The 57,312-nt window shown below is 55.1% G+C and carries 50 protein-coding genes and 2 pseudogenes (1 of these 52 only partly in view); 28 read left to right on the top strand and 24 right to left on the bottom strand.

What is annotated here, in order from left to right; translation table 11 throughout:
- The 4 genes from spoT to GIR22_RS00245 all read right to left on the bottom strand — a co-directional run.
- A protein-coding gene (spoT, locus tag GIR22_RS00260) for a bifunctional GTP diphosphokinase/guanosine-3',5'-bis pyrophosphate 3'-pyrophosphohydrolase (protein WP_154741359.1) crosses the window boundary here: on the bottom strand, window positions 1–1,223 show its 5' portion. 883 nt of this gene lie to the left of the window's left edge; the window shows 1,223 of its 2,106 coding nt (coding positions 1–1,223); it begins with the start codon at window positions 1,221–1,223; its stop codon lies beyond the left edge, outside the window.
- Between the two features lie 60 nt (window positions 1,224–1,283).
- Window positions 1,284–1,547 (bottom strand): DNA-directed RNA polymerase subunit omega, encoded by a 264-nt coding sequence (gene rpoZ, locus GIR22_RS00255; RefSeq protein WP_003176920.1) that lies wholly within the window; start codon window positions 1,545–1,547, stop codon window positions 1,284–1,286.
- A 167-nt stretch (window positions 1,548–1,714) separates the two neighbouring features.
- On the bottom strand, window positions 1,715–2,335 hold the full coding sequence (gene gmk / locus GIR22_RS00250) for a guanylate kinase (RefSeq protein ID WP_154741358.1): 621 nt from the start codon (window positions 2,333–2,335) through the stop codon (window positions 1,715–1,717).
- Window positions 2,336–2,345: 10 nt separating this feature from the next.
- The gene (locus GIR22_RS00245) at window positions 2,346–3,209 is read right to left on the bottom strand and encodes a YicC/YloC family endoribonuclease (RefSeq protein ID WP_154741357.1); all 864 of its coding nucleotides are present in this window, start codon (window positions 3,207–3,209) and stop codon (window positions 2,346–2,348) included.
- Between the two features lie 245 nt (window positions 3,210–3,454).
- On the opposite strand from GIR22_RS00245, the gene rph reads away from it, so the two are divergent.
- Window positions 3,455–4,177, top strand: a complete 723-nt coding sequence (gene rph / locus GIR22_RS00240) for a ribonuclease PH (protein ID WP_154741356.1) — start codon at window positions 3,455–3,457, stop codon at window positions 4,175–4,177.
- Window positions 4,178–4,199: 22 nt separating this feature from the next.
- The gene (locus GIR22_RS00235) at window positions 4,200–4,568 is read left to right on the top strand and encodes a DUF4870 domain-containing protein (RefSeq protein WP_154741355.1); all 369 of its coding nucleotides are present in this window, start codon (window positions 4,200–4,202) and stop codon (window positions 4,566–4,568) included.
- A gap of 57 nt (window positions 4,569–4,625) precedes the next feature.
- On the opposite strand, the gene GIR22_RS00230 is transcribed toward GIR22_RS00235, so the two are convergent.
- A complete protein-coding gene (locus tag GIR22_RS00230; protein WP_003176915.1) occupies window positions 4,626–5,405 on the bottom strand; it encodes an exodeoxyribonuclease III in 780 nt (259 codons plus the stop codon).
- 82 nt (window positions 5,406–5,487) lie between these two features.
- On the opposite strand from GIR22_RS00230, the gene pyrE reads away from it, so the two are divergent.
- A complete protein-coding gene (gene pyrE / locus GIR22_RS00225) occupies window positions 5,488–6,135 on the top strand; it encodes an orotate phosphoribosyltransferase (protein WP_154741354.1) in 648 nt (215 codons plus the stop codon).
- Window positions 6,136–6,286: 151 nt separating this feature from the next.
- On the opposite strand, the gene argB is transcribed toward pyrE, so the two are convergent.
- The 4 genes and pseudogenes from argB to coaBC all read right to left on the bottom strand — a co-directional run bounded on the left by argB (window position 6,287) and on the right by coaBC (window position 10,342).
- A complete protein-coding gene (gene argB, locus GIR22_RS00220; RefSeq protein ID WP_154741353.1) occupies window positions 6,287–7,192 on the bottom strand; it encodes an acetylglutamate kinase in 906 nt (301 codons plus the stop codon).
- Window positions 7,193–7,212: 20 nt separating this feature from the next.
- Window positions 7,213–8,634 (bottom strand): annotated as a pseudogene (locus GIR22_RS00215) (phosphomannomutase/phosphoglucomutase); the annotation flags it as partial.
- A 38-nt stretch (window positions 8,635–8,672) separates the two neighbouring features.
- Window positions 8,673–9,128 carry a dUTP diphosphatase gene (gene dut / locus GIR22_RS00210; RefSeq protein WP_154741351.1) on the bottom strand — a complete coding sequence of 152 codons (456 nt, stop codon included), beginning with the start codon at window positions 9,126–9,128 and terminating at the stop codon, window positions 8,673–8,675.
- Between the two features lie 5 nt (window positions 9,129–9,133).
- Window positions 9,134–10,342, bottom strand: a complete 1,209-nt coding sequence (gene coaBC / locus GIR22_RS00205; RefSeq protein ID WP_154741350.1) for a bifunctional phosphopantothenoylcysteine decarboxylase/phosphopantothenate--cysteine ligase CoaBC — start codon at window positions 10,340–10,342, stop codon at window positions 9,134–9,136.
- 130 nt (window positions 10,343–10,472) lie between these two features.
- On the opposite strand from coaBC, the gene radC reads away from it, so the two are divergent.
- Window positions 10,473–11,147, top strand: a complete 675-nt coding sequence (radC, locus tag GIR22_RS00200) for a RadC family protein (protein ID WP_154741349.1) — start codon at window positions 10,473–10,475, stop codon at window positions 11,145–11,147.
- Between the two features lie 49 nt (window positions 11,148–11,196).
- Here radC and GIR22_RS00195 read toward each other — a convergent pair whose 3' ends face one another.
- Window positions 11,197–12,789 carry an ABC transporter substrate-binding protein gene (locus GIR22_RS00195; protein ID WP_154741348.1) on the bottom strand — a complete coding sequence of 531 codons (1,593 nt, stop codon included), beginning with the start codon at window positions 12,787–12,789 and terminating at the stop codon, window positions 11,197–11,199.
- Window positions 12,790–13,246: 457 nt separating this feature from the next.
- On the opposite strand from GIR22_RS00195, the gene rpmB reads away from it, so the two are divergent.
- Complete coding sequence (gene rpmB, locus GIR22_RS00190; protein WP_154741347.1) at window positions 13,247–13,480, top strand: 50S ribosomal protein L28; 234 nt, start codon at window positions 13,247–13,249, stop codon at window positions 13,478–13,480.
- 11 nt (window positions 13,481–13,491) lie between these two features.
- Complete coding sequence (gene rpmG, locus GIR22_RS00185) at window positions 13,492–13,647, top strand: 50S ribosomal protein L33 (protein WP_003176906.1); 156 nt, start codon at window positions 13,492–13,494, stop codon at window positions 13,645–13,647.
- A gap of 34 nt (window positions 13,648–13,681) precedes the next feature.
- Here rpmG and GIR22_RS00180 read toward each other — a convergent pair whose 3' ends face one another.
- Together GIR22_RS00180 and GIR22_RS00175 are read right to left on the bottom strand one after the other, a co-directional pair.
- Window positions 13,682–13,987: an I78 family peptidase inhibitor gene (locus tag GIR22_RS00180; protein WP_154741346.1), complete on the bottom strand. Its 306-nt coding sequence runs from the start codon at window positions 13,985–13,987 to the stop codon at window positions 13,682–13,684.
- Between the two features lie 94 nt (window positions 13,988–14,081).
- Window positions 14,082–14,444: a cupin domain-containing protein gene (locus GIR22_RS00175; protein WP_154741345.1), complete on the bottom strand. Its 363-nt coding sequence runs from the start codon at window positions 14,442–14,444 to the stop codon at window positions 14,082–14,084.
- 230 nt (window positions 14,445–14,674) lie between these two features.
- Here GIR22_RS00175 and GIR22_RS00170 point away from each other — a divergent pair, with 230 nt between their 5' ends.
- Together GIR22_RS00170 and GIR22_RS00165 are read left to right on the top strand one after the other, a co-directional pair.
- A complete protein-coding gene (locus GIR22_RS00170) occupies window positions 14,675–16,168 on the top strand; it encodes an aldehyde dehydrogenase (RefSeq protein ID WP_154741344.1) in 1,494 nt (497 codons plus the stop codon).
- A gap of 163 nt (window positions 16,169–16,331) precedes the next feature.
- Complete coding sequence (locus GIR22_RS00165; protein WP_154741343.1) at window positions 16,332–17,474, top strand: MFS transporter; 1,143 nt, start codon at window positions 16,332–16,334, stop codon at window positions 17,472–17,474.
- On the opposite strand, the gene GIR22_RS00160 is transcribed toward GIR22_RS00165, so the two are convergent.
- Window positions 17,471–19,030 (bottom strand): phospholipase D family protein, encoded by a 1,560-nt coding sequence (locus GIR22_RS00160; protein WP_154741342.1) that lies wholly within the window; start codon window positions 19,028–19,030, stop codon window positions 17,471–17,473. The genes GIR22_RS00165 and GIR22_RS00160 overlap by 4 nt on opposite strands.
- Window positions 19,031–19,092: 62 nt before the next feature.
- Window positions 19,093–20,526: an aminotransferase-like domain-containing protein gene (locus GIR22_RS00155; RefSeq protein ID WP_154741341.1), complete on the bottom strand. Its 1,434-nt coding sequence runs from the start codon at window positions 20,524–20,526 to the stop codon at window positions 19,093–19,095.
- Between the two features lie 165 nt (window positions 20,527–20,691).
- Here GIR22_RS00155 and GIR22_RS00150 point away from each other — a divergent pair, with 165 nt between their 5' ends.
- Window positions 20,692–20,928 carry a DUF1127 domain-containing protein gene (locus GIR22_RS00150; RefSeq protein WP_154741340.1) on the top strand — a complete coding sequence of 79 codons (237 nt, stop codon included), beginning with the start codon at window positions 20,692–20,694 and terminating at the stop codon, window positions 20,926–20,928.
- A gap of 1 nt (window position 20,929) precedes the next feature.
- Here GIR22_RS00150 and GIR22_RS00145 read toward each other — a convergent pair whose 3' ends face one another.
- Window positions 20,930–22,222 (bottom strand): NAD(P)/FAD-dependent oxidoreductase, encoded by a 1,293-nt coding sequence (locus GIR22_RS00145; protein ID WP_154741339.1) that lies wholly within the window; start codon window positions 22,220–22,222, stop codon window positions 20,930–20,932.
- Window positions 22,223–22,337: 115 nt separating this feature from the next.
- Here GIR22_RS00145 and GIR22_RS00140 point away from each other — a divergent pair, with 115 nt between their 5' ends.
- Entirely contained in the window at window positions 22,338–22,691 is a 354-nt protein-coding gene (locus GIR22_RS00140; protein ID WP_154741338.1) for a YkgJ family cysteine cluster protein, read from the top strand.
- 23 nt (window positions 22,692–22,714) lie between these two features.
- Here GIR22_RS00140 and GIR22_RS00135 read toward each other — a convergent pair whose 3' ends face one another.
- The gene (locus GIR22_RS00135; protein ID WP_154741337.1) at window positions 22,715–23,203 is read right to left on the bottom strand and encodes an Lrp/AsnC ligand binding domain-containing protein; all 489 of its coding nucleotides are present in this window, start codon (window positions 23,201–23,203) and stop codon (window positions 22,715–22,717) included.
- A 156-nt stretch (window positions 23,204–23,359) separates the two neighbouring features.
- Here GIR22_RS00135 and dadA point away from each other — a divergent pair, with 156 nt between their 5' ends.
- The 6 genes from dadA (at window position 23,360) to GIR22_RS00105 (ending at window position 29,456) form a co-directional block, all read left to right on the top strand.
- On the top strand, window positions 23,360–24,661 hold the full coding sequence (gene dadA, locus GIR22_RS00130; protein ID WP_154741336.1) for a D-amino acid dehydrogenase: 1,302 nt from the start codon (window positions 23,360–23,362) through the stop codon (window positions 24,659–24,661).
- Entirely contained in the window at window positions 24,633–24,986 is a 354-nt protein-coding gene (locus tag GIR22_RS00125; RefSeq protein ID WP_154741335.1) for a RidA family protein, read from the top strand. Before dadA ends, GIR22_RS00125 begins: the two co-directional genes overlap by 29 nt.
- A 78-nt stretch (window positions 24,987–25,064) precedes the next feature.
- A complete protein-coding gene (alr, locus tag GIR22_RS00120) occupies window positions 25,065–26,138 on the top strand; it encodes an alanine racemase (RefSeq protein WP_154741334.1) in 1,074 nt (357 codons plus the stop codon).
- A 116-nt stretch (window positions 26,139–26,254) separates the two neighbouring features.
- Complete coding sequence (locus GIR22_RS00115) at window positions 26,255–26,803, top strand: cupin domain-containing protein (RefSeq protein WP_154741333.1); 549 nt, start codon at window positions 26,255–26,257, stop codon at window positions 26,801–26,803.
- A 182-nt stretch (window positions 26,804–26,985) separates the two neighbouring features.
- Window positions 26,986–27,396, top strand: coding sequence for a c-type cytochrome (locus GIR22_RS00110; protein ID WP_154741560.1), 411 nt, complete (start codon window positions 26,986–26,988; stop codon window positions 27,394–27,396).
- A gap of 137 nt (window positions 27,397–27,533) precedes the next feature.
- Window positions 27,534–29,456, top strand: coding sequence for an acetyl-CoA hydrolase/transferase C-terminal domain-containing protein (locus GIR22_RS00105; RefSeq protein ID WP_154741332.1), 1,923 nt, complete (start codon window positions 27,534–27,536; stop codon window positions 29,454–29,456).
- Window positions 29,457–29,518: 62 nt separating this feature from the next.
- On the opposite strand, the gene GIR22_RS00100 is transcribed toward GIR22_RS00105, so the two are convergent.
- On the bottom strand, window positions 29,519–30,091 hold the full coding sequence (locus GIR22_RS00100; protein ID WP_178122000.1) for a xanthine phosphoribosyltransferase: 573 nt from the start codon (window positions 30,089–30,091) through the stop codon (window positions 29,519–29,521).
- 57 nt (window positions 30,092–30,148) lie between these two features.
- Window positions 30,149–32,158 (bottom strand): DNA helicase Rep, encoded by a 2,010-nt coding sequence (gene rep / locus GIR22_RS00095; protein ID WP_154741331.1) that lies wholly within the window; start codon window positions 32,156–32,158, stop codon window positions 30,149–30,151.
- 267 nt (window positions 32,159–32,425) lie between these two features.
- Between rep and GIR22_RS00090 the strand changes: the two genes are divergently transcribed.
- The gene (locus GIR22_RS00090) at window positions 32,426–34,105 is read left to right on the top strand and encodes a putative bifunctional diguanylate cyclase/phosphodiesterase (RefSeq protein ID WP_154741330.1); all 1,680 of its coding nucleotides are present in this window, start codon (window positions 32,426–32,428) and stop codon (window positions 34,103–34,105) included.
- On the opposite strand, the gene GIR22_RS00085 is transcribed toward GIR22_RS00090, so the two are convergent.
- On the bottom strand, window positions 34,102–35,514 hold the full coding sequence (locus GIR22_RS00085) for a NorM family multidrug efflux MATE transporter (protein ID WP_154741329.1): 1,413 nt from the start codon (window positions 35,512–35,514) through the stop codon (window positions 34,102–34,104). The genes GIR22_RS00090 and GIR22_RS00085 overlap by 4 nt on opposite strands.
- A 152-nt stretch (window positions 35,515–35,666) precedes the next feature.
- Between GIR22_RS00085 and GIR22_RS00080 the strand changes: the two genes are divergently transcribed.
- On the top strand, window positions 35,667–36,587 hold the full coding sequence (locus tag GIR22_RS00080; RefSeq protein WP_154741328.1) for a LysR substrate-binding domain-containing protein: 921 nt from the start codon (window positions 35,667–35,669) through the stop codon (window positions 36,585–36,587).
- A 187-nt stretch (window positions 36,588–36,774) separates the two neighbouring features.
- A complete protein-coding gene (locus GIR22_RS00075) occupies window positions 36,775–38,751 on the top strand; it encodes a methyl-accepting chemotaxis protein (RefSeq protein WP_154741327.1) in 1,977 nt (658 codons plus the stop codon).
- A 3-nt stretch (window positions 38,752–38,754) separates the two neighbouring features.
- Here GIR22_RS00075 and GIR22_RS00070 read toward each other — a convergent pair.
- Window positions 38,755–39,345: pseudogene (locus GIR22_RS00070) on the bottom strand (ATP-binding protein); the annotation flags it as partial.
- Window positions 39,346–39,389: 44 nt separating this feature from the next.
- On the opposite strand from GIR22_RS00070, the gene GIR22_RS00065 reads away from it, so the two are divergent.
- Genes GIR22_RS00065 through GIR22_RS00050 form a run of 4 tightly spaced genes read left to right on the top strand, consistent with a single transcriptional unit; the run spans window position 39,390 to window position 44,379 of the window.
- Window positions 39,390–40,532: a tyrosine-type recombinase/integrase gene (locus GIR22_RS00065; RefSeq protein WP_154741325.1), complete on the top strand. Its 1,143-nt coding sequence runs from the start codon at window positions 39,390–39,392 to the stop codon at window positions 40,530–40,532.
- Window positions 40,525–42,144 carry a hypothetical protein gene (locus tag GIR22_RS00060; protein ID WP_154741324.1) on the top strand — a complete coding sequence of 540 codons (1,620 nt, stop codon included), beginning with the start codon at window positions 40,525–40,527 and terminating at the stop codon, window positions 42,142–42,144. The genes GIR22_RS00065 and GIR22_RS00060 overlap by 8 nt, the downstream gene beginning before the upstream one ends.
- The gene (locus tag GIR22_RS00055) at window positions 42,141–43,982 is read left to right on the top strand and encodes a hypothetical protein (RefSeq protein WP_154741323.1); all 1,842 of its coding nucleotides are present in this window, start codon (window positions 42,141–42,143) and stop codon (window positions 43,980–43,982) included. Before GIR22_RS00060 ends, GIR22_RS00055 begins: the two co-directional genes overlap by 4 nt.
- On the top strand, window positions 43,975–44,379 hold the full coding sequence (locus GIR22_RS00050; protein ID WP_154741322.1) for a TetR/AcrR family transcriptional regulator: 405 nt from the start codon (window positions 43,975–43,977) through the stop codon (window positions 44,377–44,379). The genes GIR22_RS00055 and GIR22_RS00050 overlap by 8 nt, the downstream gene beginning before the upstream one ends.
- A 12-nt stretch (window positions 44,380–44,391) precedes the next feature.
- Here GIR22_RS00050 and GIR22_RS00045 read toward each other — a convergent pair whose 3' ends face one another.
- Window positions 44,392–44,658, bottom strand: coding sequence for a helix-turn-helix domain-containing protein (locus tag GIR22_RS00045; protein ID WP_154741321.1), 267 nt, complete (start codon window positions 44,656–44,658; stop codon window positions 44,392–44,394).
- Window positions 44,659–45,189: 531 nt separating this feature from the next.
- On the opposite strand from GIR22_RS00045, the gene GIR22_RS00040 reads away from it, so the two are divergent.
- The 4 genes from GIR22_RS00040 to GIR22_RS00025 all read left to right on the top strand — a co-directional run bounded on the left by GIR22_RS00040 (window position 45,190) and on the right by GIR22_RS00025 (window position 51,109).
- The gene (locus tag GIR22_RS00040; RefSeq protein ID WP_154741320.1) at window positions 45,190–45,510 is read left to right on the top strand and encodes a hypothetical protein; all 321 of its coding nucleotides are present in this window, start codon (window positions 45,190–45,192) and stop codon (window positions 45,508–45,510) included.
- Window positions 45,511–46,031: 521 nt separating this feature from the next.
- Window positions 46,032–46,952, top strand: coding sequence for a DUF4007 family protein (locus GIR22_RS00035; RefSeq protein WP_154741319.1), 921 nt, complete (start codon window positions 46,032–46,034; stop codon window positions 46,950–46,952).
- Entirely contained in the window at window positions 46,945–50,274 is a 3,330-nt protein-coding gene (locus GIR22_RS00030) for an ATP-binding protein (protein ID WP_154741318.1), read from the top strand. Before GIR22_RS00035 ends, GIR22_RS00030 begins: the two co-directional genes overlap by 8 nt.
- On the top strand, window positions 50,267–51,109 hold the full coding sequence (locus GIR22_RS00025) for a phosphoadenosine phosphosulfate reductase domain-containing protein (RefSeq protein ID WP_116799876.1): 843 nt from the start codon (window positions 50,267–50,269) through the stop codon (window positions 51,107–51,109). Before GIR22_RS00030 ends, GIR22_RS00025 begins: the two co-directional genes overlap by 8 nt.
- A 2-nt stretch (window positions 51,110–51,111) precedes the next feature.
- Here the strand turns inward: GIR22_RS00025 and GIR22_RS00020 are convergent, their stop codons facing one another.
- From GIR22_RS00020 to GIR22_RS00010, 3 genes are read right to left on the bottom strand one after another with little or no spacing between them, the layout of a single operon-like run.
- Window positions 51,112–52,143: a hypothetical protein gene (locus tag GIR22_RS00020; protein ID WP_154741317.1), complete on the bottom strand. Its 1,032-nt coding sequence runs from the start codon at window positions 52,141–52,143 to the stop codon at window positions 51,112–51,114.
- 54 nt (window positions 52,144–52,197) lie between these two features.
- The gene (locus GIR22_RS00015; RefSeq protein WP_178121999.1) at window positions 52,198–53,967 is read right to left on the bottom strand and encodes an ATP-binding protein; all 1,770 of its coding nucleotides are present in this window, start codon (window positions 53,965–53,967) and stop codon (window positions 52,198–52,200) included.
- 1 nt (window position 53,968) lies between these two features.
- A complete protein-coding gene (locus tag GIR22_RS00010; protein WP_154741315.1) occupies window positions 53,969–55,567 on the bottom strand; it encodes a DEAD/DEAH box helicase in 1,599 nt (532 codons plus the stop codon).
- A 962-nt stretch (window positions 55,568–56,529) separates the two neighbouring features.
- Between GIR22_RS00010 and GIR22_RS00005 the strand changes: the two genes are divergently transcribed.
- Entirely contained in the window at window positions 56,530–57,042 is a 513-nt protein-coding gene (locus tag GIR22_RS00005) for a hypothetical protein (RefSeq protein ID WP_154741314.1), read from the top strand.
- Window positions 57,043–57,312: the final 270 nt, after the last annotated feature.

Raw genomic sequence — 57,312 nt, 5'->3', positions numbered from 1 at the left:
ACCGCGGTGGAGCCTTTGGGCAGCTCCATGATCCGACCCTTGGGCGTGAACACGTAGACCTCGTCCGGGAACAGGTCGATCTTCACGCTTTCGATAAACTCCAGGGAGTTGCCGGCCCGTTGCTGCATTTCCAGTACGCCTTTGACCCACTGGCGGGCGCGGGCGTGGGTGCCTTTGGGCTGCTCGTCGCCGCTGGATTTGTACAGCCAGTGGGCGGCAATGCCGTTGTTGGCCATCTCTTCCATTTCCCGGGTGCGGATCTGGATCTCGATCGGCACACCGTGCATGCCAAACAACGTGGTATGCAGCGACTGGTAGCCATTGGCTTTGGGAATGGCGATGTAATCCTTGAAGCGCCCTGGCAGGGGTTTGTACAAGTTATGTACAGCGCCCAGCACGCGGTAGCAGGTATCGACCTTGTCGACGATGATCCGGAACGCATAGACGTCCATGATCTCGTTGAAGGCGCGGCGCTTGCCGCGCATCTTTTTATAGATGCCGTAGATGTGTTTCTGGCGGCCGCTGACTTCGCCTTCGATCTCGTCGATCGCCAGGCAATGGCTCAGGGATTCTTCGATCTTGTTGACGATTTCCTTGCGATTGCCCCGGGCGCGCTTGACCGCCTGGTAGATGCGCGCGGAGCGCATCGGGTGCATGGCCTTGAAGCCGAGGTCTTCGAACTCGATACGAATGGCATGCATGCCCAGCCGGTTGGCAATGGGCGCGTAGATTTCCAGGGTTTCCTTGGCGATGCGCCGGCGCTTTTCACCGGACAGCACCTCCAGCGTGCGCATGTTGTGCAGCCGGTCGGCCAGCTTGACCAGAATCACCCGGATATCACGGGCCATGGCCATGGCCATCTTCTGGAAGTTTTCCGCCTGGGCTTCAGCCTTGGTCTCGAAGTTCATCTGGGTCAGCTTGCTGACCCCGTCGACCAGATCGGCCACGGTTTCGCCAAATTGCGCAGAGAGCGCTTCTTTGGCAATACCGGTGTCTTCAATCACGTCATGCAGCATCGCGGCCATCAGGCTCTGATGGTCCATGTGCATGTCGGCAAGAATGTTGGCCACCGCAAGAGGATGGGTGACATACGCCTCGCCGCTACGTCGGCGTTGGCCGTCGTGGGCTTGTTCGGCGTAGAAATACGCTCGGCGGACCAGGTTGACCTGGTCTGGGCCGAGGTAGGTCGATAAGCGATCGGCGAGGGCGTCTATGCTCGGCAAAGTATGAACTCCTGCCGCGGGCGTTGACCCCGCGCCGTGCTACGTCGACCAGGCATAGGCTTAGACGGCCTCGTTGGACTCGTCCTCGAACGCTGCAAACAACGGTTCGTCTTCAACGATTTCGGCGTTGGCGATGAACTCGTAGCTCATCAGGCCTTCGGCGATTTCGCGCAGAGCCACAACGGTAGGCTTGTCGTTTTCCCACTGGACCAGGGGCTCTTTGCCGCCAGTGGCCAGTTGACGGGCACGCTTGGTAGAGAGCATGACCAGCTCAAAGCGGTTATCCACGTGTTCTAGGCAGTCTTCAACGGTTACGCGGGCCATGGTATTCCTCGGAGCGAATGCAAGATGCGCGCTGCCCGGTTGGGCGAGCGGACTGAACAGTTTAAAAAATCACCAGCGTTTAGGGAAGCGCTGATTTTTAGCAGGCCATCGAAAACGCGCTACAGGTGCCAATGTAAAGCCCTGGCGGCGGTTTTGGGAAGAGCCTGTCAGCCGAGCAGTTCGGCCAATAATTTGCCAAAACGCTGTTGCTGGCGTTTTTGCTGGAGTTGATTGGCGCGAAAAATCGCCTTCAGGTCTTCCAGGGCCTGGGCAAAATCGTCGTTGATGATCAGGTAGTCGTAGTCGACATAATGGCTCATCTCGCTCACGGCTTCACGCATGCGGCCGGCGATGATTTCGTCGCTGTCCTGGCCGCGGTTGGTCAGGCGCTGGTGCAAGGCTTGGAGAGACGGCGGCAGAATGAAGATCGAGCGGGCCTTGGGCATCAGTTGACGCACTTGCTCGGCACCTTGCCAGTCGATTTCCAGGATCAGGTCGTGACCTTCGTCCAAGGTCTGTTGCAGGTGGCTTTGCGAGGTGCCATAGAGGTTGCCGAATACTTCGGCGCGCTCGAGGAAATCCCCGTGTTCGATCATCTTCACGAACTCGCTGCGTTCGACGAAGTGATAGTTCTCGCCGTTCACTTCGCCGGGGCGCATGGCCCGGGTGGTGTGGGAGACCGAGACGCGGATCTCCCGGTCGGCGTCGGTCAGTGCCTTGACCAGGCTGCTCTTGCCCGCGCCCGAAGGGGCGGAAATGATGTACAGGGTGCCGGTGCTGTGGGTCATGGGAGTTGCCTTACTCAATATTCTGTACTTGTTCGCGCATTTGCTCGATCAACACTTTGAGGTTGACCGCAGCCTGGGTGCTGCGCGGATCGAAGGCCTTGGAGCCCAGTGTATTGGCTTCGCGGTTGAGTTCCTGCATCAGGAAGTCCAGGCGCCGACCGGCGGCGCCGGCGGACTTGAGCACGCGGCGCACTTCCAGGATATGGGTGCTCAGGCGGTCGAGTTCTTCGGCAACGTCACTCTTTTGCGCCAGCAGGACCATTTCCTGTTCAAGGCGCACCGGGTCGAGTTCAGCCTGCATGTCGGCGAAGCGGTCGAGGACCTTCTGGCGCTGGGTGGCGAGCATTTGTGGTACCAGCTCGCGCAGGGTGACCACGTCTTCTTCGATCGACGTCAGGCGCTCGTTGATCAGCCGAGCCAACTCGGCACCTTCGCGCTCGCGGCCGGCCTTGAGCTCCTTCAGGCCCAGGTTGAACAGGGTCAAGGCTGCGGAGTTGAGGGCCTGAGGGTCGCTGGCGTCGGCCACCAGCACGCCGGGCCAGGCCAGGACTTCCAGCGGATTTAGTGCGGCGGGCTGTTTGATCAGGCCGGCGATGGCTTCGGCGGCGGCCACCAGTTGCGCGGCGCGGTCGCGGTCGATCTGCAGCGGTTTGCCGGTGGTTTCTTCGGTAAAACGCAGGGTGCATTCCAGCTTGCCCCGGGAGATGCCCTGGCGTAGAGCTTCACGCACGGCGCCTTCGAGGTCGCGGAAAGACTCCGGCAGGCGCAAGTGCGGCTCCAGGTAGCGACTGTTGACCGAGCGCAATTCCCAGCTCAGGGTGCCTTGGACGCCGGCTTTTTCGACGCGGGCGAAGGCGGTCATGCTGTGCACCATGGAGGTACCTCGCGATGCAGTCCCGCAAAAAAAACGGGCTGATGGGTAAATTGAAGCCGACAGGCTGCGAAGGCGCAGGATTGTAGCGCAGTGGGGCCAGAGGCCCCAAACAGTGCGATAACAAAGGGTGGGATGCGCGATTGCGGGGCGGCCGTTCGTAACCGATTTTTTTAGACGTGCCCCGAACCGGCTGGCGGCTCTATAATGCTCGGCAGTTTTTCGTCCTCAGTACAGGTGTCTCCCTTATGAAACGTCCAAGTGGTCGCGCTGCCGATCAGCTCCGCTCGATCCGCATCACCCGCAACTACACCAAACACGCCGAGGGATCTGTACTGGTCGAGTTTGGCGATACCAAGGTTATCTGCACCGTCAGCGTCGAAAACGGCGTGCCGCGTTTCCTCAAGGGCCAGGGCCAGGGCTGGTTGACCGCCGAATACGGCATGCTGCCCCGTGCCACCGGCGAGCGTAACCAGCGTGAAGCCAGCCGTGGCAAGCAAGGCGGCCGCACCCTGGAAATCCAGCGCCTGATCGGTCGCTCCCTGCGAGCGGCCCTGGACATGTCCAAGCTGGGCGACGTGACCCTGTACGTCGACTGCGACGTGATCCAGGCCGACGGCGGTACCCGTACCGCGTCCATCACCGGTGCCATGGTAGCCCTGATCGATGCCTTGAAAGTCATCAAGAAGCGTGGCGGCCTGAAAGGCGGCGACCCGCTCAAGCAGATGATCGCAGCTGTTTCGGTGGGCATGTATCAGGGCGAGCCAGTGCTGGACCTGGACTACCTGGAAGACTCGGCCGCCGAGACCGACTTGAACGTGGTGATGACCAGCACCGGTGGTTTCATCGAAGTGCAGGGTACGGCTGAAGGCGCGCCATTCCAGCCGGCCGAGCTGAATGCCATGCTGGCCTTGGCCCAGAAAGGCATGACCGAGATCTTCGAACTGCAGAACGCCGCCCTGGCTGATTGAGCCAGGCTCAAGGAGAAACGCCATGAATGACAGCCAACTGCCGGTTCCGGCACCGTCCAAGGAAATCCGCCAGTGGGCCATGCTGTGTCACTTCGCGGCGTTTCTCGGATTGGTGTTCCCCTTTGGCAGCCTGCTGGGGCCGCTGATCCTGTGGCAGGTCAAGAAAGACATGGACCCGCTCATCGATGATCAGGGCAAGGAGTCCTTGAATTTCCAGATCACCGTGGCGATTGCCTGGCTGGTCTGCATTGTGCTCGGGTTTGTGGTGATTGGTTTCTTGCTGATGGCCGTGGTGGTGATTGCAGCGCTGGTGCTGACGATTATTGCCGGGATCAAGGCCAACAAGGGGATTGCCTATCGCTACCCCTTTACCTGGCGGTTGATCAAATAATGAACGCCCACAAAAAACCGACAGTGATGTCGGTTTTTTTGTGTCTGGAAAAAGACCTCAGATGGTCAATGTCCAGTCGTAGTCCACGATCAGTGGTGCATGCTGCGAAAAGCGCGGCTGACGCGGCAGGCGAGCGCTACGCACAAAGCGACGCAGGCCCGGGGTCAGCAACTGGTAGTCAAAACGCCAACCCAGGTTGAGCATCTCGGCCTGTTCGTTGTCCGGCCACCAACTGTACTGGTCGCCTTCGCGGCTGACTTCACGCAGGGCATCGACATAGCCCATGTTGCCGACAATCTCGTCCATCCAGGCCCGTTCCGGCGCCAGGAAGCCTGGGGATTGCTGGCTGTCGCGCCAGTTCTTGATATCCAGCTTCTGTTGCGCCACGTATAGCGAGCCACAGTAAATGTACTCGCGACGTTTGCGTCGCTGTTTATCCAGGTAACGGGCGAAATCGTCCATTAGCTTGAACTTCTGGTTCAAGTCTTCATCGCCGTTCTGCCCTGATGGAAGCAGCAAGGTCGCGATGCTGACCTTGTCGAAATCGGCTTGCAGGTAGCGCCCGTAGCGGTCGGCTGTCTCGAAGCCGAGGCCGCTGATGACCGCCTTGGGTTGCAACCGCGAATACAAAGCCACGCCACCTTGGGCAGGGACTTCGGCATCGCAGGCATAAAGGAAGTAGCCATCCAGTTGGAAGGCTGGGTCGTCCAGTTCAAAGGCGGAGGCGCGGGTGTCCTGCAGGCAGATGACGTCGGCATTCTGGGCTTGCAGCCAACTGAGCAAACCACGCTCGACTGCAGCCTGAATACCATTGACGTTCACACTGATGATCCGCATAAATGGCCCCAAAAATCGCGTGCGTGTATGATACACGCCGTCTACCTAATTAGCTAAATCCGTGGTATCTGAGGCTTTTTTCATGCAGGCGTATCAACGCGATTTCATTCGTTTTGCCATCGATCGCGGGGTTTTGCGCTTCGGTGAGTTCACCCTGAAGTCCGGGCGCACCAGCCCGTACTTCTTCAATGCGGGCCTGTTCAACTCGGGTTCTGCCCTGGCGCAACTAGGTCGTTTCTATGCAGCGGCCATCGTTGAAAGCGGTATTTCCTTCGACGTGCTGTTTGGTCCGGCCTACAAAGGTATTCCCTTGGCTGCCGCGACTGCCGTGGCGCTGGCTGAACATCACGGGCAGGATCTGCCATGGTGCTTCAATCGCAAGGAAGCCAAGGCTCATGGTGAAGGCGGCAGCCTGGTGGGAGCCCCGCTGACCGGCGATGTGCTGATCATCGATGATGTGATCACTGCAGGCACCGCGATTCGTGAAGTGATGCATATCATTGCTTCCCAGGACGGCGCAAAGGCCGCTGGCGTGCTGATCGCGCTGAACCGTCAAGAGCGCGGTAACGGCGAGTTGTCGGCGATCCAGGAAGTGGAGCGTGATTTTGGGATCCCGGTGGTGAGTATTGTGTCGTTGAACCAGGTGTTGCAGTTCCTGGAAGACGATCCGCAGCTCAAGCAGCATTTACCGGCGGTCAAAGCGTATCGCGAGCAGTTCGGCGTTCAATAATCGCACAACAGAAAGGCCCACCCCCTGTAGGAGCGAGCTTGCTCGCGAAAAACTTGAAGGCGCCGCGTTTATCCAGAATAAACACAGCATCGTTAACGTTCTTCGCGAGCAAGCTCGCTCCTACAAGGGGTGGGCCTTTTGTGTTTAGTGGTTAAGCGCGCTTGCGGTTGCTGATCAGCGTACCCATGCCGGTATCGGTGAAGATTTCCAGCAGGACCGCATTCGGTACCCGGCCATCGATGATCAACGAGCTGCCGACGCCGCCCTGTACCGCTTCCAGGGCGCAACGAATCTTCGGCAGCATGCCGCCGTAGATGGTGCCGTCAGCGATCAGGTCATCCACCTGCTGGGTGCTCAGGCCGGTCAGTACCTTGCCGGTCTTGTCCATCAGGCCGGCAATGTTGGTCAGCAGCATCAGCTTTTCGGCCTTCAGTGCCTCGGCTACCTTGCCGGCCACCAGGTCGGCATTGATATTGTACGACTCGCCGTTGGCACCCACACCGATTGGCGCGATCACCGGGATGAAGTCGCCCTTGACCAGCAGGTTCAGCAAGTCGGTATTGATGCCGATCACTTCGCCCACCTGGCCGATGTCGATGATTTCCGGCTGGGTCATCTCTGGCGTCTGGCGGGTGACGGTCAGTTTCTTCGCCCGGATCAGCTCCGCGTCTTTGCCGGTCAGGCCAATGGCGCTGCCGCCGTGGCGGTTGATCAGGTTGACGATGTCTTTGTTCACCTGGCCGCCAAGGACCATTTCCACCACGTCCATGGTTTGTGCATCAGTGACGCGCATGCCATCAATGAAGTGACTTTCGATGGATAAGCGCTTGAGCAGGTCGCCGATTTGCGGGCCGCCACCGTGTACCACCACCGGGTTGATCCCGACGGCTTTCATCAGCACGATGTCGCGGGCAAAGCCGGTTTTCAGCTCATCGCTTTCCATGGCATTGCCGCCATACTTGATCACCAGCGTCTTACCGACGTAGCGTCGAATGTAAGGCAACGCTTCGGAAAGGACCTTGGCGGTATTGGCGGCGGCTTCGCGTTCGAGGGTCATTCAGGGCTCCGGTGCAAAAATCAGAACGGTAATTGGAGATCAGGGGCAACACGTTTCAACTGGACGTGGAACACGTCCTTGATGCGCTGCAGTTCAGCTTCGGAATCAGCCTCGAAACGCAGTACCAGAACCGGGGTGGTGTTGGATGCACGAACCAGGCCCCAGCCTTTGGCGTAATCGACCCGCACACCATCAATGGTGGTCAGGTTGGCGCCTTCGCCCCATTGCGCATCGTGCAGTGCGTCAATGATGCTGAATTTGCTCTCCTCGGTCACATGGATATTGATCTCTGGCGTAGAAATATCGTCCGGGAAGGTGGCAAACAGCGCGTCGCAGGTGGATTTTTCATTGCTGAGGATCTCCAGCAGGCGGGCGGCACTGTAAATACCATCGTCAAAGCCGAACCAGCGCTCCTTGAAGAACACATGGCCGCTCATTTCGCCGGCCAGCAGGGCGCCGGTTTCCTTCATTTTCTTTTTGATCAACGAGTGGCCGGTCTTCCACATTAGCGGTCGGCCGCCGTACTCCTTGATCAGCGGTGTCAGGCGTCGGGTGCATTTAACGTCAAAGATGATCTCGGCGCTGGGATTGCGTGCCACGACGTCGCGGGCAAACAGCATCAGCAAACGGTCCGCAAACACGATATTGCCGGTGTTGGTCACCACGCCCACGCGGTCACCATCACCGTCGAAGGCCAGGCCCACATCGGCGCCGACTTCCTTGACCTTGGCGATCAGGTCCACCAGGTTTTCAGGCTTGCCCGGGTCTGGGTGATGGTTAGGGAAGTTGCCGTCCACTTCGCAGAACAGCGGGATCACTTCACAGTTCAAGGCTTCGAGCAGTTGCGGGGCGATCACGCCTGCCGCGCCGTTGCCGCAGTCCACCACTACTTTCAGGCGGCGGGCGAGTTTGACGTCACGGGTAATTTCGTCAGAGTAGCGCGCAAGAATGTCGACTTTGGTGACGGTGCCCGCGCCGCTGGTCAGGTCGTTGGTCTTCAGGCGAGTGTGCAGGGCCTGGATCTGTTCATTGGCCAGGGTGTCGCCGGCGATGACGATCTTGAAGCCGTTGTAGTCCGATGGGTTGTGGCTGCCGGTGAGCATTACGCCCGACTTACCGGCCAATACATTGGCGGCGTAGTACACGGCCGGGGTCGGAACCAGGCCGACATCGCTGACATGACAGCCGCTGTCGGCCAGGCCCTGGATCAGTTGCTCAACCAGCTCGGGCCCCGACAGGCGACCATCTCGACCCACGCAAACATTGGGCTCGCCTTGAGCCAGGCTCTGGGAGCCAATGGCGCGGCCGATCCAGTAGGCGGTTTCGGCGGTCAGGGTCTGGGGGACGACGCCGCGGATGTCATAGGCGCGGAAAATGCTGTCAGGAAATGTCGGGGCGACTCGGGCTGCGTTGCTCATTGCGGGGGGAAACTCCATCGATAAGGGGCTGGCCTTGGCGGCGACCGGCAGGCTCAGCTTGATCAGTGGCTGCCGGAATGCCCGAAACCACCGGTGCCACGCTGGGTTTCGTCGAACTCTTCAACCAGCTCGAAATGCGCCTGTACCACTGGAACCAGGACAAGCTGGGCGATGCGCTCGCCGACGGCAATGTTGAAGGCGGTCTGGCCGCGATTCCAGCAGGAAACCATCAGCTCGCCCTGGTAGTCGGAGTCGATCAGGCCTACCAGGTTACCGAGGACGATGCCGTGCTTATGGCCCAGGCCGGAGCGTGGCAGGATCATCGCGGCCAAGCCTGGGTCGCCGATGTAGATCGACAGGCCGGTGGGGATCAGCAGGGTCTGGCCTGGCTCGAGAACAGTGTCCTGCTTGAGCATGGCTCGCAGGTCGAGGCCGGCGGAACCTGTGGTGGCGTAGGCTGGCAGTGGGAATTCGTTACCGATGCGAGGGTCGAGGATCTTGGCTTGTAAAGCGTGCATGGAGATTAAACCTGGTTCAGCCGTTGGGCGATAAAGGAGATCAGTTGGCGGGCAATCTTGCCCTTGCTGGTCTGGGCGAAAAGAGTGGCGTGCAGGTCGCGATCAATCACGCTGCAGGCGTTTTCCTCGCTGTTGAAGCCGATGCTCGGGTTGGCGACATCATTGGCAACGATCAGGTCGAGGTTTTTGTCTTTCAATTTGCGCGCGGCGTAGTCCAGCAGGTGTTCGGTTTCGGCGGCAAAACCGACGCTGAACGGACGATCCGGACGGGTGGCAATGGTTGCCAGGATGTCCGGGTTGCGGACCATTTGCAGGAGCAGGCCATCGCCGCTTGTAGGGTCTTTCTTGAGTTTTTGCGGCGCAACGACTTCTGGCCGGTAGTCCGCAACCGCTGCCGAGGCAATAAACAGATCGCAGGGAATCGCCGCTTCGCAGGCCGCGAGCATGTCACGGGCGCTGACTACGTCAATGCGGGTGACCCTGTCTGGCGTCGGAAGGTGTACCGGGCCAGTGATCAGGGTGACACGGGCACCTGCTTCCACCGCCGCTTCGGCCAGGGCAAAGCCCATTTTTCCTGAGCTATGGTTGGTGATGTAGCGCACCGGGTCGATGTTTTCCTGGGTCGGGCCGGCAGTGATCAGTACGTGTTTGCCGGTCAGGGCCAAGTGCTGGAAGCATTCGGCGGCGCACAGCGCCAGGTCGGTGGCTTCGAGCATGCGGCCCATGCCGACGTCGCCACAGGCCTGGCTGCCGGAAGCCGGGCCGAACACCTTGAGGCCGCGGGTTTGCAGGAGTTGGGTGTTGGCCTGGGTGGCCGGGTCGCGCCACATGGCCTGGTTCATGGCTGGGGCGATGGCGACAGTGGCGTCGGTGGCCAGCACCAGGGTGGTCAGCAGGTCATCGGCGATGCCCTGGGCGAGGCGGGCGATCAGGTCGGCGGTAGCCGGGGCGATCAGCACCAGGTCGGCCCATTTGGCCAGCTCTATATGGCCCATGGCAGCTTCGGCCGCCGGGTCCAGAAGGTCCAGGTGAACCGGGTGCCCAGACAAAGCCTGCATGGTCAGCGGGGTGATGAACTCACTGCCGCCACGGGTCATGACTACACGCACTTCTGCGCCTTGGTCCAGGAGCCTGCGAACCAGTTCTGCGCTCTTATAGGCGGCAATGCCGCCGCCGACGCCGAGAACGATGCGTTTCCGATACAGACGCTGCATTGGCTTGCCTTTCCAGTTCAGTGATGGCGTTGCGATGCCCCCTCCCGAGGTGAAATCGCACGCAAAAAGATGGACTAAGATAACACAGCGACCGCTATGCAACAGCGGCGCACATGCACAGGGAGGTGCTATGAGTATTCGTGACTGGCCCGCGGCGGAGCGTCCGCGGGAGAAGCTTTTGGAGTTGGGCGCGGCGAGTCTTTCCGATGCCGAGTTGCTGGCGATTTTCTTGCGTACCGGGGTTTGCGGTAAAAGTGCGGTGGATCTGGCACGGCATCTTTTGGTGCAGTTCGGCAGTTTGCGCTCACTGCTGGAAGCCAAGCAGGTGGTTTTCAGCCAGCACCTGGGTTTGGGGCCGGCAAAGTTCGCCCAGCTCCAGGCGGTGCTGGAAATGTCCCGGCGTCATCTGGCCGAGCGCCTGCGCAGTGTTTCGGTGCTGGAAAGCCCGGTAGCCGTGCGGGATTACCTCAAGGCGCTATTACGCCACGAGCCCCACGAGATTTTCGGGTGTCTGTTCCTCGACTCACGGCATCGGGTGCTGGGGTTCGAAGCGTTGTTTCAAGGGACCATCGACAGCGCCACGGTCTACCCCAGGCAGGTGGTCAAGCGAGCGTTAGCCTACAACGCCGCAGCGCTGATCCTGTGCCATAACCACCCTTCCGGCAGCACCGAGCCGAGCATTGCGGATCGTAAATTGACCAAGCTGCTGCAAAAGGCCCTGGAAGTAGTGGATGTGCGGGTGTTGGACCACATTATCGTGGGTGAGGGTGACCCGCTGTCGATGGCTGAATATGGGTGGATGTAGGAGAAGCAACTGCAAGTTTCGAGCTGCAAGCCTCAAGTTAGCTTGCAGCTTAAGGCTTGACGCTGACCTTCGAATAATCCTGGCGCCCAAACGGACTCACCTGATACCCCTGGACATTCTTGCGAGCCAGGACAAAGGCGGTCGGGTGGGCCAGTGGCAACCACAGGGCCTGTTGCTGGATCTGGGCCTGGGCCTGCTGGTACAGCTTGCTGCGCACACCTTGTTCGCTGGTGGTCTTGCCGGCGCTGATCAGCTTGTCGAGGGCTGGATCGCAGTAGCGAGCGAAGTTAGTGCCGGATTTTACCGCCGCGCAGGAGAATTGCGGGGTCAGGAAATTATCCGGGTCGCCATTGTCGCCAGCCCACCCCATGAACAGCAGGTCGTGCTCACCCGCCTTGGCACGGCGGATCAACTCGCCCCACTCGATCACGCGGATTTGCGCCTGGATGCCAATTTTTGCCAGGTCGGCCTGCAACAGCTGGGCCCCCAGGCTGGGGTTGGGGTTCAACAAACTGCCTGACGGTCGAGTCCAAATGGTGGTTTTGAAACCATCCTTGAACCCGGCTTGCACCAGCAAAGCCTTGGCCTTGGCGACGTCGTGGGGGTAGCCCGGCAGCTCCTTGGCGTAGCTCCAGGTGTTGGGTGGGTAAGGGCCCGTGGCCGGTTCCGCGGTGTCTTCGAACACGGCTTTGACATAGCTGGCCTTGTCGAAAGCCAGGTTGATCGCCTGACGCACTTGTGGCTTGTCCAGCGGTGGGTGCTGGCTGTTGATGGCGACAAATGCAGTCATGAAGGCGGGCGCTTGTTCCACCTTGAGCGCAGCGTCCTGTTGGGCGATGCCGATATCCATAGGCTTGGGCGATAACGCGATCTGGCACTCATTGCGGCGTAATTTCTGCAGGCGCACATTGGCGTCCGGAGTGATGGCAAAGATCAAGTTATCCACAGCAGGCTTACCTGCGAAATATTCCGGGTTGGCCTTATAGCGAATGGCCGCATCCTTTTGGAAGCGCCCGAAGACGAAGGGCCCGGTGCCAATGGGCTGGCTGTTGAGTTTTTCCGGAGTGCCGGCCTTGAGCAGCTTATCGGCATATTCCGCCGGGTAGATCGAGGCAAAACCCATGCTCAGGGTGGCCAGGAAGGTTGAGTCGGCATGGTTGAGCGTAAAACGCACCGTCAGCGGATCCAGTGCGTCGATTTTATTGATCAGCGCTGGCAATTGCATGGACTGCGCATGGGGGAAGCCGCTCTGGGCGACTTTATGCCATGGGCTGGCCGGGTCCAGCATGCGCTCGAAACTGAAGCGTACGTCTTCGGCAGTCAGTGTGCGGCTTGGGCTGAAATACGCGGTGCGATGGAATTTCACGTTCGGGTGCAGCTTGAAGGTATAGATCAGGCCATTGGGCGACACTTCCCAGTTGTCCGCCAAACTCGGGATCACTTTGCCGCTGGCGGCATCGAAGTCCACCAGGCGATTCATCAGCACGTCCGCCGAGGCATTGGTGGTGGTCAGTGAATTGTATTGCACCACATCGAATCCTTCGGGGCTGGCCTCGGTACACACGCTCAGGGTGGTGGCCGCCTGGGACTGGGAGACGATAAAAAGCGGTGCAAGCAATAGCGGTAGGGCAGCAAGGCGCATATTCGGTTTCCTTTGCATATGGAAGCCCATCTGCAAGTGCAGTCTGGAAAACGTCTACCGTAGTAGGCTGCTTGATAAATAACTACCCTATTTTTGCCTGTGCTTTTGACTCAAATGCTGTTTTGATGGCGCCTCAAGTCGTTTTGCCAGGCGCTGTGCGCTACGCGCGGCGGTTGAAAATCATTCTGTGCGACGAGCGGTCAGCTTCTACAGCGGCCCACCCTGGCAACGGTTCAGGCGTCCACGGCTGAGATTTACACGGGTAAAAACACACGGGTTGTTGTTGCAGTGGGGTCTTTCTGGTATAAAGCAGCGCTCTTTTCTAGGGGCCCGGTTCCTTCGCTTGTAGGTGTAGCCGGTAAGACCCTAAAGAAACGCGGCGCCTGGCGCCAAATGACTGAGAGATTAAGCGGCCAACCCATGCCGGGTTGGGCATGTGGTTTTAGAGGGCTGAGGCATGTCGAGAGTCTGTCAAGTTACCGGTAAGGGTCCGGTGACTGGGAATAACATTTCCCACGCAAACAACAAAACCCGTCGTCGTTTCCTGCCGAACCTGCAGCATCACCGCTTTTGGGTTGAAGAAGAGAAACGTTTTGTGCGTCTGCGCGTATCTGCCAAAGGCATGCGCATCATCGACAAGCGTGGCATCACTGTCGTGCTCGCTGAAATGCGCCGCGCTGGCACAATCTAAGGAGCTATATCATGCGTGAATTGATTCGAATGATCTCTAGCGCCGGTACTGGTCACTTCTACACTACCGACAAGAACAAGCGTACTACTCCGGACAAGCTCGAAAAGAAAATGTTCGACCCGCGCGTTCGCAAGCACGTGATCTACAAAGAAGGCAAAATCAAGTAATTGATTTTCTTTCTAGTGAAAAAAAGCCCGTATCTCACGATGCGGGCTTTTTTTTGTCTGGTGTCCCGTCCTGAATAAGGTTTACACCTTCTGACCTTTCTTCAGGAGGATTCAATGGATACGGAAAAAAGGCGCAGCCAAAGGTAATGCCTGTTATCGCGTCCTGATCATCTATCTCCAGGTTGATTCGTTCCGGGCAGTAGTCGGTGGTGCCGTAATGGCCGGCTCGTACCGGGCGGCCACTTTCCTGTTGAACCTCGCGAAGAATGGCCTGTGAGTATTTTTGGCCGATGATGTGCTGAAAATCGTCGATTACCTGTTCATCGGTAAGCCGGTTCATGCTGCCTCCTGCTGTGTAGATCCGTCGCGCTGCCTTGGGCTCAAGGCGGCGCAACAGGGTCGCGCAGGGAGCGCGGGCCGGGGAGGTAGATAAATCAGGCCTTTTCTTCGAATACCACGTAGATCTTGCGGCAGGTCTCCAGCACTTCCCACGTTCCGGTAAAGCCTGCGGGAATCACGAAGCGATCTCCTGCTCGCAGGGTCTTGGCGTTACCGTCAGCATCACGCAATACCGAAACGCCCTGCACGATCTCGCAGTACTCATGCTCGCTGTAGTTGACCTTCCATTTCCCGACCTCACCTTCCCAGGTCCCGGCGCTCATCTGGCCGCATGGGCTGTTGTAATGGTTGTGGACGGTTTGGTCGGGGCTGCCCTTGAGGATCTTTTCCTCGGCAGGCCGATAGCGCTCGGCGGCAGTATTGACCTGGCTGAAGTCGACGATGTCTTGAATACTCATGTGCATGTCCCGTCTAGGCCCGTGGTTGTAGAGCCAAAGTCTATGTTTATTAAAATGAACATCGCAAGCGCGTTTGCCGCCGTTATGTCAAATATATTGAAACATCCCTGGCCGCTGGTTTAGGGTGGCGGGTGCCTTGAGCCGAACAGATGGCTGGCCGGGCAAGAATTCTTTGAAGGTGCCTGAGTACTCACCAGGTCCTTTGTATTCAATAAGTGGAGGACACTCGCATGACCACCCTGACCCGTGCCGATTGGGAGCAACGCGCCAAGGATCTGAAGATCGAAGGCCGCGCCTACATCAATGGCGAATACACCGGCGCTGTCTCCGGTGACACTTTCGAGTGCATCAGCCCGGTGGATGGCCGCCTGCTGAGCACTGTTGCCAGCTGTGATGTCGCGGATGCCCAGCGCGCTGTTGAAAATGCCCGTGCCACCTTCAATTCAGGCGTCTGGTCGCGTTTGGCGCCGAGCAAGCGCAAAGCCACCATGATCCGTTTTGCCGCACTGCTCAAGGCCAATGCCGAAGAGTTGGCGTTGCTGGAAACCCTGGACATGGGCAAGCCCATCAGCGATTCCCTGAACATCGATATTCCCGGCGCCGCGCAAGCCCTGAGTTGGAGCGGCGAGGCTATCGACAAGATCTACGATGAAGTCGCCGCCACTCCCCATGACCAATTGGGTCTGGTGACCCGTGAGCCGGTCGGCGTAGTCGGCGCCATCGTGCCGTGGAACTTCCCGCTGATGATGGCCTGCTGGAAACTCGGGCCGGCGCTGTCTACCGGCAACTCAGTGATCCTCAAACCGTCTGAAAAATCGCCGCTGACGGCCATCCGTATCGCGGCGCTGGCGGTTGAAGCCGGCATTCCGAAAGGCGTACTCAACGTGCTGCCGGGCTACGGCCACACCGTGGGCAATGCCTTGGCGGTGCATATGGATGTCGATACGCTGGTGTTTACCGGCTCCACCAAAATCGCCAAGCAACTGCTGATCCGCTCCGGCGAATCGAACATGAAGCGCGTCTGGCTGGAAGCCGGCGGCAAGAGCCCGAACATCGTGTTTGCCGATGCGCCGGACTTGCAGGCTGCTGCCGAGTCCGCCGCCGGTGCCATTGCCTTCAACCAGGGCGAAGTCTGCACCGCCGGTTCGCGCCTGCTGGTGGAGCGCTCGATCAAGGATACATTCCTGCCGCTGGTGATCGAGGCCCTCAAGGGCTGGAAACCGGGCAACCCACTGGACCCGGCCACCAATGTCGGTGCCCTGGTGGACACTCAGCAGATGAACACTGTGCTCTCCTACATTGAGGCCGGGCATGTCGATGGCGCCAAGCTGGTGGCCGGTGGCAAGCGTACGTTGCAGGAGACTGGCGGTACCTATGTCGAGCCTACGATTTTCGACGGCGTAACTAACGCCATGCGGATCGCCCAGGAAGAAATCTTCGGCCCAGTGCTGTCGGTGATTGCCTTCGACAGCGTGGAAGAAGCCATCGAGATTGCCAACGACACCCAATACGGCCTTGCCGCTGCGATATGGACGTCCAACATCTCCAAGGCTCACCTGACTGCCAAGGCGCTGCGCGCTGGTAGTGTGTGGGTCAATCAATACGATGGTGGCGACATGACCGCCCCGTTTGGTGGTTTCAAGCAATCGGGTAATGGCCGCGACAAGTCGTTGCACGCCTTCGACAAGTACACCGAGCTGAAGGCGACCTGGATCAAGTTGTAAGCCACAACTGCGATCCCCTGTAGGAGCGGGCTTGCTCGCGATGGACTTGAACGATGATGCGGGCATTCTGAATGCATGCGGCGCTCTCAAGTTTTTCGTGAGCAAGCTCGCTCCTACAGTTCGTTTGCGGTCCTGAAAAATAATGATCCACAGGAGTGTGGGAATGCGTTGGGCGACTTACTTCGCTGTTCTGGCCTCGGTATTGAGTGTCGGGCTTGCGCTGGGTGTGAGTATGCCGCTGGTGTCCCTGCGTCTGGAAAGCTGGGGCTACGGCAGCTTTGCCATTGGTGTAATGGCTGCCATGCCAGCCTTCGGCGTATTGCTGGGCGCCAAGGTCTCCAGTCGGTTGGCTTCGCGTCTGGGCACGGCGAACCTGATGCGTTTGTGCCTATGGGCGGGGGCGATTTCCATCGGCTTGTTGGCGGTGCTTCCCAGCTATCCGGTGTGGCTGCTGTTGCGGCTGATGATCGGGGTCATTCTCACCATCGTGTTTATCCTTGGCGAAAGTTGGATCAATCAGCTTGTAATAGAGCGGTGGCGCGGGCGGCTGGTGGCACTGTATGGCAGCAGTTATGCCTTGAGCCAACTGTCGGGGCCGTTGTTGCTGGGTGCGCTGGGCACTGACAACGACGCTGGTTTCTGGGTCGGCGTGGGGTTGCTGATCTTTTCGCCGCTATTGCTGCTGGGCCGTTCTGGCGCGCCGTCGGCTGACTCCTTCAGCGTGACCTTTGGCGATTTGCTGCGCTTCTGTCGAGGTTTGCCGGCGATCGCCTGGGCGGTCGCTTTGTTCGCTGCCTTCGAAGCCATGATTCTTACGCTTTTGCCGGTGTATTGCCTGCAACAAGGCTTCACTGCCGAAATTGCCCTGGCCATGGTCAGTACCGTGGTAGTGGGCGATGCGCTGTTGCAACTGCCCATCGGTGCGCTGGCGGACTACCTGCCCCGGCGAACCCTGTTTCTGGGCTGTGCGCTGATGTTGCTGGCGTCGAGCCTGGCGGTTCCATTGCTGATGGATACGCTGCTGATCTGGCCAGTGTGGGTGCTGTTCGGCGCCAGTGCCGGTGGCTTGTTCACCTTGTCGTTGATCTTGATCGGCGAGCGCTATCGTGACGATGCGTTGGTGCGCGCCAACGCGCACATTGCTCAGTTGTGGGGAATTGGCTGCTTGATCGGGCCACTGGTGGCCGGTGCCGGTAGCCAGTGGGTCAGCGGGCACGCCTTACCGTTGTTGATGGCAGCGGGAGCTTTGGGGTTGGTGGTGTTGTTGCTGCGCCAGGGTGCGTTTGGCGTAACCCAGCCGGCCTAAAGCATGCGTTCCAGGCCCACGGTGGTGGCAAACCAGGCATTGAACCTGCGCCACCACGTTCCCGGTTCCCGGGTCAGCGTGTGCAGTTGGCCGTTATCTTCCGTCACCCACACTACCTGGCCATCCTGCAGTTTCGCCTGATAACTCAAGGCTGGGGCCATACCTTCCAACGCCAGCTTGCGCACGTGCTCCGCCAACTCCGGACTGTCCACCAGAACCCCGACTTCGGTGTTCCATAGCACTGAGCGAGGGTCGAAGTTGAATGAGCCGATAAACGATTTTTTTCTGTCAAAGACTATCGCTTTGCTGTGCAGGCTGGAGTCCGAGCCTAGCAGCGAGCCGCGACTAAACAGGTGTGGCCCGCTGCCGCTTCCCGGCTGGCGGCGCAACTCATAGAGTTTCACACCGTGCTCCAGCAAGTCCTTGCGATAAGGTGCATAGCCGCCATGGACCGCCGGCACGTCGGTGGCTTCCAGGGCGTTGGTCAGCAGGCTCACCGACACTCCGGCGTCAGCGCGACCGGTGAGGTACACCAGGCCAGATCGCCCAGGCACAAAGTAAGCTGAAATCATCATCAACTCATGACTGACATCTTTCAGTTCCGGCGCCAATTGGGTGGTCAGCAGCAGGTGTGGATCGGGATCGGCCTTGGACAGGACTTTGCTTGGCGCGTCCCATAGCACCTGGTTCCAGGCCCAGATCAATTCTCGGCGCCAGATGTCCATGCGTGGTCGGGTTTTATAAGCGCTCAAGCGGTTGTACAGGACATGGTTTTGCTGGCGAGATTCGGCGAGGGAGTTTTCCAGATGCAGGCGGGCGGTAGCCAAGTCGCCTTTGGATGGCGCGCTGGAGATGAATTCGCCAATGGGTTTACTCAGGGCGCTGTTCCAATATTGATCGAAACTGTGTCCCAACTGCTCGGCCACAGGGCCCACGCTGAGCATGTCGATATCGGTGAAGTTGAGGTTGGGTTCGGCATCGAAATATTCATCCCCCAGATTGCGTCCGCCGACGATGGCCACGCTGTTGTCCGCCAGCCACAATTTGTTATGCATGCGCCGGTGTTGCTGCGACAGGTTGAGCAGACGGCCCATGGCGCGGGTTGCGCCGGTGCTACGGCCCAGGTGCAGCGGGTTGAACAGGCGAATCTGGATCTGCGGATGGGTGGCGAGGGTGGCGATGATCTGGTCCAGGCCGCCGCTGGTAGTGTCGTCCAGCAGGATGCGCACGCGCACGCCACGGTCGGCAGCCTTGAGCAGTTCGTCCACCAGCATCCGCGTGCTGATGCCGTCGTGGACGATGTAGTACTGCAAATCAAGGCTGCCCTGAGCGTTGCGGATCAGTTCGGCGCGGGCCATGAAAGCTTCGCTGCTGTTGGGCAGCAGGCGAAAACCGGAGCGACCTTGATAAGGCGCGGCCTGGGCCTGGATCGAGCGGCCGAAGGCGGAGTCTCTGGCCGGTATTGCATCGCTTGGAATGCGCGGTACATCCATAGTGCTACAGCCGCCCAAGGCCAGGACCCCTAACAGGAAAAACGGTAAAAGCCGTTGGTTCATCAAGGATGTTGGTTCCGAATCAGGGCGGTTGTCGACATATGACGGGTATTTTTCGCGAAAGGTCAGTCCAGGCCCTGATCGGTTTCGGCCAACAGCTTGATAGCGGCTGCACCCACCTTGCGCACCGCGTCTTCAATCTGCGGTGTTGGCTTGGCAGCGTAGTTCATCCGCAGGCAATTACGGTACTTGCCGGAGGCGGAAAAGATGCTGCCCACGGCAATCTGTACACCTTGCTCGACCAATACTCGATTGAGCTTCAACGTGTCGAAGCCCTCGGGCAGCTCCACCCACAACATAAAGCTGCCTTGAGGACGGCTGGCGCGGGTACCTGCAGGGAAATAACGGCTGACCCAATCAAGCATCAGGTCGCGATTACGCTGGTATTGGGTACGCATTCGCCGCAAATGGGGCTCGAAATGGCCGTTCTTGAGAAATTCGGCAATGGCAATCTGTGGCTGGGTGGCTGTGGCGCCGGTGCTGATGTATTTCATGTGCAGTACCCGTTCCAGGTAACGGCCGGGTGCCACCCAGCCAATCCGCAGGCCAGGTGCCAGGGTTTTCGAGAAGGAACTGCAGAGCAGGACGCGGCCATCTTCGTCGAAGGATTTGATGGTGCGTGGTCGTGGGTAGCTGTAGGCAAGTTCGCCATACACGTCATCTTCGATGACGGCCACGTCGAAGCGTTGGGCCAGGGTCAGCAGCGCTCGTTTGCGCGACTCCGGCATGATGTAGCCTAAGGGGTTGTTGCAGTTGGGGGTCAATTGGATGACCTTGATCGGCCACTGCTCCAGAGCCAGCTCCAGGGCCTCAAGGCTGATGCCGGTCAGTGGGTCAGTGGGGATTTCCAGGGCTTTCATGCCCAGGCCCTTGAGGGTCTGCATGGCACCATGAAAGCTCGGCGAATCCACCGCGACGATGTCACCGGGCTCGCAAATGGCGTGGATGCTGGCAGACAGTGCTTCATGACAGCCGGTAGTGATCACCAGGTCCTGAGGTCCCAACTGGCAGCCTGAGTCCAACATCAAGCGAGCAATCTGCTCGCGCAACTCCAGGCTTCCGAAGATGGTGTCGTAATACAGGCCAGGCATGTCCTGGCGGCGGCTGATCCGGGCGAGGCTGCGCAGCAGGGGCTTCATGGTCGGTGACAGTACATCCGGCATGCCCCGGCCCAACTGTATGACGTCTTTGCGTGGTTCCGCGCGGATCAGTTCCAGCACTTGGTCCCACTGCGAAATTTCCACTGGCCGCTGGGCTGGACGGCCTACTGCTGGCAGCGCCGGCAACTCACGCCCCACCGGCACAAAATAACCGGATTTTGGCTTGGGCATCGCCAGCCCGTTGTCTTCCAGCAACCGATAGGCCTGCTGCACGGTGCTCAGGCTGACCCCATGTTCAACGCTCAAGGCCCGCACTGAAGGTAATCGGTCGCCGGGGCGATAGAAGCCTTGCTCGATGCGGGTACCCAGCAGTTCGGCGAGATTTACATAGAGAGTCATGGTGGGTATTCCCTTGTGACCAGTACAGATAGACCGAAAATACAGGATTCAGTGTCAGATAAGCAGTATCTGTATGGATTTAATACATGGCTGTTGAATCTGTCATGGTTTTTGCGAGCCGCTCATCCTATGCACTCATGGCAACAGGCAAGTGAGGGCAGGAAGATGAGCGGTTTGAGCGATGTGCGGCTGGTATTACACAGTCAGGAACTGGTGGCGGGGCAGGACAGGGAGATGTCGGCGCGCAGTACGCCCTGCGGACTCAGCCGATGGGCCTTGTTCTGGCACCGCCGTCACACGCGTAAAGCCTTGCTGGAGTTGACGCCTGCACAACTGCGCGATATCGGCCTGAGCGCCGGGCAGGCGCATCAGGAAGGGATGAAACCCTTCTGGCGCAGCTGATTCAGCGCAGCTCTTTCAACCGGTGCCACAACATCCCCAGCGCCAACAGCGGCGAGCGCAAATGCTTGCCTCCCGGGAAGGTGATATGTGGCACCTTGGCAAACAGGTCGAAGCGTCCCGTCTGCTGGCCACTGATGGCTTCGGCCAGCAGCTTGCCTGCCAAGTGGGTCGCGTTGAGCCCATGGCCGGCATAGGCCTGGGCGAAATACACATTCGGCTGATCTGTCAGTCGGCCGATCTGCGGCAAACGGTTGGCGCCGATACCGATCATACCGCCCCACTGGTAGTCGATTTTCACGTTGGCCAGTTGCGGGAATACGTGCAACATCTTCGGCTGCATATAAGCGCCGATATCCTTCGGATCACGCCCGGAATAATGACAAGCGCCGCCGAACAGCAGGCGGCGGTCGGCTGAAAGCCGAAAGTAATCCACCGTGACCCGCTGATCACACACTGCCATGTTTTGCGGCAACAACTCGGTGGCCTGCGCTTCGCTCAAGGGCTCGGTGGCGATGATGTAACTACCGGCAGGGAGTACCTTGCCACTCAAGTGCAGGTTGAGGCCGTTCAAATAGGCATTACAGCCCAGCACCAGGGTAGTGGCGCGCACGCAGCCCCAGGCTGTATGGACTTTGACTTCGGGGCCATAGTCGATGCTCAGCGCCTCGGATTGCTCGAACAGCTTAACCCCCATCTGTTGAGCGGCTGCGGCTTCTCCCAGGGCCAGGTTCAGGGGGTGCAGGTGCCCCGAGCCCATGTCGATCATGCCGCCGGCGTAGCGGTCGGAACCGATCACGCTGTGCATCTGCGAAGCCTCCAGTAGGCGCAGTTCATGGCGGTAACCCAGGCTGCGCAGTTCTTCCGCATCGGCGGTGAGGCCTTCGAGGTCGCGGGGTTTGTTTGCCAGGTCGCAGTAGCCCCAGGTCAGGTCGCAGGGAATCTGTGAGGATTCGACTCGCTGGCGCACGATCTCCACTGCTTCGAGCCCCATGAGCTTCATTTCTCGCACGCCGTCGGTACCGATGACATTGGCGAACTGATCAAGGCCATGGCCGACACCACGGATCAATTGCCCGCCATTGCGTCCGCTGGCGCCCCAGCCGATCTTGTGCGCTTCCAGCAGCACCACGCTGAAGCCGCGCTCGGCCAGCTCCAGTGCCGTATTGAGTCCGGAAAACCCACCACCGACCACGCACACATCGGCCATCACTTCTCCTGTCAGCACCGGATAATCGGGTTGTGGCAGGCTGCTGGCGGCATAGTAGGAGTCGGTGTGCCGGGCGCTGGCGGTCATGGGGATCATCCGTGTTTGGAAAATTTGACGCAGGATACAACGCTCGGGCGAAGCTGTCTCACCGGGGGCTTTTAGGGCAAAATTCACACCTATTCGCCGTTTGGTGTGTGTTTCGATGAGTTGCAACAGTCAGAAAATCAGCGCGCTGCGTCGGCAGATCCCCTCGTTCGAGTGTGTTCCGGGTTGCCATGATTGCTGTGGGCCGGTGACCACCTCACCTGAGGAAATGTCGCGCCTGCCCCGCAAAACTGCTGCTGAGCAGGAAGCGGCCATGGACGAACTGAACTGTGTGCACCTGGGGCCCAACGGTTGCACCGTCTACGATGAACGACCGTTGATTTGCCGATTGTTCGGCACCACGCCGACTTTACCGTGCCCCAATGGCCGTCGCCCGGTGGAGTTGATCCATCCTCGGGTGGAGAAACAGATTCATGAATACATGGCGACGACGCGGCAAGTGCTGGTCTGACAATTACTCCCGGTCTGTAGAGCTTAATCGGGGACGGGCAGGTTCAAGCTCTCCTTCACCTCTTCCATCACGATATAGCTCTTGGACTCCCTGACGTGGGGCAGCTTGAGCAGGATGTCGCCCAGCAGTTTGCGATACGAAGCCATCTCGGATATCCGCGCTTTGACCAGATAATCGAAATCCCCCGACACCAAATGGCACTCCAGCACATGGGGCAGTTTCAGCACGGCCCGTCGGAACTCTTCAAAAGTGTCTCCGGATTTGTAGTCGAGGCTGATCTCGACGAACACCAGCAGGCTGGCTTTCAAGTGTTGCGGATTGAGCCGGGCGTTGTAGCCCATGATGATTCCCTCGCGCTCCAGGCGTCGGACCCGCTCGGTGCACGGTGTTGTCGACAATCCGACCTTTTCGCCCAGCTCCGTGAAGGACATTCGCCCGTCCGCTTGCAGGATGCGCAGGATGTTGCGGTCGATCTTGTCCAGGTCCCGCTTGGTCTGGGTGTTGGTACGCATAGGGGATGCGCCTCCGTTAAAAAGGTTTTTACCAAGAATTCTCGCCAAATATAGGCAGTTATATAGTGAAATGCACTGGAGATTGCTTTTTATACTGCACTCATCTGTGTACGGAACAACAAACGTCAGCGATTAAGCTGTGGTGAGGGTATAAAAATGCGCGTATTGGTCTTGGGTAGCGGTGTCATTGGTGTGACCAGTGCCTACTATTTGGCACGGGCCGGTTTCGAGGTGGTCGTGGTCGACCGTCAGCCGGCTGCCGCCATGGAGACCAGCTTCGCCAACGCCGGGCAGATCTCGCCCGGTTATGCCTCGCCGTGGGCTGCACCGGGGGTCCCGCTCAAGGCCATTAAATGGCTGCTGCAGCGCCACGCGCCGCTGGCGATCAAAGCCACTGCCGATATCGGCCAATACCTGTGGATGGCGCAGATGCTGCGCAACTGCACGGCTAATCGGTATGCGGTGAACAAGGAGCGCATGGTCCGCCTGTCCGAATACAGCCGTGACTGCCTCGACGAATTGCGCGCCGAAACCGGCATTGCCTACGAAGGCCGTAGCCTGGGAACTACCCAACTGTTCCGCACCCAGGCCCAACTCGACGGCGCGGCCAAGGATATTGCAATACTGAAAGAGTCCGGTGTGCCGTTCGAACTGTTGGACCGTGCCGGTATTGCCAGGGTTGAACCGGCCCTGTCCAGTGTTACCGATATCCTGGCCGGTGCCTTGCGCTTGCCTAATGACCAGACCGGCGACTGTCAGATGTTCACCACCCGTCTTGTTGAAATGGCCAGGCAGTTGGGCGTCGAATTTCGTTTCGAGCAGGACATTCAGCGCCTGGACTACGCCGGTGACCGCATCGATGGCGTGTGGATCGACGGCAAGCTGGAAACCGCTGACCGCTATGTCCTGGCCCTGGGCAGTTATTCGCCACAACTGCTCAAGCCGCTGGGGATCAAGGCACCGGTGTACCCGCTCAAGGGTTACTCAATGACGATACCCGTCACCAACCCGGCAATGGCACCGAGCTCGACCATTCTCGACGAAACCTACAAGGTGGCGATCACCCGTTTCGACAACCGCATCCGGGTTGGCGGTATGGCTGAAATAGCGGGTTTTGACCTGTCTCTGAAGCCGCAAAGACGTGAAACCCTGGAGATGGTCGTCAACGACCTTTATCCTCAGGGCGGTGACCTGAGCCAAGCCAGTTTCTGGACCGGCCTGCGTCCCGCCACGCCGGATGGTACGCCGATTGTCGGTGCCACGGCGTTCAAAAATCTGTTCTTGAACACAGGCCACGGCACTCTCGGCTGGACCATGGCCTGCGGCTCTGGTCGCTTGCTGGCGGACCTGATAGCTTCGATAAAACCGCAAATCAGTGCCGATGGTCTCGATATTTCCCGTTACGGCAATCACCAGGAGTTCGCAAAATATGTCAATCCAGCGCCAGCTCACCAATGAGCGCATGAGCCAGATCGTTGTTCACAGCGGTACCGTGTATCTGGCAGGGCAAGTCGGCGACGACATGAGTGCCGGGATTGAGCAGCAGACCCGTGAAACCCTGTTCAATATCGAGCGTTTGCTGGACCTGGCCGGTACCGACAAAAATAAGCTACTGTCGGTGACGATCTACCTGAAAGACATCGACGCCGATTTTGCCGGTATGAACGCGGTGTGGGACAAGTGGCTGCCAAAAGGTGTTTCCCCGGCCCGTGCCACGGTGGAGGCGAAACTCTGCGAACCGGAAATCCTGGTTGAGCTGTCGGTTGTGGCCGCTCTTCCATAAGTGAGTGTCCGGTCTCGGTGCCGACGACTGTCAGTCGATGCCGGTTTTTTTTCTCTTGCTGCCTAGAAGCCTGCCCCCATGCGCCCAGCCCGTGCCCTGATCGACCTTGAAGCCCTGCGTCACAACTATCAACTGGCCCGAGAGGTCACGGGGGCCAAGGCCCTCGCCGTGGTCAAGGCCGACGCCTATGGGCATGGCGCCGTGCGTGTTGCCCAGGCGTTGGAAGCGCAGGCCAGTGGGTTTGCCGTGGCCTGCATCGAGGAAGGGCTGGAACTGCGGGCTGCCGGGATCCATGCACCGGTGCTGTTGCTTGAAGGTTTCTTCGAGGCCGATGAGCTGGCGTTGATCGTCGAACATGACTTCTGGTGCGTAGTGCACTCGTTGTGGCAACTGGAGGCGATTGAGCAGGCTCGCTTGAGCAAGCCGCTGACCGTGTGGCTCAAGCTGGATTCGGGCATGCACAGGGTTGGCCTGCACCCCAAGGATTTTCAGGCGGCATACCAGCGCCTGCTGGCCAGCGGCAAAGTGGCCAAGATTGTCTTGATGAGCCACTTCGCACGTGCCGATGAGCTGGACTGTGTTCGCAGCGATGAACAAGTGGCTGTGTTCGAAGCGGCCCGTCAAGGCCTGTCGGCCGAGGTCAGCCTGCGCAACTCGCCGTCGGTGCTGGGCTGGCCGAAGGTCTCCAGTGACTGGGTACGCCCAGGCATCATGCTGTATGGCGCGACGCCGTTTGGTGAAGACCAGGCGATCGCCGCACGTTTGCAGCCGGTGATGACCCTGGAATCGAAAGTCATCTGCGTACGCGAACTGCCGGCTGGCGAGCCGGTGGGCTATGGCGCCAGGTTCGTCACTGCGAAACCGATGCGCATCGGTGTGGTCGCCATGGGTTATGCCGACGGCTACCCACGCCACGCACCTACCGGCACGCCGGTGCTGGTGGCGGGGCAGCGCAGCCAATTGTTGGGGCGTGTGTCGATGGACATGCTGTGCGTCGACCTGACCGAGGTGCCTCAAGCCGGGCTCGGTTCCACAGTTGAGCTGTGGGGCAAAAACATCCTCGCCAGTACTGTTGCCACTGCTGCCGATACCATCCCCTATCAGATATTCTGCAACCTGCGGCGAGTGCCGCGGCTCTATTCCGGCGCTTAGCTGCCGGCCACGAATGGGGCAGGCCAGGATTTAGGTCAAAGTGTTGTAAATACTGAACGCTGTCGCCATGATAACGCTCAATTTCCTTACGACCTGAATCCTAGGAGGCTCCTGCATTGGACGTCGGCGAACGACTGCAATCCATCCGTAAACTGAAAGGTCTTTCCCAGCGTGAGCTTGCCAAGCGCGCGGGTGTCACCAACAGCACTATTTCGATGATCGAAAAAAACAGTGTCAGCCCTTCCATCAGTTCCTTGCGAAAGGTGCTGGGTGGCATTCCCATGTCCATGGTCGAGTTCTTCTCCGAGGAGATCCTCCAGGAAAAACCGACCCAGATCGTCTATAAAGCCAATGAGCTGATCGACATCTCTGACGGTGCGGTGACCATGAAGCTGGTGGGGCGTGCTCATCCGAGCCGTGCGATTGCATTTCTCAATGAGATTTACCCGCCAGGCGCCGACACGGGTGACGAAATGCTCACCCATGAAGGCGAGGAAACCGGGATTCTGCTGGAGGGCCGGTTGGAGTTGGTGGTCGGTCTTGAAATTTTTGTGCTCGAAGCCGGCGACAGCTACTACTTTGAAAGTACCAAGCCGCACCGTTTTCGCAACCCGTTCGATGTGCCTGCGCGACTGATCAGCGCAGCCACGCCCGCGAACTTTTAAGAAGAGAGGCGTCCTGCCTGCCAGGCAGAGGTGTCCGATGCAGTATACCGCCGTGATGAATCTCCCCTTGGACAATAGGGTTGTTTCAGCGAGGCGGGCTAACCGTTATACTTTCGCCGCCTGCGAAACCGTGGCCGCAGGCGTGAATAGCCACCATTGAGGGTGAACGCGTGAACCTAATTATGAAAATGCTGGCTGCACCAGCAACCGTACTGGCCCTTTGGGCTGTCAGCGCTCAAGCTGCGACTAACGATGAGATTGCCAAGCGCCTGGAGCCTGTCGGCCAGGTCTGCGTCCAGGGGCAAGAGTGCAAGGGCATGGAAGTTGCCGTGGCGGCAGGCGGCGGCGGCGCGAAAACACCCGATGACGTGATTGCCAAACACTGCAACGCTTGCCACGGCACCGGCCTGTTGGGCGCACCGAAAATTGGTGACACCGCCGCCTGGAAAGAGCGCGCTGACCACCAGGGCGGCCTCGACGGGATCCTGGCCAAGGCTATCACCGGCATCAACGCCATGCCGCCGAAGGGAACTTGCTCCGATTGCTCGGATGACGAACTCAAGGCTGCTATCGAGAAGATGTCTGGGTTGTAATTGACCGATCTTCGCTAAAAAAGCCGTTTATCAGCGGCTTTTTTGTACTCGCGATTTATCTTCCAAGGCTGTTCATTGCAGCAAAGACCCGGCAAGCTCGGTCCAACCCTAATTCATGGAATGTTCGGGAGGGTCGGATGGTGCAGTTGTGTTCAATCGAACAAGCGATTGATGACGTCCTGGCGCGGTTGCCGGCGCATATTCATATGGGCATGCCACTGGGCCTGGGCAAGCCCAACCGGTTTGCCAATGCGCTGTATCGACGCATTGCCACGCTGCCGGATCGAACGCTGACGGTCTACACCGCCTTGAGTCTCGGTCGCCCGACTATGGGGGATGGTTTGCAGAAGCGCTTTCTTGAGCCCTTTATCGAACGGGTCTTTGGTGATTACCCCGAGCTGGATTTTCTGGCCGACCTGCACAAGGACAGCCTGCCGGCCAACGTGCGCATCGAACAATTCTTCCTGCAGCCCGGTAGCTTGCTCAACAGCACGCTGGCGCAGCAAGACTATGTCAGCAGCAACTACAGCCACGCCGCCCGGGACATCAACGCTGCGGGCCTGAACCTGGTGGCGCAACTGGTGGCCAGCAGTAGCAAACATCCGGATCGCCTGAGCTTGAGCTGCAACCCCGACATCACCCTCGACCTGTTGCCGATGATCGCCAAGCGGCGCGAGGCCGGTGAGACCATCCTGGTGGTCGGCCAGGTTCACAGTGACTTGCCTTATATGCCTGGCGATGCCGAGTTGGGTATGGATGAGTTCGACTTTCTGATCGATGAAAAGGACAGCACCACGCTGTTCTCTACGCCAAATATGCCGGTGGGGTTTCAGGACCACTTTATCGGCCTGCACGCCAGTACCCTGGTACGCGATGGCGGCACGTTGCAGATTGGCATTGGCTCCATGGGCGATGCGTTGACTGCAGCGTTACTGGCGCGCCAGGCGGATACCGAGGCCTACAGGTTGTTGCTGACGGATCTGGATGTGTATCAATGGGCGCCCCTGATCAGCCGGGAAGGCGGGGTTGAACCCTTCGTCCGGGGCCTTTATGGCTGCAGTGAGATGTTCGTCAATGGCTTGCTGGTGCTGGCGGATGCGGGGATTGTCCGGCGCAAGGTTTACCCGGACGTGGCGACTCAGCAGCAGGCTAACGCCGGCACCCTGGACGAGGCGGCACAGCCCGACGGGATCTCGGTACACGGCGGTTTCTTCTTGGGCCCGCGCAGTTTTTACGAGCGGTTGCGGGATTTGCCCCAGGCCAAGCGCCTGGAGTTCAACATGACCCGTATCAGCTACATCAACGAACTGTATGGGCAGGAAGAGCTCAAGCGCTTGCAGCGCATTGATGCACGATTCATCAACAGTGCCTTTACCGTGACCTTGTTGGGCGCTGGCGTGGCGGACCAGTTGGAAGACGGACGAGTGCTCAGTGGCGTGGGCGGTCAATATAACTTTGTCGTACAAGGCCACACCCTGGAAGGTGCGCGCTCGATCCTGATCCTGCGCAGTTGGCGCGAATCGGCCGGGGAGGTCAGTTCCAATATCGTCTGGGAATATGGTCATTGCACCATTCCCCGGCACCTGCGGGACATCGTGATCACCGAATACGGTATCGCCGACTTGCGCGGGCAGACCGACGCCAGAGTGATCGAGCGGCTGTTGAATATCACCGATTCACGGTTTCAGGCTGAACTGATTGAAAAGGCACAAAAGGCCGGTAAGTTGCCGAAGGATTTTCAACTGGACCTGCGCTTTACCGACAACACGCCGCAGCGCTTGCTGGCGATCCAGGCCCGGCATCCGCGGCTGTTCCCGGAATATCCACTGGGTTGTGACTTCACTGATGAAGAGCGGGATTTGTTACGGGCGCTGAATTGGCTCAAGAGCAAGTTCAAGCTGACGGAGATTCTGGAGCTGGGCAAGGCGGCGCTGGATGCACCGGAGCCTGCGGCGTTTCCCCTGCATTTGGAGCGGATGGGATTGGCGAAGCCGGAGGGGTTGAAAGAAGATTTGTACCAGCGGTTATTGCTCACCGGCCTACAGGCGACCGCGCACTGATGGGCACTCACGCTTGATGATCGTTCCCACGCGCGTGGGAACGATCCTCTTGGGGGTGGCGATTACTCGATGAAGGTTACGACGCCGCCCGCCAGCGACTTCACCCGCGCCAGTGATTCAACCCGGTAACCCTGGGAGTCCAACTCCGCACGGCCACCCTGGAACGACTTCTCGATCACAATCCCGAGACCTGCGACGGTGGCGCCTGCCTGCTTGATGATCGAGATCAGCGCCTGGGATGCCTTACCGTTGGCCAGGAAGTCATCAATGATCAGCACGCGGTCGCTGCTGGTCAGGTGGCGCGGGGAAATCGCCACGGTGCTTTCCACTTTTTTGGTGAACGAATACACCGTCGCCGACAGCAGGTTTTCGGTCAGGGTCAGGGATTGTTGCTTGCGGGCAAAGATCACCGGCACACCGAGGTTCAGGCCGGTCATGATCGCTGGCGCGATACCCGAGGCTTCGATGGTGACGATCTTGGTGATGCCCGAGTCCTTGAACAAGGCAGCAAATTCGTCGCCGATCAGCTTCATCAGGGCCGGGTCGATCTGGTGGTTCAAAAAGGCGTCGACCTTGAGTACGTGATCGGAAAGCACGATGCCTTCTTCGCGAATTTTGTTATGCAGTGCTTCCACGAAAGCTTCCTCAATTAGCGCCTTGTGCGCCGAAAGTAGATTAAAAAATAGTCGATTCTAGCGCTTTAACATCGCGCGTATATCCGCCAGGGCGGTATTGCCGCGTACGGCTTTGACTTCGGTCGGTGTGTCGTCGTTGCCTTCCCAGGCCAGGTCGTCCGGCGGCAGCTCATCGAGGAATCGGCTGGGAGCACAATCGATGATCTCGCCGTACTGCTTGCGCTTGGCGGCAAAGGTGAAGGCCAGGGTCTGACGTGCTCGGGTAATCCCCACGTAGGCCAAGCGCCGTTCCTCTTCGATAGTGTCGGCTTCGATGCTGGAACGGTGGGGGAGGATCTCTTCTTCCATGCCCATGATGAACACGTAGGGAAACTCCAGGCCCTTGGAGGCATGCAAGGTCATCATCTGCACGCCTTCGGCGCCGTCTTCCTCTTCCTGCTGGCGTTCCAGCATGTCCCGCAGGACCAGCTTGCCGATGGCGTCCTCGACGGTCATTTCGCCGTCTTCGTCTTTCTCCAGGGTGTTCTTCAGCGCTTCGATCAGGAACCACACGTTACCCATGCGGTAATCGGCGGCCTTGTCGCTGGAGCTGTTGGTGCGCAGCCAGTTCTCATAGTCGATGTCCATGACCATGCTGCGCAGGGCGCTGATCGGGTCTTCGCCGGAGCACTGCTCGCGCACTTTGTCCATGAAGCGTTTGAAGCGTGACAGGCGATCGGTGAAGCGCGTGTCCAGATGCTCACCCAGGCCGATTTCGTCGGTAGCGGCGTACATCGAGATTTTGCGTTCGGTGGCGTAGTTGCCAAGCTTTTCCAGGGTCGTCGAACCGATTTCCCTGCGTGGGACGTTGATTACCCGCAAGAAGGCGTTGTCGTCATCGGGGTTCACGATCAACCGGAAGTAAGCCATCAGGTCTTTCACTTCCTGACGTCCGAAAAAGCTGTTGCCGCCCGACAGGCGATAAGGAATCTGGTGGTGCTGCAGCTTCAGCTCGATCAGCTTGGCCTGGTAGTTGCCGCGATACAGGATCGCGAAGTCGCTGTATGGCCGGTCGGTGCGCAGGTGCAGGGTCAGCAGTTCGACGGCCACCCGCTCGGCTTCGGCGTCTTCGTTGCGGCAGCGGATCACACGGATTTCATCGCCGTGCCCCATCTCGCTCCACAGTTGTTTTTCAAACTCATGGGGGTTGTTGGAAATCAGCACGTTGGCGCAACGCAGGATACGGCTGGTGGAGCGGTAGTTCTGCTCCAGCATCACCACCTTCAGGGACGGGTAGTCGACCTTGAGCAGCATCAGGTTTTCCGGGCGGGCGCCGCGCCAGGCGTAGATCGACTGGTCATCGTCGCCCACCACGGTGAACTGGTTGCGGGTGCCGATCAGCAGTTTCACCAGCAGGTATTGGCTGGCGTTGGTGTCCTGGTATTCGTCCACCAGCAGGTAGCGAACCTTGTTCTGCCACTTTTCGAGGATGTCGGCGTGTTCCTGGAACAGCTTTACCGGCTGCAGGATCAGGTCGTCGAAGTCCACCGCATTGAACGCCTTGAGGGTGCGCTGATAGTGGGTATAGACGATGGCGGCAGTCTGTTCCTTGGGGTTGCGTGCGTTTTCCAGGGCTTCGGGCGGCAGGATCAGGTCGTTTTTCCAGGCGCCGATCATGTTCTTGATCTCGTCGACGCCGTCGTCACCTGCATATTCCTTTTGCATGATGTCGGTCATCAAGGCCTTGACGTCGGTCTCGTCAAAGATCGAGAAGCCCGGCTTGTAGCCCAGGTGCGCATGTTCCTTGCGGATGATGTTCAAGCCCAGGTTGTGGAAGGTGCACACGGTGAGGCCACGGCCTTCGCCACCCTTGAGCAGGGTGCCGACGCGCTCTTTCATTTCCCGCGCCGCCTTGTTGGTAAAGGTCATGGCGACGATGTATTGGGCGCGGATGCCGCAGTTCTGGATCAAGTGCGCGATCTTTCGGGTGATCACGCTGGTCTTGCCGGAGCCTGCGCCGGCGAGCACCAATAGAGGGCCGCCGACGTAGTTCACGGCTTCTTGCTGCCGGGGATTGAGTCGGGACATACGAAAATTCAGGGGTCATTGATCAAAAGGGCGGGCATTTTAACAGGCTGGCAAGATTCTGCCGCCTCTGAACGACAGTGTGACGTACCACTCGTTCTAAATTTGCCGGTTTTGTTACTTTGCCGCAGGATATACGAGGTATTTGGGCTATTGTTCGATCTGTAGCCCCACCGCGCTGTATCTGATAACCAATATCATTGGTCATTGTCAGGTCGGACGTCATAATGCCCGCCGCCAATAAATTTTTGCAGAGTCTAGGGAGCTAGCTTGTCTACGCCTGTCGAACCCTTGCGTTTGCTGCTACTGGCTGATGAGCCAGCCTGGGCAGCGTTATTGCGCGAGTGCCTGGCGCCGATGGGAGATGCTGCTGTCCTGGTCAGCGCGCCAAACTGGGAGTCTGTGAGCAGTCTGTTCGATGACGATCACAATGCCGTGCTGTTGACCCAGCCCGGTCTTCAACCCGGCCCCGGCCGTTGTAGCTTGCCAACCGTTTTACTGCTGGAACAGGAGCCGCTGGTTGCACCACTTGGCGTCAGCGACTGGCTGATTCGCAGTGCATTGGATATTGATACATTGCGCCGCTGCCTGCGGCATGTCCGCGAGCGGGGTTTACTGGAAAACACCCTGCAACGCCTGGCCGAACAGGATCCGCTGACCGGTATCGCCAACCGCCAGGGTTTCCAGACCTTGCTCGCTGCGCGCCTGGCCGAAAACGAAGGCAGCGGCCTGGCCCTTGGGCACCTGGACCTGGATAACTTCCGCCATGCCAACGATGCCCTTGGCCACCAGGCGGGCGACCGGCTGATCCTGCAAGTGGTCTCGCGACTCAAGAGCCAATTGGAGGCTGGGGACCAACTGGCGCGCCTGGGCAGCGACGAATTTGCCTTGTTGATCGACACCCGCCGAGCGCCCCAGCGCGCCGAATGGATGGCCGAACGCATTACCGAGGCCATGGCTGAGCCTTATTGGGTCGATGGCGAAAGCTTGTTGATCGGCTGCAGCCTTGGTGTAGCCCACGCCCGGGCCAAGGCCGGCGCCGACCCACTGATGTGGCACGCCCATATCGCCATGCAGCAGGCCAAAAGCACTCAAGGCTGCACCTTTCATATCTTCAACGAACGCATCAACCCCAATGCTCGCAGCCTCGCGGACCTGGAAAGCGAACTGCGCCGAGCATTGCGTCGCGACGAGCTGGAACTGCATTACCAGCCGCGGCTGGACCTGGACGATGGGCATATCGTCGGCCTGGAAGCCCTGGTGCGCTGGCGCCATGGCGAGCGTGGGCTGCTGCCGCCCAGCGAGTTCGTGCCCCTGGCCGAGCAGAGCGGTTTGATCGTGCCGCTGGGTTACTGGGTCATCTCCCGAGCCCTGCGGGACATGCAAGCTCTGCGCGAGCGCGGCCTGGCGCCGCTGCACATGGCGGTCAACCTGTCGTTCCGCCAGTTCCAGGACAGCCAATTGCTGACCACCCTCAGTCGGTTGATTGCCGAGCGTGGTGTGGAGGCGCAATGGCTGGAATTCGAATTGACGGAAACCGCGGTGATGCGTCGCAGCGACCTGGTCAAACAGACCATGGACGCCCTCGGCCGCCTGGGCGTGCGCTTCTCCCTGGATGATTTTGGCACCGGGTTTTCGTCGTTCGTGCACCTCAACAGCCTGCCGATTGCCTTGCTGAAGATCGACAAAAGCTTCGTCGGCGGCATGGAAGAGCGTGAAGAGAACCGAAAACTGGTGCACGCCATGATCAACCTGGCCCACAACCTCAACCTGGAAGTCGTGGCAGAGGGGGTGGAGACGCCGGAGCAATTGGCGTTGCTGCGGTTGTTCGGCTGCGATCAGGCCCAGGGGTATCTGATCAGCAAGCCGTTGCCCTTGGCGGAACTGGTGGAATACCTGACGTCTGGCGGGAATCAGGATGCCTTGTCGGGTCAGGTGCAGCCGCTCTAGTCCGCCTGTACAGCCTGAAACGCATCGCGTGTTTCAGGCTCCGTGCCTTCGCGCCGAATCATTCGCTTCATCTTCGCTTCAAACGCCCATGTCAGGCTCACTGCCGCGCACGCCAGGCCCAGGGCCAACCCCCACCAGACACCGGTCGGCCCCCAGCCCAGGGTAAAGGCCATCAACCAGGCTGCTGGCGCACCGATCAGCCAGTAGCAGCCCAGCCCCACCAGGAACGTGGTCTTGGCATCCTTGAGTCCGCGAATACAGCCCATGGCGATGGTTTGCACGCCGTCGAACAACTCGAACCAGGCTGCCACTGCCAGCAGGCTGACCGCCAGGCTGATGACGTCGCGAAACGCTGGGTCGTTCTGGTCGAGGAACAGCCCGATCAACTGATTCGACAGCAGCCAGAACATCATGGCAAACCCCAGCATCACCACCGCGCCAAAGACGATCCCGACTCGCCCGGCCATGCGTGCATCGAGCAATTGCCCAGCGCCGTAATGCTGGCCGATGCGCATGGTGATCGCGTAGGACAACCCCGCGGGCACCATGAATGCCACCGAGACTATTTGCAGGGCGATCTGGTGCGCCGCCAACTGCGTGCTGCCCATGGTGCCCATGCACAGCGCCGCAAAGGCAAACAGCCCGACTTCTACCGCATAGGTACCGCCAATCGGCAGGCCCAGGCGCCACAGTTCCCGCAGGTATTGGCGGTTGGGTCGCGACAGGCCCTTGCGCAGTGGATAAGCGTCATAGGCGCGGTTGTGCCGGATATACCACAACAGCGTCAGGGCCATGCCGTTGGCGACAACGGCAGTCACCAGGCCGATGCCCATCAGCCCCATTTTTGGCAGGCCGAACATACCTTCGATCAAGGCATGGTTGAGCAGATAATTGAGTACGGTGCCGCCCAGGCTGATGACCATTACCGGTGTCGCCTTGCCGATGGCACTGGTGAAGCCGCGCAAGGCCATGAACGTCAGGTAGCCGGGCAGGGCGAATGGCAGGATCATCAGGAACTGGCCGGCTGAGTGCACATTGGTTTCGGTCTGGCCGAACATCAACAGCACCGGCTTGAGGTTCCACAACAGCAAGCCGGCCACCAGTGCCATCAGCCACGCCAGCCAGAGCCCGGCCTGGGTCAGCCGGGTGGCCCCTTCGATATCCCCGGCGCCCTGGCGGATAGAGACCAGCGTGCCGACGGCGGCGATCACGCCGATGCAGAAAATCGACACGAACAAATAACTCGCCGCCCCCAGGCCGCCGCCGGCCAAGGCTTCAGGGCTCAGGCGGGCCATCATCAGGGTGTCGGTCAGAACCATCAGCATGTGGGCCAACTGTGAGGCAATCAATGGCCCTGCCAGCCGCAGAATGGCCCAGAGTTCGCTACGTACCGGATGCCGCATGATCATCACGCTCAAAAAGTCGGGGAGTGGGGGAAGGGTTGATTCTCGGTGCTCTCAGCACTTTACACAAAGGGATAAAAGCGATCGTTAGCATGATTAAAACTCATGCTTGATGGATTCTGGTAGGGTTTTGATATTGCGCTGTCGGAGCTTTCTCAATGTCTCGTCGCCTTCCTCCGCTTTATGCCCTGCGCGCCTTTGAGGCCGCGTCCCGGCACAACTCCTTCACCCGTGCGGCTGAGGAGCTGTCCATCACCCAAAGCGCGGTCAGCCGGCACATTCGCACCCTGGAGGAGCATTTTGCCTGCCGCCTGTTCCAACGCCGCGGCCGTACCTTGCAGCTCACAGAGGCCGCGCGGTTGTTGCTGCCCGGCGTGCGCGAAGGCTTTGCTGCCCTGGAGCGTGCCTGCCATACCTTGAATGCCGAAGATGACATCCTGCGCATGAAGGCACCGTCCACCTTGACCATGCGCTGGTTACTGGCGCGGCTCAGCCGGTTCCGGCATTTGCAGCCAGGCAATGAAGTGCAGTTGACCAGCGCCTGGATGAGCATTGATGAAGTGGACTTCAACCAGGAGCCTTTCGACTGCGCGGTATTGCTCAGCAATGGCCATTTTCCGCCGGATTGGGAGGCGATCTACCTGTTCCCGGAGCTGCTGATTCCAGTGGGCGCGCCGAATCTGCTGAATGATGGGCCCTGGGATACAGATCGGTTGGCGTCTACTGAGCTGCTGCATCCGACCCCCGATCGTCGCGACTGGCGTAACTGGCTGGAGCGTATGGGATTGTCGTCCCAGGTGTCGCTCAAGGGCGGGCAGGTGTTCGACACTCTGGAGTTGGGCATGATCGCCGCCGCCCGGGGTTACGGCGTGTCCATGGGGGACTTGCTGATGGTGGCCGAAGACGTGGCCCAGGGCCGGTTGAGCCTGCCCTGGCCTACCGCCGTGGCCAGCGGGGAAAATTATTACCTGGTGTGGCCGAAAACCCGCCCCGGAGGCGAGCGTTTGCGCCGGCTTGCGGACTTCCTTCAGGGCGAGGTCCAGGCCATGGAACTGCCCCAGGTCGAGCGACTCGACTGAATCGATGCAGCTCCCGCGAACCATGGGTTTGGGTGATTCCCTGTGAATCACTCAAGTATTGCCCGAGGCCGCCGAAGTAGGGAGGTCGGAGCTGCCATTGTGCGGCGGCTCAGCGTGCCCACTATTAGAAATTTCGCCGAGTGCGCTACGAGATCAGGATGATCCGGTTCCTCGGTCAGGAGCTGTCATGTCTGAACCTCGTGCCCGGATTGCCTCCCAATTGGGTCTTGCCTTAGCGGTTATATTGGCTGTCGTCATCAGCGGCAGTACGGTCTTTGCCTTGCGCTCGCTGGACTCCGCCAACCTCGACACCCGGGAAGAACACCTGGCCAGCGAGGCGCGGCTGCTGGCCGACCAGCTCAATACATTCCACAGTACCTTGCGTGAGAGCACCCATCGCTTGAGCGGGTTGTTTGAAAAGCGCTTCGGTGCCGGGTTGAGCGTGCGCCCCGAGGAACCGGTGAGCGTGGCGGGGATACCGACGCCGAGCCTGTACCTGGGCTCCGCGGTGCTCAACAACAATTTCGACGAAGTCGACAACTTCAAGCAAATGTCCGGCGGCGTGGCGACGGTGTTCGTGCGCAGCGGCGAAGACTTTATTCGCATCAGCACTTCCCTGACCAAACAGGATGGCAGCCGCGCCATCGGTACGGTCCTGGACCGCCAGGGTCCGGCTTATCAGCGCCTGCTCACTGGGCAAAGTTATATCGGTCGAGCAGTGCTGTTCGAACGTTCCTATATGACTCAATACAGTCCGGTACGTGATGCCGCTGGCAAAGTCATTGCGGTGCTGTTTATCGGCTTCGACTACACCGATGCGCAGAATGCCCAGTTTGATAATCTCAAGCGTTTTCGTATTGGCCAGACCGGCTCTCTCGCCTTGCTGGACGAGCAGAAACACTGGCTGGTGCCGCCGGCCGGCGTGCAGGCACTTGATCAGGCGATCCCGGCGTTGCTCGACTTGGCCAAGACCCCAGGCAAGGGGCGTTTCTGGCGCGATAAGGAGGAAGATTTCTATAGCGTTTCGGTACCTTTTGAAGGCGGGCCGTGGTCGGTGGTGGCGAGCATGCCGAAAGCCGAAATCCGTGCGGTGACCTGGTCGGTGGGTTTGCGTCTGGTCATTGGTAGTGTGCTGGCAATGTTGCTGGCCGTGGGCGCGACGGTCTGGCTGCTACGCAGCAAGTTGCAGCCGTTGGGCGACCTGGTACGGCAGGCGCAAGCGCTGGGTGCTGGTGATTTGAGCGCGCGCTTGAATGTGTCCAGCCATGACGAGATCGGTCAGTTGGCCAGCAGCTTCAACCAGATGGGTGAAGCGCTGTCGACCATGGTCTCGCATATCCGCAAGGCGGCCGAAGAGGTCAACAGCCGTGCCCAGGCGTTGTCGGGCCTGTCCGGTGGTGCTGATGAAGGCATGGAGCAACAGTCCGGCGAGATCACCAGCATGGCCGGCGCGGTGGAAGAGTTCAGCGCCACGTCCTTGAATATTGCCGACAATATGGGCAACACCGAGCGCTTGGCCCAAGACAACGCCCAGCAAACCCGGATTGGTCGTACTTCGATGCAAGAGGCGTCGTCGTCCCTGGAGCATATCGCCACGGCGCTGAACAGCACGGCAGTCGTGATCAATACGTTGGGGCAGCGCTCCCAGGAAATTGGTGGGATTGTCGGGGTGATCACCTCGATTGCCGAGCAGACCAACTTGTTGGCGCTCAACGCCGCGATCGAGGCGGCACGGGCTGGCGAGCAGGGCCGGGGCTTTGCGGTGGTGGCCGATGAAGTGCGCAACCTGGCATCGCGCACCCGCCAGGCCACGGACGAGATTTCCGGAATGATCCAGAGCATTCAGCAGGAAACCGGTAATGCCATCAGCACCATGGAACAAGGCAATGTGTTGATGCAGGAAGGCCTGTCGCGCAATGCTGATGTAGCGTCGGCGCTGGCACGGATCGATGAGCAAAGCCGCTCGGCCGGCCAGCAGTTTGCGGCGATCACCACCGCGACCCAGGAGCAAAGCAGTACCGCTACCTTGCTTAGCAGCAATTTGCAGAGCATTGCCCTGGCCAACAGCGAGCAGCGCGAAGTGGTGTCGAACCTGGCCATTACCGCCAAGGAACTGGAGACGCTGGCGGCAGGCCTGCGGCATGAGGTGGATCGGTTTCGCTGAGGCTTAACCGACGGTTGCAGGTCGATACTGCAAGGCTTCTGCCAGATGGTGGCGACTGATCCCACTCACCTGCTCCAGATCTGCCAAGGTGCGGGCGACCTTCAATAGCCGGTGGGCCGCCCGTAGCGAGAGCGTCAGCCGTTCGCAGGCGGTCTCCAGCCAACCTTCATCGACCTTCGTCAGGGTGCAGTGCTCGCGTAGCCCCGGCAGGTTTAGAAAGGCGTTGGCACAGCCTTGGCGTTGTTGCTGCCGCTCGCGGGCGTGGGCAACGAGGATGGAAGCGCTGGCCGTGTCGTCGCCTGCTTGCGGGCGCGGGTTGAGCGCGGTGCTTTCCCGCGCGACGGTCACGTGAAGGTCAATCCGATCGAGTAATGGCCCGGAGAGTTTGTTGCGATAACGCTGGATCTGTTCCGGTGTGCAGCGGCAGCGCCCGCTCGGCTCGCCCAGATAACCGCAAGGGCAAGGGTTCATCGCGGCCACCAGTTGAAAGCGTGCCGGAAAGCTCACCCGGTCACGGGCGCGGGAAATCACGATATGCCCTGACTCCAGCGGCTCGCGCAGTACCTCCAGCACCTTGCGATCAAACTCTGGCATTAGACTGATGGGCTACAGTGTCTACTAAGCCGGAGGAATGTTTGATGATGCTCATAGCGGTCAAAAATCTCGCGTTACCCCCAGAGAATTTCACTAAACCTCTCGGAATCAACCAGGTGCGGATATGGAGCTATATTAATAAGTACGACGCTTGCATCCCGATTATTCTGGATAGTGAAGGCGTTTTAATAAGAGAGGCACACAGTTATCTGTATGAAAAGCACATCCTATCCAAAGGCATATCCTCATTCAAAACCATCAAAACTTATTCCGAATGTCTTAATCATTGGTTTAGCTATTGCTGCTTAAAAGGTATTGACTGGCGAGAATCTAGTTTCCGGTCAGTGATTGCATATAGAAACTCTATGAAGGCGTCTTCAGGAGATACAAAAAAGAGCTTAAAGCCTCCAACAATAAACCTAAGAACCACCGTAGTTGTAGAATTTTTGAAGTATTATTCCGGAAATAAACTCAATGACGACTCTGCCCATTCATTGAATGTGACTAGATGGTCTGCACTTACGAAAAATCGCTTAAGTTTAAGAAGCAGAAATTCACGCCCCATTGCACTCTCTGCAGAGTCTTGCCTAAGCATCAGCGGCAAGCTCCATAGTTCACATCGATTAATATTTATCTGGGCGATTTCAACCGGACTCAGAGTTAGCAGCATACTGTCGATCTCAATTAAAGACTTCGAATCTATACCGAACAGCCAGGGAGGAGCATTCATTGATGTAATGACTAAAGGCGGCAAGTGGTTGAAGGTCTTCTTAACCGACTATGTAATGCGTGAGACTAAGAAATATGTTGCAGTAGAAAGAAGGCTTTTAGAACTTCGTGGGACTGGTTCGGAAAGAAGATTTCCTGCAGCTCTTTTTTTGAATAAAGCAGGAGTAGCAATAAATTACAATTGCTATTATGCAGCCTATAAGCGGTGCTGCCGAAGCCTGAGTATCACATCGCACCCGCATCAGACTAGAACGACATTTGCGACTTTCATGGAAGAAACTCTCAGAAACTACGGAAAAGAAAAAGGGGAGGATCATATAAAGATTGTGCAGGGACTTCTTGGGCACGCGAGCGTCAATACAACGATGGCGTATCTGGAAAAAATTAGTGTTTACAGTGCAGAGGTACTCGAATTGCTTGAGGCAAACTCACTGAGTTTAGGTGCCCCAAATGCCTAATATAGAGAAGGTGTTTTACGACGAAAACCGAAGAGTTCAAGTTGTATATCAATTGCGCACGGAAACCTTAGGCGCAGTGATTGCTGAAGAGATCATGGAGGCTTTTTCCGATGTGACAGGCCATTATAATTGCCGCAGCCGAGATCAAGCTTGGCGATCCGTTAAAAAATTTGTCAAGTACTTATGTATTATTGGGTTTTCTACATCCAGCAGAGAGGTAGATGTTGTAAGTGGCTTTGCAGAGTACTTAAACAAAAGCGATAGGCTGAAAAAAACCAATGGAACCCACTATAATATAATTAAGCGCATTGTAAGTCGCATAGCCGATGAAAGTTCACAGCCAGCCTGGAGCAACCAAGGACTCATTTTTAAAAGCTTCACGAGGGAAGCGGAGTGCTCAAGGGATAACGCGGTCAGTGCCGAAGACCTTAAAAATATATCAGCTGCCTGCAAGAAGGCTATATCAGATATAAAGCGCACTTTTTCAATCAGAAAGCGCTTGATGAGTGATACCTTGCCGGAGCAAGAACAGTACTCCCAGCAAGACTTTAAAAATCTTAAGAAGCTAATCGAATTAGAAGAGTTAGGCATTTGGACTCAAAGGCAGATGGCTAGCAACGGCCATGCAACTTTAGGTTGTTCCGGTCTTCGGAAATTAATCATTTGCAAAGAGCTTACACTACCTAGCGTTTTGCCAATTTATTTGATGATAATGATTCAGACTGCCGCAAATCCACTGTCACTAATGGAAATAAATTTGGACTGCCTTTCCAACAATCCCCTCGACCCTAATTCGGCTATTTTGTTATGGGAAAAGAACAGAGCGTCCAGCCCTCAACGATTGAGTCTTTTAAGAGCGGGGAATTACTCTGTACCAAATCTTATTCAGCTAGTGATTGAAATGACCGCACCCTTTCGACATCTAGCATCTGCGGCTGACAAAAATCTTCTTTTCATTACCAGAAAGGGCTCTAAAGCGACTCGCATAAGTGTTCAAAGCCTACACAACTATTTGAAAATATTCAGAGATGAACATGCGCTAACTAACTTTACCTTTGCGGATATACGTAGAGCTGTAGCGGAGCTCGTTTATGAGAGGACCAGATCAGTTCAAGAGGTTACTAGCATTCTGCAGCACCGAAAAAAGGTCACGACCCACTCATATTTAAGAAGCAACGCTGTGACCCAATATAAATACGAAAGACTAGCAGAGTTTCAAGGGCGCATGCTTGAAGTAGTAAGCCGGAGTAAAAGTGCTGACTTTCAAACAGTTTTAGGCTTTAGCTGCTCCGAGCCACTAGCAGGTGCGGTAGCCGGGTCGAGAAAAGGCGAGCCATGCCTGGAGTTTTTATCCTGTGCTACGTGCAAAAACGCCATAGTGCCAATCGACGATCCTCTAGCTATTGCAAGGATCGTACGAGCTCAAGAGCATTTAGAGACGCTAGAAAGCGAATCAATGCTAGACCATGAGTCGCGGGAGCGGTTTGAAAAAATATACAGACCTATTCTTAATATAATAAAAAATGAAATAATGTATAGGGTGTCCACCTCGACATTAAATGCAGCGCTGGCAGTTAAAAGCACTATCGCTGAATTACCGGTCATGACATGAAAAATTCTAACACGCATCAAAAATCAGTTTCTCAGGTCGACCTGCTGAGTTCGCTTGGTATTGCATATGCAGATGACATATGGATCTTAGGAGAAAGTAGCTCTGGTTCAGCGGACAAATCAATTGTAATAAGGTGGAAGAGCGACAAGAAAAATGTCGAGCTTAGTCCTTACTACACTGATCTCCTGAAAAAATTCGCGGCTGGAATGTTATTAGGAGTAATTGGGAGCTACGCACCAGGTACAATCAAACCAAAAGTACTATATTTACGTAGGCTTTTTTTTAGAATTCATGCGGCAGGATATGAAAGGATAGGGCTGATAACGTCAACTTCAATTGTAAAGATAATTAGTTCTGAGGCGACAAAAGGAAAGGGAGTTACTAAGGATACGCTAGAGTGGTGGGGGGCTACTATAAACCAATTTTTTCGTTTAAGGATTTTTATAAAGGAATGTTTCATAGGTCGCCCGATATCTAGAAAAGAAATTATGCAAATCTCTAATTCACTACGAGAGCCAGGATACTGGGAGGCGCCTCCAGAACCAGTGTGTATATTTCTACTTAGAGAGTCAATGAATTTTATGACATTACATTCCGGGCGGATACTGGACTTCTATGAGAGTTATATTTCAGCCGTAGACAATGGCGTAGAAATGGGAATAAATACTGCCCGCAGAATGTCAGCGCATATAGCAACTAAATTTCGTCAAAAAGACTTCTCAGATGTCTTCAAGGATATTAGAGGTTGTGAGCAATGGGCTGCCGATGCTCTATCACTCGGCAAGCTAATTAGACATCTTTCCACTGCATGCTTTATCGTCATCACCTTTACCTGCGGGCAGCGAGTGAGCGAAATCAGACGAGCAGGCTCACGTAGTGTTGTATCAAGACTTCACGATAATGGAGTTAAATATTGCTATTATCATGCGCCTCGTTCCAAAATCAGATATAACGCAGAAAAAAAACAAAGCGATGGTACCGGCCATAGTAACGCTCCATGGGTACTTTCACCTGCAGCAGTAGAGGCTTTCAATATATTATTGAGACTATCTAAGCCAGCGCGACAGAGAAGTGGGCTAGATAACCTTTGGTTAACCCCATTTGGAAATGCACTTTGGCCTTTTTTCCCAAAAAGAAGCTTTAACGTTGTAGGCTCTGCCCAAATAAACGTCAGAATTAACAATTTTGCGAGCTTGATAGGTTTAGAAACGAATACTGGCTGGAGGGGCCGACTTCATTCTCATATGGGCCGTAAGCACCTTGCCCGATTTGTTGCGAAGAGGGACCGTTCAGCACTTGGTGAGTTAGCCCAGCAGTATTCCCATTTGTCGGCAGATAGCGTCGATATAAGTTATGCACGGCCAGACTCAGAATTCAGAAGAATGTTATCAGAAGAGCTTGGCGATGAAATGGCTAAGTTAGGCTCAACATTGCTGGAAACCTCCACGGGCGATTTTTATGCTACGCACGAAAATACTAGGATTCAGAAATTCTTGGGAGAGCTGCGACAAACGCGTGATATCAAACTTCTGATCTCAAGCGGTACTGTAATGCTCCCGTGCCAATGGGGAGTATGTTTATACCTGCAAGAAACCAGCGCCTGTGACGGATCTAGATCAAAACCAAACATCGCAAAAAGAAGTCCAGAGGTTTGTGCAAAATGTACAAATTTTTTGTCTACACCACGGCACCTACAATGGTGGACTGAGTTCGAGTCGGATTGCAAAAAAATCATGAAGCAAAGCAAACTTCCCGATCAGACAAGGTTAGTCGTACTAGAAAGATTAGCCTCAGCAAAAGCGGTAATATCAAAAATCAAGGTGCAAAGCCATGAGTAATACTCGACGAAATCTAATTAATTTACTTTCATCGCTGAAAGCAACAAGCAATATTCCAGTAACTGTCTCCGCTCTCGCAAAAGCGGCTGGTATCAGCAGGTCTACTATATATAAGTACTATCCTGATATTTTAGATATGCTGCAGTCACAAAATACCCCGTTTACAACAGCGAAGCGGACTGAAGCCTCAGTAAAAATAGACTTAATGAAGCGGCGACTAGCTAAGAGTAAAGAGCTAATAGCGTACCTTTCTAATATTTGCTCTAACCAGATGGTCGAAATTGCCGAGCAGGAGGAACTTATTGACCAACTCCAAAAAACTAGCGCGGCGAAAATTTCCTATTTGGAAAGTAAAATAGCAAAACTGGAAATCGTCCCGCTAAAGCGCGTAAAGTGATTTTATAAAAATTTAGTTGTCGATTTCAGACTTAATTTTTTCGAGTAGATCATCTAAATTCAAATTAGGCGTTGAAAGCAATGCGGCCCTGATAATAAGAGTCGCTGGCTGAACGCCCAAACAACTAGCAAATAGATCAAGTCTATTCATGGTTACCGACTTTTTCCCGCGCTCAACATCGCTTACAAAGCTTTGGCTCGCGCCGATCTCTTCTTGAGAAAAATTCCTTTGAGTCCGGGTTTGCCTGATCGCAAGGCCAATTGCTTCATTCGATGTCATTTTCCACTCCGATAAAAAGGGAAAATGAAGCCTTCTACGGTTGGAAAACACTATGCTCTATAGAGTATATTTGTCTTGGCGCATGAAACGCCCTGCGTGTAGCCGCTTCACGCATCAGCGGGGACCCTTATTGCTTATCTGACAAACCTCGCAGGGGCGGAAGATGAAAAAAATACTCGACAATACTGGAAACGTTGTCGCAGAACTGTTGAGGGCTCAATGCGCTAACAGAACACCGGCGTTAGGTAAGAAGTATTTCTTGCTAACCGAATGTACTAACGATGAGATTTCCTTTTACAGTATGGGGGCATCATGGGGGGGTACCGGTGAGAATAGAGTGCCTAGGCCAGTCGACGGATTAGAGTTTATTGAGTTTTACCACGCGAGGGGGATCCGGTGCCTAGTAATTCATACAGTCGAAGAATTTCAGTATTGGATTCGTGATTGGGGGTGTCCGGCGTTGATTGATCCGTATATATGGGCATGTCGGAGCGCTGATAAGTAATTTCAAACTTCGTATAGGGCGGCATTATGTTGTTACCAGGAGCAGAGGTTAAAGGTTTGGACCACGAAGAGTGCTTGGCATTGATAGAGTGCGCTGAGGACGCTCAAGATCAGCTAATGTCACTATTGGCGCTTTTGGTTAGCGCGGAACGCAAGCGCCCATCTCCAAACGACTCATTGATTTCAGAGTGGAATGATTTACTTCAATTATCAATTGATCTAGAAATTGCGCTACCTGGTTCAGATGTATCAACATATGAAAAAACAATAGCCATTTTTCGATCTGAGAGTTCTAAATTAGAGCGACAGATAGGTTTGCATTATAAGTCCAGTGAAGATGGCATATAATATTTTATAAGCTCTAGTTCTTGTGATTATTATATGAGGTGGCATTTGCAGGACTAATAACTAAACACATGATTAACGGTAAAATTGGCTGAGTATTGACATCTCAATGTGATCTATACGCAGCCCTTTTCGATCTGCAAGATCTGCCTGACACAATCGAGTAAGAACGGTAGCTTCCCCCTGTGGAATGCTCAAAAATAGCGAAAAAACGGTAAGTGTTAGGGTGGCGGCGATAAATTTGCGCCATTGCTTTAGCTCCTGGCCTGCAACGCAAAGTGGGGAGATGTGCTCGCCGCTACCATAATAGATAGCAAAAACGTCTTCCTAAATAATACGCTCTCTCTTGTGGCGTCTTCCTCGCGAAGGATGGGCTAGGTGACCACTGGAGCGCGACTCCTTCACCGGGACGACTCGCGTACCGCATTTCGCCACCACACCCCCTCATCTACCTGTTTTTATATCCAGCATTTTCGGTTATTCGAACTGGTGCGACTCACCAGTTCGAGTGTATGATCGCAGTCATGAAACCGACCAAATCACCCCGCCGAACAAATCTCGCTCATTTTTCCGGTCATGAGACGTTCCCTCTACGTCAAATGTGGCTCAAAAAGGCTTTCGACCGCTCTGATGGCGGCGGCTTAATGCAAAAATCGACTTTTACGGAGGAGAACGCCGTTGCAGTCTTCGGCGTTGGTAAGAATATGGTCTCATCGATCCGGCATTGGGCATTGGCGTGCGGCTTGATTTATGAGGTTGATGACGGCTTCCGCGTAGGGGGGATGGCAACGGAGATCTTCAAAAATGAAGGGCTTGATCCCTATGCAGAGAATCCTTCGACAGCTTGGCTTGCTCACTGGCAACTAGCAGGAAAGTGTTTTCGGTCGACCACGTGGTATTGGCTGTTCAACCATGTCACCGCACCTACGTTCACTCGACTAGGTCTCGAAGAGCCATTGGCGAACTTTGCTCGTGATCTTGACCCAAAACATCGTCTCTCCAATTCAACTATTTCACGTGACTTGGAGACATGTCTTCGTAGCTACGCTCCACGTGCGTCGGGAGGATCACCTGAGGATTTAGCTGAGCCCCTTCTAGGTGAGCTCGGGCTACTGCAAGAAGTTCACAAAGGACAATTTGCATTTCGACGCGGACCTAAAGGTTCACTCCATGATGGCGTTTTTGCCTATGCGCTTGTTGACTTCTGGAATCGTGCAGCTGCCGGGCAGAGCTCGTTAGCTTTTGAAACCATTGCATATGCGGAAGGCTCTCCTGGACGAGTCTTTAAACTCGATGAGGAGTCAATTGCTCGAAGGCTGATTGCGCTTTCTGACCTCACGGGTCAAAAACTCGCATGGACAGACTCTGCCGGTTTGAGACAGGTTCATCGAAATAATCTTACTAAAGAAGATATTAGAAATATGATCAGGCGTGCCTATGACTGACAAGAAGCAACAGACTCTGTCGGACATTGTCCAAATTTCACCACAATACCAACGCTCGATTCGTATTGATGCTGATATAGGGCGCGCCGATGCTCTCTCAGGTTATATCTGTAATACGACCGCAACTACGGTTGTCGATAACATGTGCAAACAGCTGTTGGGAACGAATCAACGCTGTTTCACCTGGACTGGTCCGTTCGGCGGTGGGAAAAGCTCATTAGCTGTCGCACTAGCTAGCGTGCTATTACCTGAGAAGAAAGTCAGGGCCAAGGCTCGCGAAGCCCTACATCTTGAAGCCAAAAAAGACTTTGATAAAGCCTTTCCGGTTAGTAAGGGCTGGCTAATAGTGCCCACAGTGGGTAGGCGTGGGAGCGCAGTGGATGGGCTTCAAAGTGCGCTCAAACGAGCGCAAGGGCATGCAGTCAGCGACTCAGTTAAGAGCAGCGCACAAATTCTGATTGCGGAACTGCTTAAGGAAGCTAAAGACCGTCCGAAAGACGGCGTGCTGATAATTATCGACGAAATGGGTAAATTCTTGGAAGCCTCTGCTATTGGCTCCGGAGATGATGTCTATTTTTTTCAGGAATTAGCAGAAGCTGCCGCTCGCTCTGAGGGCCGAATCGTCGTAATAGGAATACTACATCAGTCGTTCGCTCAATATTCGAATCGACTGGGCATAGATACCCGTGACGATTGGACGAAGGTCCAAGGGCGATATGTCGACCTTCCCTTTGTGGCAGCCAGTGACGAAGTGGTCGAGCTTATAGGTCGAGCAATTGACGCGGGACCGAATACAAATTCGATATCTAACGAATCTAAGATTGTCGCGGATGCGATTAGCTCACGTCGACCTGCTGTGGGCAAAGAGTTCGCCGCTGCATTAACGAAATGCTGGCCATTACATCCAGCAATGGCGGCATTACTCGGCCCTATATCTAAACGACAATTCGGTCAGAACGAGCGAAGCACCTTCGGTTTTTTATCCTCGGTAGAACCTTACGGATTTCGGGCCTATCTCAATTCGACTGTCGCCAGTCAGTCAAACTCATACCGCCCAAGTGATTACTGGGATTACCTAAGATCCAATCTCGAACCTGCAATACTCGCCTCACCAGATGGGCATCGATGGTCTCAAGCCGTTGAAGCCGTAGAGCGAGCAGAAGCTAAAACAAGTGATCCATTGCTAGTATCACTTATAAAAAATATAGCGATAATTGATCTTTTTCGGAATGGATCGGGTCTCATTGCAGATGCTGCGGTGCTAAAAGCGCTTTTCCACGACACGACAATGGAACAGCTCGAAATAGCATTAAGCAGGCTTTCAGAGCTGAAGGTTGTAATTTATAAGAGCTACACCGGAGCATGGTCTGTCTTTGAGGGCAGTGACTTCGATATAGATGCCGCTGTGGCCCAAGCCCTGAGTACCTCTCCCGGTATCGATTATGCACACCTCGCTCAGTTAATGGGAATGCATCCCGTGGTAGCCAAAAGGCACTACCATGAGACAGGCTCTATGCGCTGGATGGAGTTGTCTCTGTGCAGCATCGAGCAGGCCGAAAAGGTCGCTGCGAATTTTGAACCAACCAAAGGTGAATTCGGAGCATTTATATTAGCTCTCCCCGACAAAGGCATGAGCATAAAAAACGCACAATCACGTGCCCAGTCCTTTTCGAAGCTTCGTCCATGGCCGATTTTAATCGGCATCCCCAACAACCACGCGCGCATTGTAGACCTATCTTCGGAGCTTATGGCTCTCGAGCAGGTTAAGGAGCGGCATGAGCTTGCCGGCGACGCGGTAGCTCGGCGCGAGGTGTATGCGCGGTTAGCCGCAACTCGTGCAGCGCTTGAGGACCAGCTCCAGACTGCTGTTTCACTGACGACCTGGAATACTGGGGCCAATCAGATAGGCCATGATTCAAAGCTATCGCCAATCGCGTCTCGCCTAGCTGAAGGCCTTTTTAGCGCCTCTCCGCAGATATGGAGTGAGTTGGTAAATCGCGATAGCGTTTCTAGCAATAGCGTAAAGGCTCGCCGAGATTTACTTCATGCGATGATCAATAACGAGCCGCTAGAATGTCTGGGTTTTGAGGGGTTTCCTGCAGAACGCGGACTGTATGAGACGCTTCTCCGTGTTACTGGGCTTCATCGGCAGGATGGCGATAGTTGGCGTTTTGCTATACCTGGTGATCAGCTACTAGCTGGCTTTGACAAGTTATGGTTGGAGACTCGTTCTCTTTTCTCAAGTTCTGACGCACGAATCGGAGCCCCAGAAATCTATAAGCTCTGGAGCGCCCCACCTTATGGAATGAAGCGGGGAATACAGCCGGTAATTTTTACGGCTTTCATGCTCGCCCATAAGGCAAATATCGCTGTATATAAAGATGGGCTTTTCGTACCTCACCTGACCGACTTTGATATCGATGAATGTTTACAAGACCCAGCTCGTTTCTCGTTGCGCTGGGTCGCGATTGATGCAGATAAAGCACAGATATTGAGTGGTATATCAGAGCTTTTAACTGAAGTCGGTGAACGCTCGGGCGCTTCGGATCCACTCGAGGCGGCTAGGGGCCTAGTAGCAATGGTTTTCAATCTGCCCGAATGGACTCGGCGGACTCATCGCTTAAATGAGACAGCAAAAAGTATTCGGGACATGTTGCTAAAGGCAAATGATCCACATAAGGTGCTTTTTGTTGATCTTGCGTCTCTTCTAAATACGGCTGATGGTAAGTCCTATATAAGTGCCCTTCGTGGGCCTATCCAAGAGATTGCAGGCGCTTACGAAAGTATGCTTGCAGACGTAGAATCAAAAATGCTGGATGCACTTGATTCTAGTAGAGATGACCTCCGATCTCTTCGTGAGCGTGCTAAAGCTGTCACAGGGCTTTCTGGAGACCTGCGAGCTAACGCGTTCACATCCCGATTAGCTAACTATGACGGTAGTAGAGCATCCTTAGAAGGCATTCTTAGTTTAGCTGCAGATAAGCCTCCACATGACTGGGTAGATCGACATATCGATGCGGCAGTTCTGGAACTGAGTAAATTTGCGCGGCGCCTCCGAGACGCCGAGGCATTCGTGGCAGTCAATGGCCGTAAAAACCATTATGAAGCTATTGCTATAGTAATAGGTGCAGGCGCAGACACAAAGACCTTTTCCCGCTCGTTCGCTATCTCAGAACGCAGCCGCGCGATAGTAGAGACGAAGGCTCTAGAGCTGACTAAATTGCTTGAAGATCAAGGATTAGATACAGAACTATCGCTCGCTGTATTGGCCAAAGCTGGACTAACACTGGCATCACTTGACGAAGGACATACCGATGACTAAGCGACACGTACTGGGTATCTCAGGTGGTAAAGATAGTGCTGCGCTCGCAATTTATATGCGTGATCGTCATCCAGAGCTAGATATAGATTACTTTTTTACAGACACCGGTGAAGAGCTGCCCGAAGTAAAAGAGTTTCTTGATAAACTCGAGGGGTATCTGGGAAAACCTATCGCTAGACTTAATCCAGGGCGCGACTTTAGGTTCTGGCTGCGCCAATATAATCACTTCCTGCCTAACCCTCAGTCTCGTTGGTGCACACGGATGTTGAAGCTAAAGCCCTTTGAAGAATGGGTTAAGCCTTGGTTAGCTTCCGGGGATGAAGTAACGTCCTATGTTGCAATTCGGGCAGATGAGGAATATCGAGAGGGCTACTCGGCCAAATCTGACAACCTCATCGTTAAGCTGCCATTTCGTGAAGCTGGCATAAATAAAGCGGCAGTAATCGACATTTTGGAAAGTTCAGGAGTAGGTTATCCCAAGTACTACGAATGGCGTTCAAGGAGCGGTTGCACCTTTTGTTTCTTCCAGCAAAAGATAGAATGGGTTCGCCTTAAAGAAAGGCATCCTGATTCTTACGAAGCCGCAAAAGCTTTAGAGAAGGATGCTTTGGAACACGGCTCCCCTTTTACCTGGTCAAAAGGGGAGTCCTTATCCGATATGGAGCACCCCGCCCGCATTACTGAAATTAAGGCCGAATATGAGCTACGTCGTCTACGGCAAAAAGCTAGGACACCACAGAATCCGCTACGCCCCTTAAAAACGGGCCTCGAAGATATAGATGACGTTTACGGTGAAGATGAAGGTAACGGGTCTTGCCTTATCTGCCACAAATAAATCTAGAAATTGTCAAGATAGCTTTCTAAATTTGAAAGACTTATATGCATAGTATTCGTTGTACCCAAAACCGCGCACTCGTTAGCGCTGATATTGACGGTGGCTTCTTTTATAGATTGCGGGGCATCTACTCCGAAGTATTTCACATACATTTGGAGATGATAGTCTCCGTGAGGCCATTCACTTATATTGTATCCCGATTTATCGATTGGAACGAACAGGAGTGAGTTGTAAACAGCAGTTTGCGGTGAGACAGCAAATTCGCCAAATGGTCTGGCTTTAGATCTCCTAATTTTAATATCTGTTGAATCATCGATAAGCACAACGGAAGGTCTGTATCGCATTTCTAAACTATCCGAAGAAATGCGGAGCAAAAACCATTCCACCACAGTAGTCATTAGTCCACCGTTAACTATAGTTATAGGTGCTATTATCTCAAATGCCCTTTTTGATAGTTCTACTGGGCTGACCAGCTCGATGCTACTCCATAGTGAGCTGCAGTTAGCAGAAAGCCGATTTTGAATTGCTTCGGGATAGGCGGATGTTATCCAGTATAACATCCAACCATCAAACTCTTCTCTTGAGAGCCTCTTCCCTTGCACAGCGCCTTCCAGTAAGCGAGCTGATATTATATATACTAACGACTCCCTTATAGGAAGGGACAGTGGAACGATCCCTTTCGCCATAAGATATCGATCAACTTTTGTTATAGCTTGATCGGTAAGCGCTAGTGTATCTAAAGAGAAAGGGACAGGTACCTCAACCCCATCGAAAGGAGAGTTCTTAATAACTGAAGCAGCGATAGGACCTGCGAGTATAAGCTGGTAATTGTCCGCAGGCCCGGAAGCTTTTAATTCTGCGCACCAAGATGTGGCATCAGCTAGGGTGATTTGATTTTGAGAGGACTTTACTTGCTGCACTCTAAGCTTACCGTCTGAGAGTTCCCAAGCTATATCAACTTTGTCATTTGCGGAGTCCGGTTCAATAGTGACCGCAGCCCAGTTGAAATTGGCCGAGTGTAATGTATCCAGCAAACAAACTAGAGTCTGTATCGAAAAGCCTCTTATAGCCTCGCGCCCTCCCATTGGTTAATCCTCCACCTCAAAAAAGTCCATGGCCATGCGCCCCCACTGCAGGCGCGTTTCCTCAATAGCCAAGCGCATTTTTTCACTGGGAGTTTCATCTTCCATGCGAGCCCACGCAGCAATTAGCGAGAGAACATTTTTAGCATATTGAAGTTCATGATTGTCGTCACCTCTAAGCGCGTCAAAAAGCCGAGCATGAACCGGGTGTCTAGTGTTGAGCGTAACGAGGATTAACCCTCCAGCTGTCGACACATCGAAAAACATTTGGCCAGATACATCCGCATGCTTAAATCGGAATTTTATTTTCTTAGTTACGTAATCAACAGCGATGTCGTGCGCGACTCTGTCATCCACGCCATCCTGGATTATGTCTGTTGTTATAGCTTTTGTTCGATCATCTTCCGGTAGTTCTTCTTGTTTGTCACTTCTTCCGGTATCTCCAACTCTATCTCGACGCCGCGTCACAGAATTTGTTGCTGCCTGTTCAGCTTTATTTTCTGGACGTTCTTTTTGTCCTTGTACGCGATCACCTTCGCGCATTTTTGCTACTTGGCTACGCATTATACCCAAGAGTTTTTCAATCTCTCTGCTGATATAATACATAGGAAGGCGAGAGTCGCGATCCAACTCAAGGACTTCTTTATATTCTGGTATTGTAAGACTTTCAGCGTCTGCGTCTTCCTCGAAGCTTAAGCGCAAGAAACCAGTCGCCGCTTGCTTGTTGTTACTAACACCAAAAACATCATCTAATCCGGGGGAAAATTCTACTTCTATACCCCACCATCTTTCACGTGAATCGTAGGAGTTAAGGAAGCTATGATTCATTTCCAATTCACGCCCGGAGCGCACTACAGAAATGCCCTGATTTTTCAATGCATGCTGCCCGATAGGTTTAGTGCCTCCTTCTCGCCTTGCTTCGGGCTTGCAAATCGAAGCGCGAATTGTAACAGGGTGGTCTTCTCCGTTATGCCCGACTGTTATAACTTGTGGCTCGCCAAACGGAACAAATGCCGGATTCTGGTCAAATGGAGTTGGGGAATTTGTCCCAGACATTAAATAAAGCGGGTCGTTTGGCCTAACATAGCTTTCAAAAATTGATAAATATTGGGACGCTTTCAGCTCGTAAGCTGCAAACCTTATGCGTACAGATTTTCTATTTATGAAATGTCGATATACACGACCGGCGATAAACTCGGTGTGTCTGAGGAGCGTAGTACTCTGCTTCCAAGTTACTCGATCAAGCTCACTCCAAACAACCAATGTACCTTGACTCTCGACCTCTCCAGCGATCAGTGACAGCCATTCTGCAGGTATTGCCGATACTACTGGAACAGGGACCTCTGTCATATGCCCCAGCTGAATCTCGCTGACATCCAGATAAACGTGGTGAACTATCCCTTTTTGCCAGCTCCACACATCAACCCGTTTGCATTGAGATATTGACGAGTTAGGCAACCCCATACCAAACTTTCCAATTCCTTTTTGGTTTTTGGGATCTAAGCGAGTGCCGTTTCCGAATTGAAGGGCTTTCCGAAGTAGGGCAGGATCCATGCCTGTAGCGTTGTCGAAGACCGCCAGTCGAGAAAGCCTGCGGCGTCCACCGATAGGGGCTTCATCGATGCAAATGAGCTCGACCTCGGTCATTTTTCCGGAGTCTTGGCCCGACTGGACGGAGTTGTCGATCAACTCTGCAAGGGCGTGCGCAGTGTCTCTGTACCCGGAGCTCCGCATCGCAGAAATTGAGAGGTTTTGAGGGATGATAGGAAATGTCATTTTATAGCTCCGAAAGATCAAGCTTGTTCCAGGATTCCAAAACTTCGTGAGCATATGCTCGTCTGGGAATCGAATCTGCGACCACTACGATTTTGAGCTGACTCTCTCCTACCTTTCGGAGATTAGCGAGCCGACCAATCATCCCGTGATATACAGATTCAGACAAAGTTGGGCACGCAACGACTGCTACGGACATTTCGGGAACTGAGTCGCCAGAGATGAGAAAGCCATGAACGCATAATATTTTCGCTGTTCGGGCATTAAACCGCTTTATTTCACGGTCCCTTTCCTCTGGCGAACTGTCGCTCGTAACGGACGCGGCTTGGGTACCTCGGAATGCTAATAAGCCAGCGAATAAACGCGCGTGATCAGCAGTGACTGTGTAGAAAACTATATCGCCTTTAGTCTTGGATGCTTCGTTGAGTAGCAACTCTAGCAGCGCATGATTACGCTCAACATTTTTACTAATAAGGTCGAGCCTTTCAACGCTAAACTCTAGAGCGTCTTCGTCAATTGTTAGTGTCGAGTCCCATGTAACAGGGAAGACTTCAATCTCAACCTCGCTAACATCACCAGCGTCGCGCAACAATCTTATAGGATCATCATCATCTATCGTTATATAAGCTTTAGAGAAGCGTATATTTAGCTCTCCAGATGAAGAGTCTTTCATTATTGTAACCCCTGGCGAGGCTGATATTCCTACCAAGCTAAAGGTAGGTGTTTTTTCCATCATCTCTAAAATTTTTATTCCGGCCAAATGCCCAGCATGGGCTGCATCACCTAGGACTAATACGCGAGACTTCTCTCCCAGCTTGATTAGTTCTGCTTCTCCGCCTTCTGCGTTCGCAATGCAGTCTATCTTGGCGATATCTGCAATGATGATGCAATTTTCAAGGCTTCCTAGATCTGGGATCTTTCTATTCCCATAAGCTCGATAAATTGTTATATCGTGCGATCCAAGCTGCTCCCAGACGGTACGGACCTCGCTGAACGCCTCTTCGCATAGTGCTTCTCCAGGGGTCAGCCAGACAATTACTTGACCTTCTGGTTCGGATCGATAAAGGTCAAGCACGGCAGTTGCAACTAGACGTAACTTTCCGGCACCGTATGGCATGTGTATCAATGCGTTGGCTGATGGAGTCGAGATTACGCTTCGTAGCTTTCGAAATGCCGTAAGTTGATGAGATCGAAGTTTATGACTAGCAATGGTTTTTCGAGAGCCTTCAGTTGCATGGCTTGCCAAATCAGTGGCGTCGTATGTGACATTAAACCATCGAGTCAATATCTCTAGGTTGGAAGGGTTTACATCAAAATTAGTACCGCTGAGAGTCAAAAGAGCAGCGGAGGTAGGTAGTAGAAGAAGTTCGCATAATGCTCTTCCCTCTTCTACTTCCAGTTTTGAAAACAATAGCTCCCGCACTTCGGCACTCCGAAGTGCTCCCTCCTCTCCAAGCACACTTACTACAAGAAACGCCAAACTCTCCGGATTTAGAGTCGCATTGCCTACCTTTTGCAACAATGTTATAGTAGCATCACCAAGGATAGGTTTCAGCGCATCGAAATCACACCGCGCCAAATGGTCAATAAGTTTTTTGCTCAAGAGCGTTCCTCCCTAGCGCGAGTACTTGTGGGTATATGAGCAACCTACAATCATTGATCTCTCCTTGCTCGTTGCCAAAGACTCATATGCGCCATAACTAAAAATGTCCATTTATGATTAGAAAATAGCATCTCTTTTTCGGATCAGTGCTCAAGCTGAATTTGATCGCGAAAGGCGACAAAGCTAGATGTTTCAACATCAGAAACTCGCCATAGGACCCACTCGTAGCTACATATAGCGCGCAAGGTGCTTTCTCGGAAAAACTTCGTTTTTCCAAGCCTATTGATCGGATTTGGGTAGTACCTGGGGGTAGGTTGCCTATCATAGAGCGCCTCCGTTTCGCACGACCTCAATCCTTTTTTTGCCAGCCGCCCACGGGAAAGCGAGCACCACCCCTCGAGCCGTGCTGATTAACGCACTTCCTATTCAGAAATGAAAGCTTGGATCTCTCACTGAGGCCCCTCAAAGGTAAGCCACGTTCGACATCACGCCACTGACGCGTCGCGGTGCGCATGGTCAGGGGATGCAGAATGGTCGAAAAATCAGCGCAATTTGAGCTTGAGCGGAGCCACCTACAGGGCTCTGTCACAGTGCCTGTCGCTTCCCCAGTATCGCGAATCTCGGCTTGCCAAATATCGTAGTACCGAGTGAGCGGGAAATTTGAGATGCTAGTTGACTTAGGATCGCCTAAATTCCACGCCGCTGCTAATCTTTTCGTAAACCGCAGGAGCTGTAAGGTTGCTTAGAAAAATATAAAATTTTTCATATTGTAGAGTTTAAGTTGGTTATATATTGGGGCGCACAATGGTTTGTATTTGCTAATAATTTTAGCATAACAAAGCTCCGACATGGCTTTTGGTCGTACTATTAATCGTGCGCCCTGCTATGATATGACTCGCACTTGCTTCGTATAAATAGATTCATCTTATAATAGTTGGCTTACATAGGTTTAAAGGAGTTATATGGATACTCATAATAAAATGACTAGGGATTTCCGGAACAAACTTCAGGCTTTACTGGCGCGTAAAGCAAACCATAAGTGCATGTATCCTGGCTGCACCCAGCCAGCGATTAATGCACATGCTATTTCTAAAGAATATGCTCTTCGTGGTATAGCGAAGGATGGCATTTTGATTCACCCAGAGCCCTTGCGCTTAGATGAAGATATCTATTGCAGAATAAAATTCTGTGAAGTGGGTACCCAAAAGGCTTCTACTTTCAAAGGGTTTTGCAAGACTCACGACTCTACATTTGGCGCACTAGACAAGACCGGTATCAATACTTTAGGAGATGTTTTTCTTCAGCTATACCGATCATTCGCAAACATCGTGTTTGTAGACAATGCTTACCTCGCTAGCGCACGACATGCAGGTGATCACGAGAACTTTAATCAGGATTTTGAGTTAAGCAAGCCTATAAGTGCTAGTCGCGGGCTTTCGTTATCGTACGATTTACTTGATGGTTATAATAATTAAACTGAGCAATTACCACCTTACGACAAGTTGAAATTAACTCCATTTTCATCAGTTGCGGGAATGAATGCTGATGTTCTTATAAGACGAATTCATTTTCCCTGCCCTGTTGCTTTACATAAAAGATTTGTAATACGTGAGGAGGGTATTTATCACGATACCTTCGTTTTCGTAGTTCCATCTGCCACCACGTCAATGATGATAATTGTTTGTGATCCGAAATATACTGAAAGATTTTCTGCAAAGGTCCATACAGAAATAGATACACTGAAC

The sequence above is a fragment of the Pseudomonas karstica genome (genome assembly GCF_009707515.1).
Classification (GTDB): domain Bacteria; phylum Pseudomonadota; class Gammaproteobacteria; order Pseudomonadales; family Pseudomonadaceae; genus Aquipseudomonas; species Aquipseudomonas karstica.
The sequence above is the reverse complement of the archived record's forward strand: the minus strand, read 5'-3'. Positions and strand labels throughout refer to the sequence as shown.

Bases quoted from the DNA above. Each gene is read 5' to 3' on its own strand.
- rpoZ (WP_003176920.1), bottom strand. From the start codon at position 1,547: ATGGCCCGCGTAACCGTTGAAGACTGCCTAGAACACGTGGATAACCGC.
- gmk (WP_154741358.1), bottom strand. From the start codon at position 2,335: ATGACCCACAGCACCGGCACCCTGTACATCATTTCCGCCCCTTCGGGC.
- GIR22_RS00245 (WP_154741357.1), bottom strand. From the start codon at position 3,209: ATGGTGCACAGCATGACCGCCTTCGCCCGCGTCGAAAAAGCCGGCGTC.
- rph (WP_154741356.1), top strand. From the start codon at position 3,455: ATGAAACGTCCAAGTGGTCGCGCTGCCGATCAGCTCCGCTCGATCCGC.
- GIR22_RS00235 (WP_154741355.1), top strand. From the start codon at position 4,200: ATGAATGACAGCCAACTGCCGGTTCCGGCACCGTCCAAGGAAATCCGC.
- GIR22_RS00230 (WP_003176915.1), bottom strand. From the start codon at position 5,405: ATGCGGATCATCAGTGTGAACGTCAATGGTATTCAGGCTGCAGTCGAG.
- pyrE (WP_154741354.1), top strand. From the start codon at position 5,488: ATGCAGGCGTATCAACGCGATTTCATTCGTTTTGCCATCGATCGCGGG.
- argB (WP_154741353.1), bottom strand. From the start codon at position 7,192: ATGACCCTCGAACGCGAAGCCGCCGCCAATACCGCCAAGGTCCTTTCC.
- dut (WP_154741351.1), bottom strand. From the start codon at position 9,128: ATGCACGCTTTACAAGCCAAGATCCTCGACCCTCGCATCGGTAACGAA.
- coaBC (WP_154741350.1), bottom strand. From the start codon at position 10,342: ATGCAGCGTCTGTATCGGAAACGCATCGTTCTCGGCGTCGGCGGCGGC.
- radC (WP_154741349.1), top strand. From the start codon at position 10,473: ATGAGTATTCGTGACTGGCCCGCGGCGGAGCGTCCGCGGGAGAAGCTT.
- GIR22_RS00195 (WP_154741348.1), bottom strand. From the start codon at position 12,789: ATGCGCCTTGCTGCCCTACCGCTATTGCTTGCACCGCTTTTTATCGTC.
- rpmB (WP_154741347.1), top strand. From the start codon at position 13,247: ATGTCGAGAGTCTGTCAAGTTACCGGTAAGGGTCCGGTGACTGGGAAT.
- rpmG (WP_003176906.1), top strand. From the start codon at position 13,492: ATGCGTGAATTGATTCGAATGATCTCTAGCGCCGGTACTGGTCACTTC.
- GIR22_RS00180 (WP_154741346.1), bottom strand. From the start codon at position 13,987: ATGAACCGGCTTACCGATGAACAGGTAATCGACGATTTTCAGCACATC.
- GIR22_RS00175 (WP_154741345.1), bottom strand. From the start codon at position 14,444: ATGAGTATTCAAGACATCGTCGACTTCAGCCAGGTCAATACTGCCGCC.
- GIR22_RS00170 (WP_154741344.1), top strand. From the start codon at position 14,675: ATGACCACCCTGACCCGTGCCGATTGGGAGCAACGCGCCAAGGATCTG.
- GIR22_RS00165 (WP_154741343.1), top strand. From the start codon at position 16,332: ATGCGTTGGGCGACTTACTTCGCTGTTCTGGCCTCGGTATTGAGTGTC.
- GIR22_RS00160 (WP_154741342.1), bottom strand. From the start codon at position 19,030: ATGAACCAACGGCTTTTACCGTTTTTCCTGTTAGGGGTCCTGGCCTTG.
- GIR22_RS00155 (WP_154741341.1), bottom strand. From the start codon at position 20,526: ATGACTCTCTATGTAAATCTCGCCGAACTGCTGGGTACCCGCATCGAG.
- GIR22_RS00150 (WP_154741340.1), top strand. From the start codon at position 20,692: ATGAGCGGTTTGAGCGATGTGCGGCTGGTATTACACAGTCAGGAACTG.
- GIR22_RS00145 (WP_154741339.1), bottom strand. From the start codon at position 22,222: ATGACCGCCAGCGCCCGGCACACCGACTCCTACTATGCCGCCAGCAGC.
- GIR22_RS00140 (WP_154741338.1), top strand. From the start codon at position 22,338: ATGAGTTGCAACAGTCAGAAAATCAGCGCGCTGCGTCGGCAGATCCCC.
- GIR22_RS00135 (WP_154741337.1), bottom strand. From the start codon at position 23,203: ATGCGTACCAACACCCAGACCAAGCGGGACCTGGACAAGATCGACCGC.
- dadA (WP_154741336.1), top strand. From the start codon at position 23,360: ATGCGCGTATTGGTCTTGGGTAGCGGTGTCATTGGTGTGACCAGTGCC.
- GIR22_RS00125 (WP_154741335.1), top strand. From the start codon at position 24,633: ATGTCAATCCAGCGCCAGCTCACCAATGAGCGCATGAGCCAGATCGTT.
- alr (WP_154741334.1), top strand. From the start codon at position 25,065: ATGCGCCCAGCCCGTGCCCTGATCGACCTTGAAGCCCTGCGTCACAAC.
- GIR22_RS00110 (WP_154741560.1), top strand. From the start codon at position 26,986: ATGAAAATGCTGGCTGCACCAGCAACCGTACTGGCCCTTTGGGCTGTC.
- GIR22_RS00105 (WP_154741332.1), top strand. From the start codon at position 27,534: ATGGTGCAGTTGTGTTCAATCGAACAAGCGATTGATGACGTCCTGGCG.
- rep (WP_154741331.1), bottom strand. From the start codon at position 32,158: ATGTCCCGACTCAATCCCCGGCAGCAAGAAGCCGTGAACTACGTCGGC.
- GIR22_RS00085 (WP_154741329.1), bottom strand. From the start codon at position 35,514: ATGATCATGCGGCATCCGGTACGTAGCGAACTCTGGGCCATTCTGCGG.
- GIR22_RS00080 (WP_154741328.1), top strand. From the start codon at position 35,667: ATGTCTCGTCGCCTTCCTCCGCTTTATGCCCTGCGCGCCTTTGAGGCC.
- GIR22_RS00075 (WP_154741327.1), top strand. From the start codon at position 36,775: ATGTCTGAACCTCGTGCCCGGATTGCCTCCCAATTGGGTCTTGCCTTA.
- GIR22_RS00065 (WP_154741325.1), top strand. From the start codon at position 39,390: ATGATGCTCATAGCGGTCAAAAATCTCGCGTTACCCCCAGAGAATTTC.
- GIR22_RS00060 (WP_154741324.1), top strand. From the start codon at position 40,525: ATGCCTAATATAGAGAAGGTGTTTTACGACGAAAACCGAAGAGTTCAA.
- GIR22_RS00055 (WP_154741323.1), top strand. From the start codon at position 42,141: ATGAAAAATTCTAACACGCATCAAAAATCAGTTTCTCAGGTCGACCTG.
- GIR22_RS00050 (WP_154741322.1), top strand. From the start codon at position 43,975: ATGAGTAATACTCGACGAAATCTAATTAATTTACTTTCATCGCTGAAA.
- GIR22_RS00045 (WP_154741321.1), bottom strand. From the start codon at position 44,658: ATGACATCGAATGAAGCAATTGGCCTTGCGATCAGGCAAACCCGGACT.
- GIR22_RS00040 (WP_154741320.1), top strand. From the start codon at position 45,190: ATGTTGTTACCAGGAGCAGAGGTTAAAGGTTTGGACCACGAAGAGTGC.
- GIR22_RS00035 (WP_154741319.1), top strand. From the start codon at position 46,032: ATGAAACCGACCAAATCACCCCGCCGAACAAATCTCGCTCATTTTTCC.
- GIR22_RS00030 (WP_154741318.1), top strand. From the start codon at position 46,945: ATGACTGACAAGAAGCAACAGACTCTGTCGGACATTGTCCAAATTTCA.
- GIR22_RS00025 (WP_116799876.1), top strand. From the start codon at position 50,267: ATGACTAAGCGACACGTACTGGGTATCTCAGGTGGTAAAGATAGTGCT.
- GIR22_RS00015 (WP_178121999.1), bottom strand. From the start codon at position 53,967: ATGACATTTCCTATCATCCCTCAAAACCTCTCAATTTCTGCGATGCGG.
- GIR22_RS00005 (WP_154741314.1), top strand. From the start codon at position 56,530: ATGGATACTCATAATAAAATGACTAGGGATTTCCGGAACAAACTTCAG.